Annotated in this window: 24 protein-coding genes and 2 pseudogenes; 12 read left to right on the top strand and 14 right to left on the bottom strand. The window is 65.3% G+C overall.

Annotated features, from left to right (window positions below):
* Positions 1 to 5786, bottom strand: a 5786-nt coding sequence (locus tag F4X11_26365) for a hypothetical protein (GenBank protein MYN68499.1), incomplete at its 3' end; no start/stop codon positions are given.
* A 171-nt stretch (positions 5787 to 5957) separates the two neighbouring features.
* On the opposite strand from F4X11_26365, the gene F4X11_26360 reads away from it, so the two are divergent.
* Complete coding sequence (locus F4X11_26360) at positions 5958 to 6941, top strand: tyrosine-type recombinase/integrase (protein ID MYN68498.1); 984 nt, start codon at positions 5958 to 5960, stop codon at positions 6939 to 6941.
* Between the two features lie 2414 nt (positions 6942 to 9355).
* Here the strand turns inward: F4X11_26360 and F4X11_26355 are convergent.
* Entirely contained in the window at positions 9356 to 9871 is a 516-nt protein-coding gene (locus F4X11_26355; protein MYN68497.1) for a hypothetical protein, read from the bottom strand.
* Between the two features lie 1338 nt (positions 9872 to 11209).
* Between F4X11_26355 and F4X11_26350 the strand changes: the two genes are divergently transcribed.
* From F4X11_26350 to F4X11_26320, 7 genes are all read left to right on the top strand, one after another.
* On the top strand, positions 11210 to 11854 hold the full coding sequence (locus F4X11_26350) for a sensor histidine kinase (GenBank protein MYN68496.1): 645 nt from the start codon (positions 11210 to 11212) through the stop codon (positions 11852 to 11854).
* A gap of 791 nt (positions 11855 to 12645) precedes the next feature.
* Positions 12646 to 13167: an Rpn family recombination-promoting nuclease/putative transposase gene (locus F4X11_26345; protein MYN68495.1), complete on the top strand. Its 522-nt coding sequence runs from the start codon at positions 12646 to 12648 to the stop codon at positions 13165 to 13167.
* Complete coding sequence (locus F4X11_26340) at positions 13152 to 13598, top strand: hypothetical protein (GenBank protein ID MYN68494.1); 447 nt, start codon at positions 13152 to 13154, stop codon at positions 13596 to 13598. Before F4X11_26345 ends, F4X11_26340 begins: the two co-directional genes overlap by 16 nt.
* Before the next feature lie 111 nt (positions 13599 to 13709).
* Positions 13710 to 18995, top strand: a complete 5286-nt coding sequence (locus F4X11_26335) for a DEAD/DEAH box helicase (GenBank protein ID MYN68493.1) — start codon at positions 13710 to 13712, stop codon at positions 18993 to 18995.
* A 77-nt stretch (positions 18996 to 19072) separates the two neighbouring features.
* Complete coding sequence (locus tag F4X11_26330; protein ID MYN68492.1) at positions 19073 to 21928, top strand: DEAD/DEAH box helicase; 2856 nt, start codon at positions 19073 to 19075, stop codon at positions 21926 to 21928.
* Between the two features lies 1 nt (position 21929).
* A complete protein-coding gene (locus tag F4X11_26325) occupies positions 21930 to 27074 on the top strand; it encodes an N-6 DNA methylase (protein ID MYN68491.1) in 5145 nt (1714 codons plus the stop codon).
* 175 nt (positions 27075 to 27249) lie between these two features.
* On the top strand, positions 27250 to 29040 hold the full coding sequence (locus tag F4X11_26320) for a chromosome segregation protein SMC (GenBank protein ID MYN68490.1): 1791 nt from the start codon (positions 27250 to 27252) through the stop codon (positions 29038 to 29040).
* Between the two features lie 129 nt (positions 29041 to 29169).
* Here F4X11_26320 and F4X11_26315 read toward each other — a convergent pair whose 3' ends face one another.
* The 7 genes and pseudogenes from F4X11_26315 to F4X11_26285 all read right to left on the bottom strand — a co-directional run bounded on the left by F4X11_26315 (position 29170) and on the right by F4X11_26285 (position 36281).
* The gene (locus F4X11_26315) at positions 29170 to 29616 is read right to left on the bottom strand and encodes a hypothetical protein (protein ID MYN68489.1); all 447 of its coding nucleotides are present in this window, start codon (positions 29614 to 29616) and stop codon (positions 29170 to 29172) included.
* A 792-nt stretch (positions 29617 to 30408) separates the two neighbouring features.
* Positions 30409 to 31170, bottom strand: coding sequence for an ATP-binding protein (locus F4X11_26310; protein ID MYN68488.1), 762 nt, complete (start codon positions 31168 to 31170; stop codon positions 30409 to 30411).
* Positions 31167 to 32065: pseudogene (locus F4X11_26305) on the bottom strand (IS21 family transposase). The gene F4X11_26310 and the pseudogene F4X11_26305 overlap by 4 nt, the downstream one beginning before the upstream one ends.
* A gap of 87 nt (positions 32066 to 32152) precedes the next feature.
* Positions 32153 to 33166: a tyrosine-type recombinase/integrase gene (locus F4X11_26300; protein ID MYN68487.1), complete on the bottom strand. Its 1014-nt coding sequence runs from the start codon at positions 33164 to 33166 to the stop codon at positions 32153 to 32155.
* Entirely contained in the window at positions 33163 to 34104 is a 942-nt protein-coding gene (locus tag F4X11_26295; protein MYN68486.1) for a tyrosine-type recombinase/integrase, read from the bottom strand. The genes F4X11_26300 and F4X11_26295 overlap by 4 nt, the downstream gene beginning before the upstream one ends.
* Before the next feature lie 41 nt (positions 34105 to 34145).
* A complete protein-coding gene (locus F4X11_26290) occupies positions 34146 to 35414 on the bottom strand; it encodes a tyrosine-type recombinase/integrase (protein MYN68485.1) in 1269 nt (422 codons plus the stop codon).
* 168 nt (positions 35415 to 35582) lie between these two features.
* Positions 35583 to 36281 (bottom strand): annotated as a pseudogene (locus tag F4X11_26285) (transposase family protein).
* A 512-nt stretch (positions 36282 to 36793) separates the two neighbouring features.
* Here F4X11_26285 and F4X11_26280 point away from each other — a divergent pair.
* The 3 genes from F4X11_26280 to F4X11_26270 all read left to right on the top strand — a co-directional run bounded on the left by F4X11_26280 (position 36794) and on the right by F4X11_26270 (position 39653).
* Positions 36794 to 37693, top strand: a complete 900-nt coding sequence (locus F4X11_26280; GenBank protein MYN68484.1) for a hypothetical protein — start codon at positions 36794 to 36796, stop codon at positions 37691 to 37693.
* A 251-nt stretch (positions 37694 to 37944) separates the two neighbouring features.
* Complete coding sequence (locus F4X11_26275) at positions 37945 to 38376, top strand: hypothetical protein (protein ID MYN68483.1); 432 nt, start codon at positions 37945 to 37947, stop codon at positions 38374 to 38376.
* A 380-nt stretch (positions 38377 to 38756) separates the two neighbouring features.
* The gene (locus F4X11_26270; protein MYN68482.1) at positions 38757 to 39653 is read left to right on the top strand and encodes a hypothetical protein; all 897 of its coding nucleotides are present in this window, start codon (positions 38757 to 38759) and stop codon (positions 39651 to 39653) included.
* A 224-nt stretch (positions 39654 to 39877) separates the two neighbouring features.
* On the opposite strand, the gene F4X11_26265 is transcribed toward F4X11_26270, so the two are convergent.
* From F4X11_26265 to F4X11_26255, 3 genes are all read right to left on the bottom strand, one after another.
* Entirely contained in the window at positions 39878 to 40237 is a 360-nt protein-coding gene (locus F4X11_26265; protein ID MYN68481.1) for a GIY-YIG nuclease family protein, read from the bottom strand.
* A 24-nt stretch (positions 40238 to 40261) separates the two neighbouring features.
* On the bottom strand, positions 40262 to 41020 hold the full coding sequence (locus F4X11_26260) for a two pore domain potassium channel family protein (GenBank protein ID MYN68480.1): 759 nt from the start codon (positions 41018 to 41020) through the stop codon (positions 40262 to 40264).
* A gap of 1182 nt (positions 41021 to 42202) precedes the next feature.
* Positions 42203 to 42529: a hypothetical protein gene (locus tag F4X11_26255; protein MYN68479.1), complete on the bottom strand. Its 327-nt coding sequence runs from the start codon at positions 42527 to 42529 to the stop codon at positions 42203 to 42205.
* A 56-nt stretch (positions 42530 to 42585) separates the two neighbouring features.
* Between F4X11_26255 and F4X11_26250 the strand changes: the two genes are divergently transcribed.
* Complete coding sequence (locus F4X11_26250; protein MYN68478.1) at positions 42586 to 42966, top strand: hypothetical protein; 381 nt, start codon at positions 42586 to 42588, stop codon at positions 42964 to 42966.
* A gap of 818 nt (positions 42967 to 43784) precedes the next feature.
* On the opposite strand, the gene F4X11_26245 is transcribed toward F4X11_26250, so the two are convergent.
* Both F4X11_26245 and F4X11_26240 read right to left on the bottom strand, forming a co-directional pair.
* Complete coding sequence (locus tag F4X11_26245; protein MYN68477.1) at positions 43785 to 44171, bottom strand: type II toxin-antitoxin system VapC family toxin; 387 nt, start codon at positions 44169 to 44171, stop codon at positions 43785 to 43787.
* On the bottom strand, positions 44172 to 44399 hold the full coding sequence (locus tag F4X11_26240; GenBank protein ID MYN68476.1) for a type II toxin-antitoxin system prevent-host-death family antitoxin: 228 nt from the start codon (positions 44397 to 44399) through the stop codon (positions 44172 to 44174).
* Positions 44400 to 44565 lie beyond the last annotated feature (166 nt).

Genomic DNA, 44565 nt, shown 5'->3' with positions numbered 1-44565 from the left:
CCCCACAGGGCCTCGGCCCCGCCCCGCGCCTGCCCGCCCCACGACGGGGCCACCTTCGCGGTCAGGCCCAGCGGGCTCGACGGCGTCGGGTCCCACCCGAACGACAGCGACATCCCCCGGTCGCTGAACCCTTCGGCCTGGTGCACGACCAGCGTCCGCACCCGCAGGTCCAGCGACAGCCCCGTGACTGTATCGGTGAAGGCGAGGCCGCCGCCGACGTCCATGCCCGCGCCGGTCTCGGCGTCGCCGCCGTCGCGCCGCAGGCCGACCTCGACGCTCGGGGTCAGCGACACCCGGCCGCCGCCGAGCGTGAAGCCGCGCGACCCCTCCAGCGCCGTGCGCACGCGCGTCACCCCGGCCTCCGACGCGTTCAGCCGGCCCCTCGGGCCGTCGAGCAGGTCGCTGGCCGCGCCGACCCACATCGCGTCGGCCTTGAACGCCAGCCCGAACCCGCCGGTGGCCCGCGACCCAATCAGCTCGCCCCGCGTCCCTGCCGCCGTCATCGCCATCGACACGCCCGTCTCCAGCGCAGCGGCGCTGCCCGGCGTCAGGCTCAGCGTCCCCGCGCCGTAACCGGTCACCCCCCACACCGAGACCTTGTCGTTGACCTGGTAGCCCACCCACGGGTAGAACCCGGTCATCGACGTCGTCATCTGCCCGCTGCTCGGGCCGCTGTAGCCGCCCAGCCCGAGGGTGCGGCCGACCGACAGGCCGACCGTCAGCGAGCCGCGGGCGTAGTCGGCCCCGAGCATCGTCGTGCGCACGTCGCCGTTGAGCGACAGCGCGTCTTCCATGCCGCTGAAGTGCGACCGCGAGCTGCGGCTCCACAGCGACAGGATGCCGCCGCGGCTCTCGCGGTTCAGCTCGAACTCGGAGCTCGACAGCGGGTCATAGCCCAACATCGAACCGAACAGGCCGCCGCCGTGCGCGGCGCCCGCCGGCCCGTAGCCGGCCATCGCCGACGGGCTGCCCAGCGGCGCATGCCGGCCCGTCGCGCCCATCGCGCCGCCGCTCATGCCGCCCATGGCTGTCGCAGCGCCGCTCATGCCGGTCATGCTCATCGCGCCGCCCATGCCGGCCGTGCCCGCGCCGGCGAGGCCGACGCCGGCCCCGGCCGAGTGCGAGCCCATCGCCATCGGGGCTGCACCCATCGCCGAGCCGCCCATCACGGCGCCGCCCATCGGGGCCGCCCCCACCGGACCCATGCCCATCGGCGCGAACGACGACAGGAAGCCGAGCGCGAAGTCCCGCTCGCCGCCCGGCTGCAGCTCCCGGCCCGCGACCCGCGCTCGGAAGCCCCGCTGACGCGGCGCCGCCATCCGCTCCTCGATGTGGGTAACCACCTGCTCGGCCGTCGCCCGCCCGATGCGCGCCAAAAGCGCCGCCGGCATCAGGTCCGCGTTCTCGATCGTCCCGGTCGCCTCGCCGTCGGTTACCACCGCCCCCGACGGATTGGACAGCGTCAGCGTCAGCGTCTCCTCGCCCTCATCGTGCGCGTCGTCGAGCACCGCCACCTCGATGGTTCCCGACGTCTCGCCCGTCTGGAACGAGAGCGTCCCGCTCGCCGCCGTGTAGTCCTCGCCGGCCAGCGCGCTGCCGTCGGAGGTGGTGTAGTCGACCGTCAACGCGCTCGTGGCCGCACGGCTCAGCGTGACCGCGAAGGACAGCACCGCGCCGGCGCCTTCCTCCACTCGCGCGTCGGCCACCGAGATGCCCACCGGGCCGGCCACCCGCCCCGACGGGCTGTTCGACAGCGGCCGGCCCGACTCGGTCGACACCGACCTCGCCGGCAGCGTGATCGTCACGTCGTCGTTCGACGACGGGCGCACGCCGATCTTCCAGCGCCGGTTCTCGCCCTTGACCACACGCTCGGCCGCGCGCACGCTGCCGTTGGTCACCGTGAACGCGCTGTCCCTGAGCGTCGTGTGCGGGAACCGCCCCGGGAAGTTCTCGCTGAACACCAGCTCGAACGAGAACAAGCGCCGCCCGTCGTGTTCGGCCGGCATCCCCTGAAACTCCGCCGTCAGCGGCCGCGGCTCCACCGTCGCCGTCGCGGCACTGGTCAGCTCCTCGTCGTGGCCGGCGTCGTCGGTGAAGCTCGCCCGAACCTTGATCGCCGAGCCCACGTCCGAATCGGCGAGCGTGTAGCTCGAACCGGTCGCGCCGGCGATGTCCGTGTCCGAACCGTCGGCGCTCGACACCCACTGCAGCGCGAACGTCGCGCTGCTGAGCCCGTCCGCGTCCGAGATGCCGCTCGTCGACGCCGTCAGCGTCTCGCCCGCCTGCGCCGTGCCGCTGATGGCGGGTGCGCCGGTGGCTGGCGAATTCGGCCGCGCCGCCACCGTCGCCGTCGCGGCGCTGGTTAGCTCCTCGCTGTTGCCGGCGTCGTCGGTGAAGCTGACCCGCACCTTGATCGCCGAGCCCGCGTCCGAGTCCGCGAGCGTGTAGCTCGAGCCCGTCGCGCCGGCGATGTCCGTGTCCGCCCCGCCGTCGACCGACACCCACTGGAACGCGAACGATGCGCCGCTCAGCCCGTCGGCGTCCTCGATGTCCGCGGTAGACGCCGTCAGCGTCTCGCCCACCCGCGCCTCGCCCGTGATCGTCGGTGCGCCTGTCGCCGCCGTGTTCGACGCTCCCGGTCCCGACACCGTCACCGAGGGCGAGTTCGACAGCTTCCGCCCGTCTGCCGTGCAGATCGCAGTACTGGCCGCGCAGTCCGTCGTCGCCACCAGCGACATGGCCACGTCCCCCGACGAGGCCGGACGCACCCTGGCCGTCACGCTGCGGTTCTGCCCCCGCGTGGTGCGCTTGACGTCCACCAGGCGCCCGCCCTGCACAGTGAGTGCCCCGGCCTCGAGGGCCGTCAGCCTCAGCCCCTCGAATTCCTCGCTGAACCGGATCTCGAAGCTGAACAGCCGGCTGCCGTCGTGCCCGAGCGGCATGCCGTGGAACGCCGCCGTCAGCGGCCGCGGCGCCACCGTCGCCGTCGCGGCGCTGGTCAGCTCCTCGTCGTGGCCGGCGTCGTCGGTGAAGCTCACCCGCACCTTGACCGCCGAGCCCGCGTCCGAGTCCGCGAGCACGTAGCTCGCACCCGTCGCGCCAGCGATGTCGGTCTCCGCGCCGCCGTCGACCGACACCCACTGGAACGCGAACGCCGCGCCGTGCAGCCCGTCCGCGTCCTCGATGCCCGCGGTAGACGCCGTCAGGGTCTCGCCCACCCGCGCCTCGCCGGTGATGGTCGGTGCGCCGGTCGCCGCCGTGTTCGGTCCCGACACCGTCGCCGAGGGCGAGTTCGACAGCATGCGCCCGTCCCGCGTGCAGATCGCGGTACTGGCCGCGCAGTCCGTCGTCGCCACCAGCGACATGGCCACGTCCCCCGACGAGGCCGGACGCACCCTGGCCGTCACGCTGCGGTTCTGCCCCCGCGTGGTGCGCTTGACGTCCACCAGGCGCCCGCCCTGCACAGTGAGTGCCCCGGCCTCGAGGGCCGTCAGCCTCAGCCCCTCGAATTCCTCGCTGAACCGGATCTCGAAGCTGAACAGCCGGCTGCCGTCGTGCTCGGCCGGCACGTCGTGGAACGACGCCGTGAGGGCGGCCGCGGTAGTCAGCGTGGTCGCAGACACGGGTTCCGAATCCGCGTTCCCCTTGTTCGTCGCGAGCCGGGTGCGGAAGCTGTAGGCCGTCCCGGCGCTCAGCCCGGTCACGGTGTGCGACACCGCGTCGGCGGCAAGCGTCGCCTCCGTGCGCCAGGACTCATCCGCCTCCTGCCGTTGCACACCAACCGCGCGCACGGTTACCCCACGGGGTTGTTCGGGCAGCCTCCACGCCAGGTCGACCGTCGTCCGCGTTGCGGCCTGCGCCATCATCTCGCTGGCGGGCTTCGCTTCGTCGTTCCTGATAGTCCCGGTCGCCGTCGAATCTCCTAGCGTGGCCCCCGCCGGACTCGTCAGCGTCACCGTGAAGGTCTCGTCCGACTCGAGATCCTCGTCGTCAATCACCTGCACACTCACGCGCTGCGGGCTCGTGCTGTTCTTAGGAAAGGTCAGCGTCCCCGACTTCGCCTTGAAATCCGTCCCGCTCGTGGCCGTATCACTCGACTCACTCGACGTGGCATACTTCACCGTCACCTGGTCACGGCTCCCCGCCGACAGCGACACCTCGAACGACATCCACGTTTCGTCCTCGTATCCCCGCGCATCGGACACGCTCACTGTCGGCGTGCCCGCTGACGCAATGGTCCGGAACTGAACCCTGGCCAATTTGTCATGGGTGTTGCACGTGCTATCGCGGTACGCCCAGTAGTCGTAGGGCGTTGCTGGCTTGAGACCGGTGATGTCAACTGCCGTCGTGCCGGCGGCGACTAGGGTGCAGCTACTCCACTGGTCGGTTCCCAAGTCCTGGCCCCGGTAATACCAACCGCCCGTGTGGCTGCTGATGGTCAGCGTCGCCGTCGTCTCCCCGATGTCGCTCGCAGTGAGCGTCGCCGCAGTGTCGTCGTTCCTGATCGTGCCGGTCGCCGTCGCATCGCCCAGCGTGGCTTTCGTCGGATTCGTCAACGTCACCGTGAGGGTCTCGTCCGGCTCGAGATCCTCGTCGTCATACACCAACACATTCACCACCCCCACCCCAGCGCCGTTCGGAGCAAAGGTCAGCGTCCCCGACTCGGCCCTGTAATCCGTCCCGCTCGCGGCCGTCCCATCCGATGTGGCATAGTCGACCGTCACCGTCTCACGGCTCGACGCCGACAGCCACACCTCGAACGTCATCCACACGTCGTCCTCGGAGTCCAGCCGCCCATCGGACACGCTCACTGTCGGCGTGCCCGCTGACGCAATGGTCCTGAACTCAACCCTGGCCAGTCTAGTGTTGCATGTGCTATCGCTGTACGCCCTGTAGAGGTAGCCTGTTGCTGGCGTGAGACCGGTGATGCTAACCACCGTCGTGCCGGCGGTGACTGCGGTGCAGCTACTCCACTGCCTGGTTCCCAAGTTCTGGCCCCGGTACCACCAACCGTCCGTGTGGCTGCCGATGGTCAGCGTAGCCGTCGTGTCCCCGATGTCGCTCGCGGTGAGCGTCGCCGCAGTGTCGTCGTTCTTGATCGTGCCGGTCGCCGTCGCATCGCCCAGCGTGGCCCCCGTCGGATTCGTCAACGTCACCGTGAAGGTCTCGTCCGACTCGACCGCCTCGTCGTCAATCACCCGCACAGCCACGCGCTGCGACCTGTTGCCCGGAGGAAAGGTCAGCGTCAGCGGTTCGAACCTGTAATCCGGCCCGTCCGTGGCAGTCCCATCTGACGTTTCAACGTCGACCGTCACCGTGTCAGCGCTCGCCGCCGACAGCGACACCTCGAATATCATCCACGTTGCGTCCTCGTAGTCCTGCGCATCGGACACGCTCAACGTCGGCAATGTGCCTTGTGCCGCAACGGTCCCGGCGCCCGGCAGTAGGGCGAGGGCGAGGGCGAGCGGGCCCGCTGGCGCCCTCCACGCGCGAGCAAGTCGTCGCAATGTTCCGGGAGGAGAAGAGGTACAGGCCACCGCGACCGAACAGCGGAGTCCGCGCCTCAGATCCAGATCGCGCTCCCGCGAACCGCTTGACGCGCCAATGTCGTCAGCTGCGCGGTAGTCAGGGTCTAGCGAGAGCCGCCCTGTGGAGGGATGCAGCAATTGGGCTGCCGGCGCAAGACTCGTGCCACTTGCCCCCCGACCTCTCGTGATTCTCGGCATCCACTGCTCCTTCCCTCGAACCGGCACGGCCGGCTTCACCGACGATCGCGCGTGAGACATGGCGTTTCTCCCAGCTGACACCCACCCCGCGGAACACGGCGCCGTCACCGCTTTCGGGTACTTGAGCGACAGCCCAACAGGCTCGCCTTCGCAACGAGGTTTTGCTCGCGATAACTGCCGTTATCGCGAGCAAAAAATCCCGGTCTTTGCGACTGATCGGGAGGCCGCCAGATGCTGGGTTCGCACGCGACGTTGGAGTTCGAGCGCTCGTTCCACGACGATCAACACGCGGCAGCGGGTGAGCCGCTGGCCGCCTACTTCGAGGCGGCCAGCGGCGCGTTCAGCCGCAACACGGAGCGCGCACTGCGCGCCGACATGCAGGTGTTCGAGGCGTGGTGCCGACGACATTTCCTGCCGGCGTTCCCCGCCAGCCCCGACACGGTGACCGCCTTCGTCGACGAGATGGCGCACGTCAAGACGCCAGCCACCGTGCGCCGCTACGTGTCGAGCATCGCCGCCCTGCACAAGGCGCTGCGGCAGCCGAACCCGCTCGACAGTGCCTCGGTCCGCTTCGCGCTGCAGCGGATGCACCGGCACCGGGGGCGCCGGCAGGCGCAGGTCCAGGGCCTGACCTGGCCGCTGCGGAACCGGCTGCTGGAGGCCGCGGGAGACCGGCTGATCGACGTCCGGGACCGCGCGCTGCTGGCCGTGGGCTACGACACGCTGCTGCGGCGCGCCGAGCTGGTGTCGCTGGAAGTGACTGATCTATTGGAGGATATCGACGGGACGGCTACGCTGCTCGTGCGCTCGGGCAAGACCGACCAGGACGCTAGGGGCGCGATGCTCTACTTGGCGCGGGACACCGTGCAGATGGTCAAGGCATGGCTCGACCGCAGCGGCGTCGGCACGGCACGGCTCTTCCGTTCGGTCCGCAAGGATGGCAAGATCGGCGAGAAGCTCGACGCCAGCCAAGTGCCGCGCATCTACAAGCGGATGGCCCGGCGGGCGGGCCTGCCCGACGACATCGCGGACACGCTGGCCGGGCACAGCACGCGCGTCGGGGCGGTCCAGGACATGATCGCCTGCGGCATCGAGTTGCCGGCGATCCTCCAGTCGGGGCGCTGGAAGAGCGCGCGCATGGTCCAGCGCTACGGGGAGAGGCTGCTAGCGAGGCGCAGCGGCGCCGCGCAGTTGGCCGAGCGGCAGCAGCGCTGAGCAAGGCGGTCGTGGGTCGAGGGCCGTGAAGCCGCCAGCGGCGGCGGCCGGGCGGGGACGTGTGCCTGCCGTTCGAGGGTCCGTCACGGACGCTCGGCGTGCAGTTATCGCGAGTAAAAATGTGAGCGCGTCCCACTCCGATGCCGCCCCGGCCGGAGGCGGTCGTCACGCCGGTCGGACGCGGCGCATTCCGAAGAACTCAAGCGGTGTCAGCAAGTTGCGCCCGAGGCCGCCGGCTTGTGGATCGCGTTCGGCAAGCGTTGTAGAATGGGGTCCGTTTTGGTGTGGAGATGCACTTTGCTCGCGATAACGGCAGTTATCGCGAGCAAAACCGGACGCCAAGACCGCTGAACCTACTCCCCATCGAGCCGGTTCCAATCGCCCCGGGCACGGCCGTACTTCCCGTCTTCGTACCGCGGGGCAGTCCCCACCTTGCGGCGCATCCTAGCGCAGGTGCACGCGTCCTTGCGCTACCCAAATTGATAGGGTTTGCGGTTTTTTCGGGTAGCGGGGTGATTTTGTCGACGACCGTGATGCGAGCGTTCTCCGCAGCAGGCGGCCGATGGGCTGCCACTCCGTCGCGCGGCAGAGCCTGCGTGTCGCGCGCCAGCGGTCACCGCCGCTACGACGTCTGGACTACCTGCGGGCCACTTACTGGTTGGACTCGACCGAGGCGCAGAACGATCAGGGCCCGGAGCAGGCGCAGAACGCACCCTGGGCCGAGCAGCGTCGGCTCAAGCGACTCGCCGACCAGTCGTGCAAAGACGCTCATCCCAGCCCGGGGGTCATCATTCGGCGACCATGTGACCATCGTGCAAAACCAGACCATCCTCGGGGGCATTGGGGCCGGTTCAGCGGCTTCATCTTCGTCCATATCTGACGATCGCGCGCCAGGACGACATCGTTGTGCGGGTCGGCGACGACGCTCGACCTCGCGGTCGAGACCGCCAATCAGGCGCGCAGGCGCACTCGACGACCTCCCCCAGTACCCGCCACACACGAGGTCACAACAACGACTGGCCGCAGGCGCCGACTCGCCAGAACGACCCCACCCCGAATCGCGTGGAGGACATGCCGCAGTTCCTGCTCCGCATGGATGGCGACGCGACGACTCCTTCCACGGAACAATCGTCCAGTCGGGTCCACCACAATCCGGGCGTCGATTGCACATGGAAATGAGTACGACGACGCCGTCCTTTCCACTTTCCTTCAGGAAACCTGGACTTCGCGGCAAACGCGGGAGTCCGCACCGAACTCCATTCCCGTCGCGGTGTGCGGCGAGGACGCGGCGGATCAGACGGCCACCGCTGACCTTGCCGACTTCGCCAACTCTGCTGCCGCCGCAAAGCCGCAAATCAACGCGGGTCGGGAGCTGGTGGACCGAACTCAACCCCGTCACTCGAGTGAGAGCGCTTGTGCGGGTTGTTTCAGTTGAGGGTTCGCCGCCGGATGTGGACCACAGCGAGCCGTGGGCCGCGCGGACTTCGCCGCGATGGTCCTCGGCCACTCGGCACGGCAGGCGTCCAGCAGGCACACAAAGAGCGATCGCATCGCGTCCACGTCGCTCGGACCCTGGCCGGGCGAACTGATCTGCGCGGACGGACGTTGCATCGAAGGCGAGGGCGACAGCGGAGCGGCCGAGCGCCGGGCGAGGACGGCGCCTTGCCCTACAACCGACCATGACGAAACAGGCGCTTCCGACAGGTGCGTGAAAAGAACGCGTGCTACCAAGCTGTCATCTTCTTGAGCTCTCCTTTTAGTTGGTTGACGAATATATTCTCGTTCGATGGCTCCAGTGGAGTAAGGTAAAAATGAGGGTAAGGACGACGGCGTGGTTGAAAGTACTCTCGCAGCTGCGGATGCACTGAGTTCGAACATAACCCACTCAGTCGCACGTTTGTACCCATATCATCCATCAAGCCCACGAAAGCCCTTCCCAGTCCTTTCTTAAGATTGCCCGCATAGAATTTGCATTCCCAACCTCCAACTAGGCTGGCAGACGGGGGATCGTCTGGCTGTTGCCTGCACTTCACGGCGTCATCACCGCGCATTATGCATACGTCCAGTTCGTGTGTCATGCCACTACTTCCCTTGAATTCCACGCCTGCATGGATCTCGAACGAAAACCCATTTATAACAAGAGCCGCGTATCCGTAGTTCCTTGAGGTCGAGTGGATCTGACCAGGCGCGCCGCGAAATATGAATGGATTCGGCGGCGCTTGCCTTCCGCAAAGTACAGGCGTTACACCCAGTTCGCGGACGGCCCGAAGACACAGGGCGAACACATATGCCTCATAGGCTTTTCCTTCAACAGCCTGGGTCAGTTGATATTGCTGAGCTCCTAGAGGGTGGTTCAGCAGTGTATCGATCGCGGTTTCCAAATCAGCAAGGGATGCCATCGTTTTGCTAGCCAGCTAGGAGTCAAATGTGAGAGCTTCGAGGAGACGCTTGAGGTTTGCTTGCTGTTCCATCAGAAGATCTTGAGAAGTCGACGATAGTCGAGCGGTCTGTTCGCCGGTTTCCGAGATTTGCGTCGCAGTCTGGAGTTCCACTTGAAGCTGCTTCTCCAGGCCCACGCCCTCGGTCGATTTTGGCGGCGAGTTGCCAGACACGAGTTCTTGAGGATCAGGGTGAGCAGCTAAAGCTGCGTCCGTGAATTCACGAATAGCCGAATTCGCAAATAGTGGTTGCTCGACAAAGTATGCTCGCAGGCTGCCTATGACGACGAGAAGAGCCTCTTCATCGGTCAGTGGTACGGTCTTCCGATATGTTCTTGATTTCTTGCGTTCGGTGGTTTCTTCCCTTTCCGAAACGTCCTTGCCGGCATCTATTGCGGATTGGAGATTATTGGCTAACTCGGGTGCTCTTTCCTTAACCTTTCGGAGCAACAGGTCAAGAGCTTCGCGAGGGCTGTAGTCATGGGAAGGCATGGTCAATCACCGGTCATTTGGTTAGTGCCACAGGAGGAGCCAGTGGGATGGAAGGCAAGGCAAGGCAAGGCAAGGCAAGGCAAGGCTTGCATGCAATCGTCGAGAGACCGAGCAGGATCGAACGCTATCGTCGCCGTCGTACAGAGCGGACGGGCGCCGTCGGCTGCGATCTGGTGGCGTAGTCGAGTCGAGTCGACACCGGTGCGGCCAAGCGTCTTGCATATCGGCCACACCGCGGCTGGGAGTTGCAGGTCTGGCGCGGGTACCGGACACCGACAAGCCGGACGTTGCGCGAGGACGAATCGGCGGTTGCTCGTGGGGCATGCAGGGGGCCGAGGCTCCGGATGCCGAAGGAGCAGACAAAGTTCCAATGTTCCATTATAGCCGGGTTCTCCGGGTGCGACGAGGACGAATGTCCAGCAGAAAGGGTGGGCCGCCGAGGTCCCGAGAGTTGACCATGGAACCCTCGAAAACGACGGTCGTTGCACACGGCGGTGGCAAAGGGTTGTCTCGCCGCGGGCGTCGGCGCGGCGTGCGTGCTGAGCAGTTGGTCCCCGCGAAGTTGGACTAGGACGGCTGGGCCTCGCTCCGCTCGGCCCCCGCTCCGCGGGGCTTACGCTCGTGACGCCGGCTCCCCGCACGCTGGTCCAGACTTGGCCCTTGACGACGATGCCCGCCCGGACGTTGGCGTCCGAAAGGCTGGCTGGCTGGCCGGACGGTTGGTCGGGGCGGAGAGGTCGTGCGCGATGCTTGTGCGGTCCGGTCGTGTGTACGGGACGCGAGGTTGTCCCGTGGCGTCCCGATGGTCCGTTCTGGGCAAGTCTTCGGCGATGCAGGCGAACTCCGACAGGCCCTCTGGTGCGGCCGCTCGGGCGCCTCCCGCGCCAGCGAGCCGATGGCGTAGTTTCCTTGCGGCGGACTGGCCAGCACGGATACGATGGACCTGCATGAGCGATCAGGAACATGCGGCACGGGACGTGAACGAGCCACCCCGGCCGGAGCCGGCGGCAGGCCGGTTCAGCGTTCAGAAACGCGGAACAACGTGTCCGTTTTGCCGATGCGAGTTCGATTTCGAGGACATCAAGACCGTTGGCGTTCTGACACCGCGGATCGTCGCCTGTCCTCTGTGTGGCGCGAGATGGCGCGAGGACTCGTTCCTCCGAGACGTCATGCCCCGGGTTCTTCGGCGCGTGGAGAGAGCCGGGCCGGACGTCAGATTGACGACGCGTAGCTCAAAGCGCGGCGAGGAGCCGCGATCCCCGGCACCGAGTTGACCCCGCGGTCAACCGCGTCTTCAACGAGCGCGCCGCCCGAGTCTGCCTCCACCGCATCTCTCGCATGAGTGCCGACCATTCGGCGACGAGGCTGGCCGGAGACGAACTTGTCGTCGCTCAGGCTCAGCGCCAAGTCCAGACGTTCTTCGATGAACTCAAGAACGGCACGAGCAACTATCGCACGGTCGCCAGCCTCGACGCCCAGATCGGCCAGGAGTACCGAGGCCGCTGCGTCCTCGAGTTGCTACAGAACGCACATGATGCGCTCGCGCACGCCGGTCCCGATGACGCCCGGCGAATCTCGTTCGTGTTGAGCACCGATCGCGAACCCGTACTGTCTGTCGGCAATAGCGGGCGACCGTTTCGCAAGGAAGACTTCGATGGGATCTGCCAGCTCGCGCAGAGCCCGAAGGATCCCAACGAGAGCGTCGGCAACAAGGGCCTCGGCTTTCGAAGTGTTTTGGAGGTAGCCAGCAGTCCGGAGATCTGGTCCGTGGCTCCCGCCGGAAGCGGGACGTCCTTCGTCTTCCGTTTCGACCCCGGCGTAGCCAGCCACGTGGCCACGGCAGCCACGGAGATCGAGCGGCATGGGCTCGGCGCACGGTCACCGTTCGATCGAGACCGACCGCCCGCGCCTCGCGCCGTTCGACGCGTCCGGGCACGACGATGCCGCCGTGGTCGCGCTAGTATTGCTCGGCCCAGCGGCTGAGCTTGCGCGTGGCGCGCCCTTGTCAACGGCTTCGACCGTATTTGGGTCGACGCCGCTGACGGCGACGTGGACGTGCGGGCAGGCCGTGTCGGAGTGGGCGGCGCAGACCGCGTAGTGCCGGTCGGCGAGACCGAGGCTGTCGAGCGCGACGGCGACGGCCGACAGCGTAGGCGTAGAGCAGAATCTTCACCATCATGCGGGGCGCATCAGCGCCTGCGGGCGCAAGCTGAAGAATCCATACACCCGGCCGCCTTGCGCAACGCGTCGCCGCCCGCGCGCGGCGTGCAAATGCGCGCGTGGCGTCGTTGAGCTGGGGGCCGACGCAGCGCGGCTCGACGCGGCGCCTCAGCGCACCGGCCATCGGCGGCAGTGAACCGGACGCTCACCGCACCAGAGCCGCCTGGCAGGCCGGCGGTTGGCGAGATCCGCAGATGTCCCACGTTGCGCGTCCGACGTCGCCGTCCAGGATGGTGCCGTGGCGCGGTCCTTTGGCCGGGGGTGCGGCATGACGAGGCGGCGGCAATTCTGACAAACCTGGAAGCGGCCGCCAGGTCGTCTGCGTGACCCCGGCGATCGCCATCCTGCGGCCATCCAGCACGGTTCCGGTTCCGCGCGCACGAGCGCGATCTGCTGTGCGGTGAGCACCCTGGACACCATCGTGCGCGAGACTCGGCGTTGCCGATGCGGGCTCGCGATGTGCCGATTTGGAAGCCGACTGCGTCGGCGTAAATCCGCTCCCCGTTGGGAGTCCTCGGTGACCGTTGGCGCGTTATGATCGGCTCGTCTGATGGATGACCCTGCGTACAAGCGGTTGTTTTTCGCGGCCCCGGATGGTCCGGGACCTGCTGCGCGGCTTCGCTGCCCGGGACTGGAGCGCCGAGTTCGACCTGGACTCGCTGACGCCGCTCCCTGCCAGCTACGTCAGCCACGACCTGCGGCAGCGACACGGCGACTTGGTGTGGCGCCTCCGCTTCAAGGATGACCGATGGCTGTACGTCGTGCTGCTCCTGGAGTTCCAGTCCGCAGTCGACCGGTCGATGGCGGTCCGCATGCTGACGTACACGGCGCTGCTATATCAGAAGCTGATCGCCGAGGGAGTGCTGCGGGAGCGCTCCGTCCTGCCGCCGGTGTTGCCGGTCGTGATCTACAACGGCCGGCGGCCATGGATGGCGCCGGTGGATGTGGCGGAGCTGATGCTTCTGGTCGCGAAGCGGCGTTGGCGCGGTATCAACCGTCGCAGCGGTACTTCCTGGTGGATGAGGCCCGGGTCGGGGGTCGTGATCTCCCATCGGGCAACTTGGTGTCGGCGCTGATCGCGCTCGAGACGAATCGCGATCGGGCGCGGGCGCCAGCGTTGCTGGGGGCGTTGATCGATCTGCTGGGGAAGCAGGATGATGAGGAGCTGACGGCGGCGTTCGGCGAGTGGGCGGCGCAAGTGCTGCTGCCGCGTCGATTCCGCGGGTCGGTGACCGGGCCGCTACCGCGGCTTGAGGAGGTGCGGGCAATGTTGGCCGAGACCGTTCAGGAGTGGACTGCGGAGTGGGTCGAACAGGGCCGAGAGCAGGGCCAGCGGGAATTGCCGTGCCGTCAGGCGGCGCGGAAGTTCGATGCAGCCGCGGCGGAGCGGCTGGCCGCGAAGCTCAAGGGCGTCGAGGATGCGGATCGCTTGGCGCAGGTGGGGGACTGGATCATCGAGTCCGAGACCTCAGATGATCTGTTTGCGCGGTTCGAGGATTGGTCGTAGTCGTGAGTGGACGAAGCTACGCGGTGCCTTCAGTCCGTAGGGCTCGGTGGTCGGCCATATCTGTGTTGACCGTGTTGCGCCCGCGGGTGCAAACGAGCGTCGCGATTGGTCATGGATGTTTTTGATCTCAGGAACCGTCTGGTCTCTGACTATCGGGACTATACCCGCAGCTTCATCAAGATCGGCGACCGTCGCATCAGGCAGTTTGTGGACAGCCACCTCGCTGGAGAGGGCTTCTGGCCGCAACCGCTGCTGCAACTGAACCCGACGTTCAAGCCCGGCGGCACGATCGATGATCTGGTGGCGGAGGGAGTCCTTCACGAGGAATGCTCACGGGTCTTCCGGATCGGCAAGTCTGATACGGATCACCGCGGCAAGCAGCTTCTCCTGCACCGGCACCAGCGCGACGCGATTCTGGAGGCCGCCAAGGGTCGGTCGTACGTACTGACGACCGGCACCGGTTCCGGCAAGAGCCTCGCCTACATAGTGCCGATCGTGGACCACGTGCTCCGACGCGGATCCGGCCGGGGGGTCCAGGCCATCATCGTCTATCCCATGAACGCCCTGGCAAACAGCCAGGACGAGGAGCTCGGCAAGTTCGTCGACAAGGGCTACGCGGAAGGCCGGTCACCGGTCCGGTTCGCGCGCTATACGGGGCAGGAACGAGGCCCCGCCCGCGAAGCCATCCGAAGCGACCCGCCGGACATCCTCCTGACGAACTACATGATGCTCGAGTTGCTGCTCACGCGAACCGAAGACCGTGAGCTGCTGAGAGCAGCGCAGGGTCTCAGGTTTCTCGTCTTCGACGAGTTGCATACGTACCGGGGCCGTCAGGGAGCTGACATCGCGATGCTGATCCGCCGCTGCCGCCACGCGGTGGGCAACAGCGTCGTCTGTATCGGGACTTCCGCCACGATGGCCAGTGGAGGTGGCAGCGAGGAGCAGCGCCGCGAAGTAGCGGGAGTGTCGCAGACCCTGTTCGGTGTGCCGATTGCGCCTGAGCAGGTGGTCACCGAGAGTTTGGAGCGGGCTACCCCGGAGATTGAGTTGGCGGATCCCTTGATTCGGGCCGCCATTCGGGCCGCCGTCGTTTCGGATGAAGAACCGCCGGTCGAGTATGGGACGTTCTGCATGCACCCTCTCGCCTCCTGGATCGAATCGACTTTCGGAGTGCGTGAGGAACCGGACACTGGCAGGTTGCTCAGGCAGACGCCGCGGCGCTTGGAGGGGGATCCGATCGGAGACGTACCGAGCGCGGCTGCGGAGCTTGCGGCGTTGGTGGAGTCCGATCCTGAACGTTGCGCGGAAGCGCTCCGCCGCTGGCTGCTTTGGGGTTCCAGCCTGCGAGACGACTCCAGCCGCTTTTCCATCTTCGCGTTCCGGTTGCATCAGTTTCTGACGCGTGGCGATACGGTCTGGGCATCGCTCGAACCCGAAGCGGACCGCCATCTGGAGATCGCGAAGAAGGCGGCGAAGCCGGGCGAACCGGACAAGCCGCTGTTCCCGCTCGTGTTCTGTCGCCGTTGCGGAACCGCCTACTACCGGGTCTGGGTCGCGGCGGATGAAGATGACAGGAGGTTGCTGCCCCGCGAGGACCGTCGGGAACAGGTGGACGATGGGATGCGTGAAGCGTACCTGCATCTCTCCAAGGAAGCGCCCTGGCCTCGGGCCGCTGGCTGTGAGCTGCTCAGTCGCTTGCCGGACTCTCTCAAGGAGACGACCACCGCGGGGGAGGAACGGATCCGTTCTAACGCCCGCCAGGACGTTCCGGAGCCGGTGTTCGTCGCCCCTTCCGGGCGAATCGTCCCAGAGGGCGAAGGTGTGCCGGCGGCTCTGCTTTACCGGAACTTTCTCTTCTGCCTGGAACCGTCGTGCGGAGTCACCTACACCAGGACCCAGCGTTCCGAGCGTTTCAAGCTGGCCACGCTCGGTGTGGACAGCCGGAGCACTGCAACGACAATCCTCGCGGTACGGTCGCTCATTACGTTGCAGCGGGAACGGAGTCTGAGCCCTGAAGCGCGCAAGTTGCTGAGTTTCACCGACAACCGTCAGGACGCTTCTCTGCAGGCCGGTCACTTCAACGATTTCGTACAGGTGGCTTTGCTGCGGTCTGCGTTGTACGCCGCGTGCCGGCAGGCAGGACTGCAGGGGCTTGGGCATGGCGATTTGTCGCGTTGCGTGCTTGACGCGATGAAGCCCCGCTTTGAGGACTACGCAGCGGACCCGGCAGTTCGCGGTCCGGCGCGGCAGCATACCCGGGACGCCTTGCGGCGCGTTCTCGAGTACTTTCTCTATCGCGACCTCGAACGGGGCTGGCGGGTGACGGCGCCCAACCTCGAAGATTGCGGCTTGTTGCGGTTCGAGTACGAAGGGCTCGCCGGGCACGATGGGCTGCTCGGCGAGACGACGTTGTGGGAGACGGGATTCTCCGTATCTGGACATCGCGGAAGCGAAACCTCCATCGAAGTGCCCGCAGAGCTTCGCTTGGCGACTGCGGATGTGCGTGAGGAGATCGTCCGTACGCTGCTCGACGAGCTGCGGCGGGCGCTCGCCGTCAAGGTTGACGTCCTCGATTCTGAGAAGCGCCATGATCTGGTCGAGCAGACGAAACCCCGTCTCCTCGAAGACACGGTCTGGCACCTCGATGACGAACGGGACTTGACCAGTGCCCGTATCGCTTGGCCTCGTCCCCAGAGCCGAGGTGACCGGGCTGATTTCTTCGTCTCATCCCGCGGGGCCTACGGCCAATACGTGAAGCGCCGGCTCCTTGAGTGTCGGGCTTCGGATCGGACTCTTCGCGGTGTGGACATCGACGAGATCATCCGGTTCCTGTTTCTTGCGCTGAAGCGCTACGGTATCGTCGAACAGGTGCGAACAGCATCCGGGGGTGATGATCCAGGCTATCAGCTCAACGCCGGTGCTCTTCGATGGTTGGTCGGGGACGGCCAGGGCGCGCCCGACCGCATCCGCGTTCTTGACGAAGGCGGGCGTCCGGCGGAAGTGAACCGGTACTTCGCGGAATGCTATTGCAGGTTCGTGGACCTGGAATGTGCTCTTGAAGCGCGGGAGCATACGGCCCAGGTGACCTCCGGTGAACGGCAGGAGCGGGAAGAGCGCTTCCGAGAGGGGAAGCTGCCGCTTCTTTTCTGCTCTCCGACGATGGAGCTCGGCGTCGACATCGCCCAGCTCAACCTCGTCAACCTGCGCAACGTGCCGCCGACGCCGGCCAATTACGCGCAGCGTAGCGGTCGCGCAGGCCGTGGCGGACAGCCCGCCTTGGTTTTCACGTACTGCGCAGGGCGCAGCCCTCATGATCAGTACTTCTACCGCGAACCCAACAGGATGGTCGCCGGAGCGGTGGCGCCTCCCCGTATCGATCTGCGGAACCGTGACCTGGTCCGCTCGCACATTCATGCCATCTGGATGGAAAGCGCGCATCTAGACCTGGGGAAGACCCTGACGGCGATCCTGGATCTGGAAGCGACCGACGCAGCGCTTCCGTTGCCTGTAAAGAGTGCTCTTGGTGACGAGTTGCGCAGTCCGATACACCGCGGTGCGGCGCGGGCGAGAGCGGATGCGGTCGTTGAAGAGATCCGGGCCGAGCTCGAGGGGACGACTTGGTTTCAGGATGGCTGGACCGACGACGTGCTTGCCCAGCTCGAACGTAGTTTCGACTCCGCGTGCGAGCGGTGGCGTACTCTCTACCGAGCGGCCGTCCGCCAGCGCGGCCTCCACCATGCGATCATCGGGGACCATTCGCGGCCGGACGCCGAGCGCAACCATTCGCGGCGACTCCGCGCCCAAGCCGAGAGCCAGATTCGTCTCCTCACGGAAGCCGAGGGCGTCTACGAGGGAGACTTCTACTCCTACCGATACTTCGCGACGGAGGGATTCCTGCCCGGGTACAACTTCCCGCGGCTGCCAATTTCGGCCTATGTTCCCGGTAGGCGCAAGGGCAAGGGGCGTGACGAGTTCATTTCCCGCCCCCGTTTCCTTGCCATCTCCGAGTTCGGCCCCCGTGCCCTTATCTACCACGAGGGGGCGCGGTACAGGGTGTACAAGGTCAATCTCGACTTCGGCTCGGACGCCGTCGAGGACTCTCATCAGATCACCACCGCCAGGATGAAGCGTTGCGGCAGATGCGGCTATGCCCATCTCCAGGCAGGTGACACCCATTTGAGCGAGGTCTGTGAGCGTTGCGGGGCGGCTCTCGATCCGCAATCCTGCATTGATGGTCTCGTCCAGTTGCAGAACGTGAGCCTGAAGCTCGCCCAGCGCATCACATGCGACGAGGAGGAGCGGCGGCGTTATGGCTATGAGCTCGTGGCCGCCTACCGTTTTCCCGAGGTCGGCAGCCAAGTCGACCGCAGGGACGCGGACGTCCACTGTGGTGGCGCCCGCGTAATCACACTGAGCTATGCCGATGCCACCGATCTCTACCGTGTCAACCTCGGCTGGCTGAACCAGGGTGGAAACCAGCCGCGCGGCTTCAATCTCGACCTGGAGCGTGGCTACTGGTCCCGCAACCAGGCGGATGCCGACGACCGCGACGACGCGGCGAACGATGGGCGTATTGCGCGCGTCGTGCCTTTCGTCCGGGACACGAGGAACGCTGTGGTGATGCGTTTCGATCCGACGCGTTCCGGTCCCGAGCTGATGAGCCTGCAGGCGGCGTTCAAGGAGGCGATCCAGCGGCATTTTCAGCTTGAGCCGCGGGAGCTTGCCGCCGAGGCGATGCCGTCACGGGACGACCAGCGGGAGATTCTCTTCTACGAGGCGTCGGAAGGAGGTGCGGGTGTCCTGCGGCAGCTTGCCGAGGATCCGGCGGTGGTGCCGGCGCTCGCTCGTCAAGCGCTGGAGATCTGTCACTACGCCCCGGGCACACTCGAGGATCTGGCTGTGGATCGGTGCGGGAAAGCGTGCTACGAGTGTCTTCTGGATTACGGCAACCAGCCGGACCACAGGCACCTCGATCGGGCGCTGATTCGGGATCTGCTCGCCGAGCTTTCGCATGCCGATTGCAAGCCGGCGGGCGGCGCCGGCACGCGGGCGGAGCGTTTGGTCGCGCTTCGTAATCGCTGCGACAGCGGCCTCGAACGCCAGTGGCTCGACATGGTGGATTCGCTGGCGCTTCGATTGCCGAGCGACGCCCAGTACGGCATTCCGCAGTACCGCACGCGCCCCGACTTCTTCTATCGGGAGGCGAACGCCGCGATTTACGTCGACGGTCCGCCGCACGATGTCCCTGACCAGGTCCGCGCGGATGAGGCGACGACGCGACGCCTGATCGAGGCCGGCTACATCGTGCTCCGGTTTCACCACGCAGCCGATTGGCCAGCCCTGTTCCGCCAGCATGCCGATGTCTTCGGCGCTCCCGTACATGAGCTGAATCGGTAGCAGTCGGTAGCCGCGCTACAGCTTCGGTGCTCAGGTTCCGATACGGAAAGCGACCAACGGTCTGTATCCTTCGGAGCATGAGCACCGCTTCTCTCTCCACGCCCGGGACGCTCGTTCAAGCGCGAGGCCGCGAGTGGGTCGTCCTGCCGGAGTCGACGGACGAGATCCTCATCGTTCGTCCGGTGGGCGGGCTCGACGAGGAGGTCACAGGCGTCCTGCCGGCGGTCGAGGCGGTCGAATCGGCGACGTTCCGACTGCCCGGCAAGGCGGACCTCGGCGACTTCACCGGAGGGCAGCTACTCCGCGACGCGGCGCGCTTGTCGACCCGCTCGGCCGCCGGTCCTTTCCGCAGCTTCGGCCGCATCGCCATCGAGCCCCGGCCGTATCAGCTCGTGCCGCTGATGATGGCGCTCAAGCTCGATCCGGTGCGCATGCTCATCGCGGACGATGTCGGCATCGGCAAGACCATCGAAGCGTGTCTCATCGCGCGGGAGCTGTTCGATCGGGGCGAGATCCGTCGAATCGCGGTGCTCTGTCCGCCGCATCTGGCCGAGCAGTGGCAGCGCGAGTTCGCGGAGAAGTTCCACGTCGAGGCGGAGCTCGTTCTCTCGAGCACGGTCCAGCGTCTCGAACGCGATCTTCCCCTCGGCGTCTCGGTCTTCGATCGGCATGCCTTCACGGTGGTTTCCACCGACTTCATCAAGGCGGTCCGGCGTGCCGAGGACTTCGCGCTCAGATGCCCGGAGTTCGTCATCGTGGACGAGGCCCACGGTTGCACGCTCGCTGGCGGCGCCGGCCGCGGCCGGCAGCAGCGTCACGCCCTGCTGCGGCGTCTCGCGGCGGACGCGGAGCGCCATCTGGTGCTGGTCACCGCAACGCCGCACAGTGGGAACGAACAGGCGTTCCGTTCGCTACTGAGCCTCCTCGACGACGACTTCGCCGCCCTGCCAGCGGATCTCGATCAGGCCGGCCGGGAAGGCATTCGCCGCCGACTTGCGCGCCATCTGGTTCAGCGCCGTCGTGGCGACATCCGCCGGTACCTTGAGACCGACACGGCGTTTCCCGAACGCAGAGACAAGGAAGCGCACTACACGTTCAGTCCCGTTTACCGAACGCTCTTCAATGACATCTGTGCGTTCGCCCGCGAGTACGTGGCCGATGTCGAGGGGGGGCCTCGCCGGCAGCGCGTGCGCTATTGGTCCGCGCTCGCGCTGTTGCGCTGCGTCTCGTCGAGTCCGGAGGCCGCCGCGGCGACCCTGCGCAGCCGAGCCGCGGTCGACGAGGCCGACGAAGAAGACCTGGAGGACGTGGGCCGCCGCACCGTTCTCGACCAGAGCGACGACGACGACGCTGTCGGGTTCGACTTCAGTCCCGGGTCCGACGTGGAAGGCGGGCATGAGACGACGCGTCGCCGACTGCTCGGTTTCGCTCGCCGTGCCCGGTCGATCGCGCCCCGGGACGACCGGAAGCTCCAGGGCGCGATCCGCGAGGTCAGAGCGTTTCTCCAGGATGGTTTCCATCCCGTCGTTTTCTGTCGCTTCGTCGACACTGCGGAGTACGTCGCGCGCCACCTGCGCGAGTCGCTGTCGGCAGATGTCCGAGTGGAATCGGTCACTGGCCATCTCCCGCCTGCCGAACGTGAGGCGCGTATCGATGCTCTCGCCGATGGCAGCGGCTTGTTCGTGCTGGTTTGTACGGACTGCTTGTCGGAAGGCATCAACCTGCAGGAGCATTTCGACGCGGTGCTGCACTACGACCTGGCGTGGAACCCGACGCGACATGAGCAGCGCGAGGGACGCGTGGACCGTTTCGGTCAGCGTCGACGCGAGGTCCGGGTCGTGACCTACTACGGGACCGACAACGCTATTGACGGTGTGATTCTCGACGTCCTCATCCGCAAGCACAAGTCCATCAAGAGTGATCTGGGGGTGGCGGTCGCCGTGCCGGCTTCGGCGGAGCAGATGGCAGAGACGCTCTTCGAGGGCGCCCTGTTCCGCGAGCAAACGGGCGCGACCGCTCAACAGCTCCCGCTCGACTTCATCGACGATATCGACCTCGATGCCAAGAAGCAGAACCTTCATGCCGAGTGGGAGAACGCCCGCCACCGTGAGAAGGCGAGCCGCTCGCGCTTCGCGCAGCACACCCTCCATCCAGAGGTGGTCGCCGCGGAGCTTGAGCGCGTACGCGCCGCCATCGGAGGCAGCCAGGATGTGGCGCGGTTCTTCACTGCCGTGCTGCACACGGCGAACGTACCTGCCCGCATGAACGGTCGGATCGAGATCCGTGTCAGCCGCGAAACGCCGCGCACGCTGCGTCAGGCGATCGGGCAGGAAGAGCCGTTCGCGGGGCGTTTCGATCTGCCGCTGGCGGAAGGCGAGATCCACCTTGGGCGCACCAGCCCGGTCGTCGAAGGCCTTGCGAGTTGGACGCTGGATCAGGCTCTCGATGCGGAGCCCCTTGACGTTGGCGGGTCCGTCGCGTCCCGTTGCGGGGCGATCGTCACCAGGGAGGTGTCTGTGCGCACGTCCCTGCTGGTAGTGCGCTTCCGCTATCACCTGCGTCGTGGCGGTTCGGGTGAGGGAACCATGCTCTGTGAAGAGATCATTCCGCTGGCGTGCACCGGTCCTGTGGAAGCACCGGTCTGGTTGGCGGCGCCGGACGCCGAGCGTCTGTTGGCGGCGCGGCCTGCGCGCAACTTGTTGCCGACCGCCATCGAACAGCAGCTCGATATGCTGCTCCCCGCCTTGTCGGCGCTCCAGACGAGCCTCGAAGCCATCGCAGCCGAGCGTGCGGATGCCCAACGAGCGGCGCACGAACGCGTGCGCGACGCGTCCGGCATCGGCAGGTCACGTGCCAGGAGCGGCACAGCCGTCGAACCGGTGCTGCCGGCCGACATTCTCGGCGCGTACGTTCTGCTGCCTGTACTGAACTGAGATGGCTTCCCGCCGACGGCCGGGAGGGTTCCAGACAATCCGTTCGGAGGGCGGACTGCTCCCGACGGATCTGCTGCGCCGCCTGACGGATCCCCACTCGACGCTGCCGGGTACACGCCTTGAAGACTACGCACTCGCGGCCGGGGAGCGTGTGAACGAAGCCGTCACGCAGTCGTGGAACCGTCTGCGCAAGCACTGGAGAGAGTTCCGCGCCGTTGCGGCGGACTTGCCCGAGGGTGTTGCCGGAACGCGCCTCACCAACGAGAAGTGGAGCCTGCCGCTGCTTCGCGAGCTCGGGTTCGGTCTCCTGCCGGCGACCACCGGCCCAGAGATCGACGGCCGCTCCTACCCCATCCGCCGTAGCTTCGGGCCGGTGCCCATACACCTCATCGGATGCGGCCTCTCGCTCGACAGCCGCGCCGCCGGCCAGCATGGCGCGGCGTCGGGCAACCCGCATGGGCTCGTGCAGGATCTGCTCAACCGCGACGACGCGCGCTTGTGGGCCATCGTCTCGAACGGCCTGCGCCTGCGCATCCTCCGGGACAACCAGGCGCTATCCCGGCAGTCCTGGCTCGAGTTCGATCTCGAAGCGATGTTCTCGGGCGAGGTCTACGCCGACTTCGTGCTCCTGTGGCTCGTGGTTCACGCAACGCGCTTCGCACCGCGGGAAGGCGAACGGCCCGAGACATGCTGGCTGGAGCAGTGGACCCGCGAGGCGGAACGGCAGGGCGCGCGGGCGTTGGGGGAACTGCGCGGCAGCGTCGAGCGCGTCCTGCAGGTCCTGGGCGCGGGTTTCACCGCTCACCCGAAGAACGTCCGGCTGCGCGAAGCGCTCCGGAGCGGGACGCTGGCGCTGGATGACTTCCACGGCCAGCTCCTGCGTGTCGTGTACCGGCTGATCTTTCTCTTCGTCGCGGAGGACCGCATCCTCGATGGACAGCCCCTGCTGCACCCGCGGGACGATTCCGATCCCGCACGGATTGCTCGCGAGCGCTTCGTCGCGCACTACAGTACCGGTCGGCTACGGGAGTTGGCCGGCCGGATCAAGGGCTCTCGCCACGGCGACCTGTGGCGCCAGTTTCAGCTTCTGGCACGTGCGCTTTCGGGTGATCCCGGTTTCGAGACCGCTCGCCGGGCGCTGGCGCTGCCGGCGCTCGGCAGTTTCCTCTGGGATTCGGATGCGACTGCCGCGCTGAACGGCGCGGAGCTGACCAACTACGACTTCCTGGAGTCGCTGCGGCGACTCGCCTTCATTCGTCAGGACAAGGTCCTGCGGCCGGTGGATTACCGCAATCTCGGCGCGGAGGAGTTGGGCGGCGTCTACGAGAGCCTGCTCGGGCTCACGCCGCGGCTGAACGGCGATGGCGCGCGCTTCACCTTCGAGGAGTTCGCCGGCAACGTCCGCAAGACGTCGGGTTCCTACTACACGCCGGACGAACTCGTGCAGTGCCTCCTCGACTCCGCTCTTGATCCAGTGGTCGAGGCAGCGATCCGCGACAAGGTCGGCAGCGCGGCGGAGCGCGCGATCCTCGAGCTCAAGGTCTGCGATCCGGCGGTCGGCTCCGGCCACTTCCTGGTTGGCGCCGCGCACCGTCTCGCCCGTCACCTGGCGCGTGTCCGTGCGCACGCGGTGGGGGACGCCGAACCGCCGCCGCGGCTCTATCAGCATGCGCTGCGCGACGTGATTGGCCGCTGCCTCTACGGCGTCGACGTCAACCCGATGGCGGCCGAACTGTGCCGCGTGAGCCTCTGGCTGGAGGCGCTGGAGCCCGGCAAGCCGCTGTCGTTTCTCGACCATCACATCCGAGTCGGCGACAGCCTGCTTGGCGCCACGCCGGATCTCGTCGAGGCGGGTTTGCCGGACGAGGCGTTCAAGCGGATTGAGGGGGACGACCAGACAGTCTGTTCCGAGCTCAGGAAGCGGAACCGCGTGGAGCGTGACAGCGGCCAGCAGGACATGGGGCGTCTGATGGTCGCCGAGACGCGCCCGGAGTACGGCAGCCTTGCTTCGCTGAGCCGGGGCGTCGACGAGTCACCGGACGGCACCCTCGGCGATGTGCGGCGGAAGGCGACGCGGTTTCGGTCCCTTGTCGTCTCCCCGCAGTACCGGCATGAACAGCTTGTGGCCGATGTCTGGTGCGCGGCCTTCGTGTGGCCCAAGCGGGCCGGCGATAGTCCGTCGTGCATCACGACCGACACGGTGAAGGCCCTGCGTTCGGAGCCCGATGCCATGGCGCCCGCGCAAAGCCGGAGAGTCGCGGAGTTGGCTAACCGGTATCGGTTCCTCCATTGGCATCTCGCGTTCCCGGAGGTCTTCGAGAACGGGGGATTCGACTGCGTGCTCGGCAATCCGCCGTGGGAACGGGTCAAGATCGAGGAGAAGGCGTGGTTTGCCCAACGTCGGCCGGAGATCGCGCAGGCGTCCACCGCCGCCAAGCGCAAGCAGATGATCGGATCACTGGAAACGGATGATCCTGTGCTGTACGGCCAATTCCTGAACGCCCTCCGGAACTCGGCGGCCCGGCGGCATCTGATTGGGAACAGTGGCCGCTATCCGCTATGCGGGCGAGGAGACATAGATCTCTATACCGTGTTCGCCGAGATGATGCGGGGTCTGGTGAACGATCGCGGTCGCGTCGGATGCGTGGTCCCGACCGGAATTGCCACGGACGATACGACCAAGTTCTTCTTCCAGGAGGTCGTCGCCACCGAGTCGCTGATCAGCCTCCTCGATTTCGAGAACCATGGGAAGCGGTTCTTTCCCGATGTCCGTGCTGACAAGAAGTTCTGTCTGTTCACCACCGGCAGCGGGGTGCAGCATGCGTCGGCCACCGCCGATTTCGTCTTCTTTGCCCGCGCCGTAGAGGATGTCGAGATCAACGACCGCCGGTTCACGCTCTCCGCGGGGGACATCGGGCTCCTGAATCCCAACACCCGCAATTGCCCCATCTTTCGCACCCGCATGGACGCCGTACTCGGCAAGGCGATTTACCGTCGTGTACACGTGCTCGTTCGTGAATCCGAGAATGGACCGGATCCGATCGGTAATCCGTGGAACCTCCGGTTCAGCACGATGTTTCATATGGCCAACGATTCCGGTCTTTTCCGCTCACGAACGGAGCTTGAGGCCGAGGGCTGGCGACTGTCGGGCAACGTGTTCTGTCGGAACGGCGAGGAGCACCTACCGCTCTACGAAGGCAAGATGGTGCACCAGTTCGATCACCGGTGGCAAACATGGGAGGACGGGGACCGGCGCGACGTGACCGTCCTGGAAAAACGGAGTCCTGATTCTACGGTTCTTCCCCGTCATTGGGTACAAGCGCGTGAGGTCTACCTGCGGATCGCCGATCTGCCGCGGGGCCTTCTGGATGCGCTTCGCAAACGCGACCGCGCGGCGATCCTGTTCTGCGTCGCCCATCTGCTGTTCGCGCACTGGCTTCACGGGCGGTTCGGTGAGTTGGCCAATCAAGCATCGCGGGAGATCTTCCCGGCGTGGATGGCCTTCGTAGCGCACCATCCGTTCGCCCGTGCGGTTGCCATGGCGGGCATGGTTTCCTCGCTGGCGGACGCTTCAGCGTGCATCCAGCCGCTCGATCGATCCTACGTTCCGGCTCTGCCGTTGGACGAGTTGTCCGCCGACGAGCTCGACATCGACGAACTGTCGCGCACTCCCTGGTGGACCCGGAAGGAGATCAGGGATAGCGGTGCCGTCTGGTACGCCGCGGAGCACGATCGTGTCTCGGTTCTGCTGAAGTTCGCGTCAGACAATCGGCATCTCTTCTTGCCCGCAGGGTCGCTTCGCGAGGCGGACGCGGCGGTCGCCTATGCCGAGGAACTGTTGGTGCGGACGTCGCCGCGTTGGTTGATCGGATGCCGCGATGTCACGGCCAGCACCGATAGCCGAACCGTGATCTGTAGCGCCTTTCCGGCTTCGGCGGTGGGGCACAAGCTCCCAGTATGGAGGGTATCTGGGGAGCACGTTCACGTCTTTCCGTCGATCCTGTGCAGCTTCGCGTGCGACTTCGCGGCGCGACTGAAATTGGGCGGCAAGAGTCTGGCTTTCTTCGTTGCCAAGCAGCTTCCCGTCTTGTCCCCGACGACGCTCAGCTTGCCGGCGCCGTGGCTGGCTACCCAGAGTCCGAAAGGAACGATCCGAGACTGGCTGGTGCCTCGCATCTTGGAGCTGACGTACACGACCGATCACCTCGAGACCTTCGCTCGCGAGTGCGACTGGAACGGCCCGCCGTTCCGTTGGGACGAGGAGCGGCGCTTCCTGCTTCGGTGCGAGCTCGACGCCGCTTTCTTTCACCTGTACCTGCCTTCGGACGATCGTGGCGACTGGAGGCCGGCACGGAGCGCGGATGGTTGTCCTCACGATGAGACATCGGCGGAACTCGATGAACTACGCGCCCACTTCTCCTCCCCGCGCGCGGCTGTCGGGTACGTCATGGATACGTTTCCGATCGTCCGGCGCAAGGACGAGGAGCGGTTCGGTCAGTACCGCACCAGGGATGTCATCCTCGAGATCTACGACGCCCTCCAGGAAGCCGTCGCGACCGGTACCTCGTACCGCAGCAAGCTGGACCCGGCGCCCGCCGACCCCCGGTGCTGCCATCTGCCGCGTGCGGTCGCGGTCGCTACCACCGTCCCCGAGCCTGCGGTCTTGCCCGATGGTGCTTGGGCGAGCCCGGTCACCGGCGATCAAGTCGCACAGGAAGTCCCTGCGCTTGCTGCGGTTCTCAAGGCGATCGGTGCTCCGGCGCCGATACGCCGGGTTCGCTTGGCCGCGCTCCTGGCGATGGAACCGAGATTGCTCACCCCATCGTTGTCGCCGGCGAATGCCGAGGAGTGGTGCCGTCTGATTGGATCCGAGGCAGAGCCGTTGCCCACCGGGGTTTCGCAGTTGCGGCGTCCCGGGTACGCCTGGGGGGCAGCGGTGCGGCAGCTTCGCGTCCCGGGCGATCTCCTGGAGGATCTGGAGGAGAAGACATGGGCGCCCGGTCCTGCAATCGATGCCATCGAAACCGGCGGATGGCCGGACGGGCGAGTGCGTATGGTGCTCGATGTCTTGCACCGCCGTGGCGAGGACGAGATCGTCCGGACTCTTCCGCAGGCCGCCCGGGTCTGGATCGATGCAGCAGCTTGAGCTTCTCGTCCCCGGTGGAAGGCCCGGGCGATCTGGAACGCGTGGGTCGCGGCCCCGTCTCTGGGTTCGGCGGCTTGTAGTCTGGAGCGAGCCTGGAGTCCAACTGCGCGAAGTTCGATTGCGGCGGGGCCTCAACATCCTTTGGGCGCCGGACCCAGCGGAGCGGCGTGACGCGGTGGATGGTCACGCCAGCGTCATAGGGCACGGCAGCGGAAAGACGCTGTTCTGCCGTCTGCTTCGATATTGTCTCGGTGAGGACGGATTTGCGGCCGATGAGCAGCGGGGAGCTATTGCTCATGCGTTTCCAAACGGAAGCGTCGGTGCCGAAGTGGTGGTCGATGGCGTTCCGTGGGCCGTGGTCCGCTCGATTGGCATGGGACGGGGTCATTTGGCCGTCCGGGACGGGGACTTGGATGAGGCGGTGAACGACAGCCCGGAAGCGGAGGGCGTGGAACCGTTCCTTGACGCGATCGCTGCGACCTTTCGGTTCGAGAAGCTTGCAGCCGTCGTTCCCGAAGATCAGCCCCGCGACATCTGGCGTCTCGCGCTCGCTTGGCTGTCTCGGGACCAGGAGTGTCGGTTCGACAAGCTGTTGGACTGGCGATCTCCGGACTCGCACTCCGGTTCGGCGGCGCGCAGCCTTTCGGTTCCGCAGATCCGGGACGCTTTGAGAGCATTGATTGGAGCCATCGACCCGGCTGAATACGCGCTTCGCGGGGAAATCGCGAGATTGGAAGCGGAGCACAATGAGGCCAAGAAAGAGGCGGGTCGCCGAGTCTCGGAGGCGCGCCGTCTGCAGTCGAGCCTGAGCGAGGAGCTGGAGCTCAATCCGGAAAGCCTGGTTGCCGGTCCCATGGCGGTGGAGGTGTTGCGAGAAGCCGCGACAACACGTCTTGATCGGCTGGGAGAGGCAGAGGATGGTTCTGATGCAGCCGTAACCGATCTCGGCGCGTTGCGCTCGGAAAGCTACGCTGCAAGGCAGCGGGTCGAAGAGTTGCAGAACCGGTTGTCCGGCGTACAGGCGCGAATCCCGGAAATCGAGGCGCTGATTGCTCGCATCAGAGGAGAAATCCCCGGTGCGTCTGCCCGCGCCCGCGGCGCGGCGCACCCGGTATGCCCGGTGTGTGAAGTGCCTGTCGATCTGGCATTGGCGGAAGGCTGCAAGCTGTCGCACCGACTGCCGGATCTGGCGGACATGAACCGGCGGCTGGACCAGCTCCAGCAGGACGCCGAGCGCGAACGGCAGCGGCTGGACCAGCACCGCGAGCAGGAGCAGCGCATTGTTCTGGAGTTGAACCCGGTTCGTGAACGTGCCGACAAGCTCCACCAGCGGCTGCGGTCAGTGGAGCTCATGAGAGATACTCGGTCCGAAGCCTGGTTTCGCGCTCGTCGTTGCATTGAAGATGTCGATCGCCTGGATCGATTGCTGGCTGAGCACGAATCGATACAGTCTCGCGCTGATGTTATGGAAGGTGAGATTCAGGCTAGACGTGACCGGGTGGGTGCCTTTCGTGATGCACAGGCTGGTGTTTTCGATGAGTTGTCGAGAACCTTCGACGGTATCATCCGGACCGTGGTCGGGATGAATGCTTCGGGAAGGGTCGCCTTTGACGGCCACGGCCTCAGATCGTCCGTTGTACTGGGCGGCGAGCGGTCGACGGCCGCCATCGACTCTCTGAAGGTGATCGCGTTCGACTTGGCGGTCATGCAGATGAGCATCGAGGGGCTCACACACCTGCCTGCGTTCCTGATCCATGACAGTCCGCGAGAGGCCGACCTCGGCCTTGGCGTCTACCACCGGCTGTTTCACTTCGTGCGCGATCTGGAGGACGGCGGTGATGGTCCATCGTTTCAGTACATCGTGACGACCACCACGAGTCCGCCGAGCGCACTGCGGATGGATCCGTGGTTGGTGGAGACGCTCGGCGGTGCCGCGGAGGACAGGCTTCTCCGCCGGGACTTGTGAGATCGGGGTGCGGCTACCGGTGGGCCGGTCTGTTTCGTCGTTTCCGCGCGGTCGCGCTGGGGCAGATCGGCGTGCGGCGTGCATCAGCCTTTCGTGGCCATCGACCTGCGTCGTCGCTGGTCTTGGGGCTCATGCGGCAGACCGGCGCTGGCTCCGCTTGGGTTCCGCCAAGTCGGATGCCGCTTCGATCGGAAACGTGTGGCGGTTCGCGTGCGGTTGCCTGGCCTGGGGTCGTCGCCCCACCCGACGATGTACTCCCGTCGTCTCTATCTCTGCTTCAGCGAGGAGGTTCCCGCGACTGACCATGTCCTGGAATGCTCCGGTCATCGCCCCGCCGCCGACGCCGTCGATGTTCAGGATGTGCTTCGGCAGGTCGAGCGTCATCACCTCGTGTTCCGGGTTGTAGCTCTCCGGCCGCAGCTCCACGCGCCGAACGTCGAGGCGCACGAACCGCTTGAGCGTGATCTCGTCGCCGAACCGCTCAACCACGACTTGGCCGCTCTCCGCTGCCGGGGTCTTGATGACCGATGTCCGCCGTCCCGCAACCCCCTCAATGGACGGGTCAAAACCGGCCATTTGTGGGCGCCTCAAAGCCGGCCATTTCCGGCGGCCCGAGACTGGAGTTGAGATCTACTTCACGGCGTCCTCTGTTGGCAAGGTGTTTGCCGGCGCGGTAGCCGTCACACCCGAAGCCCCTGGGCAGCTCGACAGCCTCCAGTACCGACAGATCCAGATCGCAGACCTGCTCGAGCAACTCTGCGGTCGCGAACCCGTCGGCCGAGTGATCGAGGCGCAAGCGTGGCGACAGACCCGCCGCTCGGTTGTCATCGGCATCGGTGTATGCGTTCGCGTTGGTCCGCGACAGCGTGCGCGAGGCAAATGTTCCGAGCGGCAGCGAGGGCCTTGTCTGGTCCGGTCTGCCGGGTGGGTTCCGAGCCGGACGTCGGTGTTGGTCATACCCGGCCGGGGTACGCTCGCGAGACGCAACGGCCGGGCTGGGCCGGACGGTGTGGTCGACGACGACGAGCGGGAAAGGGCGTTGCGTCGAGCGACCACTCGAGTGCCGCGGAAGGCTCGTCTGGCGCACGCGGCGGCGGTGGGGACGGTCGGAGTCGGTAGTTGCGCCGCGCGAGCCTGGAGGCCGTGCTCTCGCGCGCGCGGACCACGTCCGGATGGGCGTTGACGCTCGGCCGCGCGCGAATCCTCCGCGCCGCTGTGCAACACCGGGGCAACTGGCGGAAGGCTGCGGACGCCTTCGGACGCCCGCCGAACGCCGGCTACCGGATCGGGGGTGGAGGAAACGTGCCCACGGGGTCTGGACTGCGACCCGGTGCGAAAGCGCCGGATGAGCCACCGACTCCGCACCGGTTACGCGCCTCCCGTCGACTTTATCAAGGTGGTCCGCACCCGGGTGCGCCAACTGCGCGGCCCGCACTTGAGCACGTGTGCGTGATGCAGGAGCCGGTCGAGCAGCGCGGTGACCGCGGCGGTGTCGCCGAGCAGCTTGCCCCACTCGTCGACCGGCCGGTTGGAGGTGAGCATCGTCGAGGCCCGCTCGTAACGGCGCATGATCAGCTCGAGCAGGTCCTCGGCGGCGGTGTGTGGCAGCTTGCGCATGCCGAGGTCGTCGATGATGAGCAGGTGCGCGCGGGCGAGTTCGGCGAGGTAGTCCTTGCGGGTCTCGGCGAGCGTCGCCTCGGCGAGTTCTTCGAGGAAGGTGTGGGTTTCGCGGTAGAGGACGCGATAGCCCTGCTGGATGCCGGCGCGGCCGATGGCCTGGGCGAGGTGGCTCTTGCCGGTACCGGGCTGGCCGATGAGCAAAACGTCCTCGCGCTTTGCGATGAAGCGTGCGGTGGCGAGCTCGAAGACGAGCGCGCCGTTGATCTTCTTGTTGAAGTCGAAGTCGAAGCCGTCGAGCGCGCGGTCGGGGTCCCGGAATCGGGCCTGCTTGTGCCGGCGTTCGAGCAGGCGGTCCTCGCGGCGCTGGAGCTCGTCGGAGACGAGCGCGGCGAGCAGGTCGATAGGGGCCATCTGCTCGGTCTGGGCCTGGAGCAGGCGGGTTTCGAGGACGTTGGCCATGCCGGAGAGGCGCAGCTTTCGCAGCGCCTGGTCGAGTTCGACGAGATTCATGAAGGGTCTCCTGTTCTGCGGTCGATCAGATCGCGGTAGACGGTCAGTTCGCGGATGAGCGGGTCGACCTGGCGCAACGACAGCGGCGGCGCGACGCGATGGCGGTCGAGGAAGCGTTTCAGGAAGCGGTAGGTGGGCACGCCGAGTTCGAGTGCGCCGGTAGCGGCGTGTTCGACGACGGCGGCCCCGTGCTTCTTGACGAGGGAGAGGACGCCGAGGATGCGTCGGACGCCGGCGGCGCCCTCATGCCGGTGGATGTGGTCGCAGACGGTGGAGATGGCGGGGCCGGCCCGCTTGGCGGCGGCGAGCAGGGCGAGGGTCTTCGGCGGGGTGCGAGTGGGCCGGTCGTCGTCGGCGATGCGATGCCAGCCGCGCTTTGTGCGCAGGTGCTCGCGCAGCAGCTGGCCGGTGCTCGGGTCGAGGAGGCGGACGTGGATGTCGTCCCACTGAACGTCGACGCGGCGTCCGATCCATCCGGGCGGCGCCGAGTAGTAGGCCGAGGCGACCTCGACGCAACCGTCCAGATGCACACTGCGGCGGCCGTACTGGTAGTAGCGGAACGGCTCGATGGGCAACGGACCGAGCGCGGGGCGTTCTTCCTCGAACATGGCGGCGACCTGGCGCTTGGTCGTTCCGTGGATGCGGGTGTCGGCCCAGCGCCGGTCCCAGCGGTCCAGGTATGCCTGGCCGTCGTCGAGGTGCTCGAAGCGGAGGCCGCGCAGCGGCGTCCTTTTCGTGTGTCCGACACTGGCTTCGACCTTGCCTTCCGATCGGGATCGCGGACGCGACACGGCAGGGCGACGACGCCGTAGTGGGCGACCACGTCGCGGTAGAGCGGATTCAGCGTCGGGTCGTAGATGTCCGGGGCGAGGACGCCCTCCTTGAGGTTGTCGAGCTTATGTGCCCGCGCACGATATGTGGCCGTGGGTGTACCGGGCGAAGCTCTGCGAGGCGGACCTCGAGCGGGCGGCCACATAACGGTTCACAGCGAAGCGAGCCAGGACAGCAGCGCCTCGTCGTTGCGCCAAATAGATCTTCGGCGGGGTGAATCCGCAGCGGTTGCGACGGGCTCACAGAGTTGTACGGCTGCCAGCTTCGTGCGAATCGTGATCTCGGCGTACCGGTTGGTCGTGTCGAGGTGAACGTGGCCGAGCCAGCTGCGGATCACGTTGACGTCGACTCCGGCTTCCAGGAGGTGGACGGCCGCTGTGTGTCGAAAGACATGCGGGCTGATGTGCTGTCTGGTCGGCGGGCCCAGGCTGTCCAGATGGCGGGTGTGGCGACGCACGATCTTGTAGATCCCGAAGCGTGTGAGGGCACGGGCGCTGCGGGAGACGAAGACGGGCATCGTAGCCGATGGCGCGGGGCGTCTGGTCTGGAGCAGGTCTTCCAGCAGCTGAGCCGTCTGGGGCCAGAGTGGACAGGTCCGCCATTTGTCACCCTTGCCGTGCAGTCGGACACTCGGCTGGCCCTGCAAGTCGAGGTCCGCGATGCGCAGGTCGGCGACTTCCTGCACGCGGGCGCCGGTGTTGTAGAGCAGTAACAACAGGGTCCGGTCACGGAGGGCGTAGGGCCCGGCGGAGGGCAGTCGGCGGAAGAGCTGAGCGATCTCCTCCCGCTCGAGGAAACGAGTCTCGGCTGGGGCCGTACGCTTGACGGCAATCGCGGCGACGCGCTGTGCGACCGCGAGCAGCTCGGGGCACCGCTGCGCGAGAAACTCGAAGAAGGTCTGCAGGATCGTGAGTCGATGGTTGCGGGTACGCCGGTGATTGTGCCGCTTCTCCTCGAGATGCAACAGGAAACGCTGGACCCGTTCGACGGTCAGGTCCTCGGGGGTGAGCTGCGTCAGCCGGCAAGCCCGGTCTGCGGCAACGAACGTGAGAAAGAGGCGTAGTCCGTCCCGGTACGCCTTTATCGAAGCGGGGCGGAAGCCCCTCTGGAGCGGCAGCTCATCGACCAGGAGCGCGTGCAGCAGCGCACCGAGCGAGGGTGTCATCGCGGCACCTCCTCGAGGACGGGCTCGGCCCACGTGCGAAACCGCTCGCTCGCATGACTCAAGAGCTCCGGCGTCATCGTGAGATAGACGGCCGTGGAGGCAGGATTCACGTGTCCAAGGAAAGTGGCGAGCGACAACAGCCGCGAGCGGGGGTCGATTCCGTTCCGGTACCATCGCGTCAGCGTGCGGGTCGCAAACGCATGGCGCAGGTCGTGGGCCCGCGGGCCGACGGCGCCGTCGGGAACGACCAGCTCCAGTTGCGGCACGAGCTGATGGAACATCAGACTGATGGCGACGGCGCTGATCGGTCGCCCGCTACGCTTCGCGAACACGGGCATCTCGGCTGAGAGAAGCTGCTGCTGCGCGCGCCGCGCGAGATGCGCGGTGAGCACCGCGTCGATCCGCGGGCCGAACGGCACCAGACGGCTCTTGGCGAACTTCGTGTCCCGAATGTGGAGCACGCGCCGGGTGGCGTCGATGTCGCCGATGCGCAACCGTTCGACTTCCCCCACCCGCAGGCCCAAGCCGTAGAGCAGCGTGAAGATGGTGCGGAAGCTCGACCCGCGGCAGGCTGTGAAACGGGTGTCCGGTAACTGACCCGCCACGTTGAAGAGCCGCCGCGCGGCCGCGGGATCGAGGAGGAACGGCAGGCGAACGCGGGTCCCGCGGCGCGGCTTCGAGCGCACGGGGGAGCACTGGAGACGCTCATGGCGAATCATCCAGTCGAAGAATCGGGCCAGGGTCCCGTGCAGGTGGTTGTAGCTTCGCGGCGCCGGGCGTGGTCGGGAGGAGAGGAACTCGTCGATCATCACGGGCGTGACCTCGGCGGCCGTGGTGATGCGATGCTCCGCAAGGAAGCGATCGAAGAGCCGCAAGGCCTTCTCCTCGGCCCGGTACTGCCGCCCGAGAGCGCGCTTGTACGCCAGGAAGGCCTGTATCCCGTCGGTGCAGGCGCTCCGAAATCCGGTCCAGAGGCGGCTTATACGACCTCCTCCTCGCCATCGCCGCAGGCGACCTCACGGAGGGTCTCGATGGCCACCTTGCTGTAGACCTCGGTCGACGCGGAACTGCGATGCCCGACGTAGTCGCCGATCGACTTCAGGGGCCACCCCGCGTCGACGAGGCGCTGTACGCAGGTATGGCGCAGCGTGTGCGAACCGGGCCGGGGAACGACGATGCCCGCTTCCCGCAGGTAGTAGGTGACGCGGCAGGAAACCGCGTGGGACTCGATGGGCTTGCACGGAGCGATGATTCGGAAGAACACGCGGCGCGACTGCGTCGTCGGTCGGCCGGACTTCAGGTAGTCGATGATGGCTCCACCCACGAGCGGGGACAGGGGGTAGGCCGTCGAGTGGCCGGCCTTCCGCTCCGGGATGCGAAGGCGAGCATAGGACCAGTCGATGTCGTCGAGCGTGAGCGCAGCGACCTCCCGCGCCCGCAAGCCGTAGGTGACGAGCAGGAGCAGCATCGCGTAGTCGCGCCGGCCCACGACGGTGCGGCGATCCACCGCCTCCAACATGCGTCGAACCTCGTCCCACTGAATCGACCGCGGCACCTTAGCCAGACGGTAGACCCGTGGGGTCTCGACGGTACGACTCAGGTCCCGCGCGACGAGCCCTTCGCGATGGAGGTACCGCAAGAACACGCGCAGCACGACACACCGACACGCGATTCCCGAGCGTGAGAGATGCCGGCTGCGATCGGTCAGGAATCCACTGATGACCACTGGCGACAGCGCCCGCAGGTCGTCGAGCCGATGGTCGCGCAGATACGCAGCAAGCTGCCGCAGGTGGTGGGTGTACTCCGTGAGCGTGGCGGCGCGCAGGCCGCGCTCATCACGCAGGTAGGCGAAGAAGCCCGGTGCTTGGTCGATGAACGGCGTCGCCAGTACGGGGCGCTGCGTGCCGACGAAGCCCGGGACGATCAGCCGGAGCATCTGCTCGATCGGCCGGCGGATCTCCTGCGCCAACCGCGGCCTTACGGGTCCCGGGGCGCGACGGTGGTCCGGGCGGGTAATCCAGTACTCCACAAACGGCCGCACCACGGGCGGAAGCTCCGCGTAGCATCTCGCGCCCCGGTCGTAGGCGAACGTCCCGAAGCGGAGCAGGATCGGCACCGCGCGACCGAGATGCTTCGGGGAATAGCCACGCTCCAGGAACCACGTGGCGTACTGCTCGATGGCGGCACCGAGCCAGGATGACCGAATGCGGTCGACGGTTTTCGGGCGGGCGTAGCATCGTTCCAGCATGGACAACCTCCTTGCGCTCTCGGCGCTCGGCGATCATCCCCGTGCTGACGTGCTCACCGTTATGTGGCCATCGGAAGCCGCCACAGCCTTGCTTCACCGAGCCGCTCCACCCGCAGCGCCACATATCGTGCGCGGGCACATAAGCTCGACTATGTTCCCGGGAACATAGTCGAGCACGACGACACGGGTGGTGCCGCCCAGGCGGCGAAACGCCCGCTCGTGCAGCTCGGCCCAGACCTGCGCGCTGGAGCGGTGGACCAGCAGCCGGACGGCCTTGCGCGAATAGCCCAGGGTCAGGACGAAGAGCCGTGTCCGGCGGTACTTGCCGGTGTCAGGGTCACGGACCATCGGTCCGTCGCCGTAGTCAACCTGTGCTTCCTCCCCCCGGGCCCTGGTGATCACCGCCCGAGCCTCGACGGCGGGCTGCTGCCGGACGGTCGAGACGAAGCGCCGCACGCTCGCATAGCCCGCCGGGAAACCGTGGTCGTCGACCAGGTCCTGCCAGATGGCCGTGGCGTTGCGCCCGCGGCCGAGCGCGTCGACGATCAGCTCGCGGTAGGGCTCGCACGCGCTCGCCTGCGGCGCTCGACTGGGCCGCTGCGCGGCGACGGTCGCGGTGTCGTCCGTGCACTTGCCAGCCGTCGTGGCCGGCGCAGAGTCGGTGGACACCTCCGAGGAAATGGCCGGATTTGCCGGACGAGCGGGTGGGCGGCCACGGCCGCGCACGGTCAGGCCGGCCGCTTTCAGGTAACCGCTGGCGGTCTCGCGCCGGACCCCGGTGGCCTCTTCGATCCGCCGCAGCGACCAGCCGAGGCGTCCCAGCGCGAGGATCTGTTGTCGTTTCTCTTTGCTCAAGACGTTGCTCATGCCGGGGCAGGAACGTCGAGTTCCCGACCCGCGTCAACGTCTCGGGCCGCTATCGGAAATGGCCGGTTTTCAGCCGTCCACTAATGGCCGGTTTTGGGTGTCGACCGAGGTCCAGATCCCCGGAATCGCTGTTCCACTTCACCGAAATACCCACGATTCTATATATAAGGCCTTTATCGGACAGGCTATCAAGGAGGCTCGCGAGACGGGCTCGACGGTCGACGAGGTTCTCGACAGGTGGGACAACACCCCTGTCTCCGGCCCATTCGAACTCCTCTCGCCGGAAGAGCTCATCGAAAGCGTCAGAAGTTATTATGCTGGCGAGCCCGATTAGTTTAGCGCACGGCGTTGACTGTCGTTGAGGTTCATGCCGCGGACGGTAGCCGGATCTGCGGCACAGAGTCAAGCCGTCCATCCGATGATCGCCGCGGTTCCTGTCGTGGCCTGCCCGTGTGCTATGATCCGCCGGATCATCTGTGGAATCGGATTGCAGTGCTGTTCGGAGGTAGTGTGTGACAAGAGATGATTTTGACCGACTCCTAGCCCAGGCCCGGGATATAGAACGCTTTGCCAGGGACAACGTGAGCGATGTGCTTGCCAGTCTCCCAGACTACTCACAGATAGCCGCCAGTCTCCCAGACTACTCACAGATAGCCGCCAGTCTCCCCAAATTTGACGCTGCTATCGCGCACTTCTCGGGTATAGAGGCGGAGTTCAGGAGATCTATAGAAAGGCAGAAAAGACGCCGCGCTCGACTTGAAGAAATAGTAGCTAGAGACGATCACTGCAAGCGAAGAGGGTGCAATGGTAGGCTGGAAATCCGGGACGACACCGAAGGCGACGTCGTGTATAGCTCGTCACTAGTCTGTGATAACTGCAACTACATGAAGTTAGGTTCACCTGAATACGCGCGCTGCTATCTTGCAGAGGACTATCTGGAAGCAGCGGAAAGACTTGCCGGCACACCATTACTTTCAGCGTCGTACAATGCCTACCAGGCTTGCGAGCTGTTCCTCAGGGAGTTGGGAGGGAGCTACTACTACCCTAGTGATGACGATGGGCGTACTGATGACGATTCGGAGTTTGTGCCTCCGTCAAGAGAGCATAGCCTAGTGTCTCTCCGCGGCACGTTGGAACCGTCTAGGCGCTTGCGATTGGATGCCAAGAATGTAGGCGACGAGAGTTTCAAAAGCTTGCTGTTCAGTCTACCTCACGGCCTGTGGCAGTTGCTTAGATATGGCGAAGATCAGGGGTTGAAAATCCCCAATAGTCAGCAGAAAGCAAAGGCATCACAAGGCGAAGACGGTAGGCTATACGTCAATGAAGTGGACGTGTACGCTGTACTGTTAAAGCTAGCTCGATTGATGAAGGTGTTTGTAGGCGAGGAGTTTCGGCGCAATATAGCCGTCTAGCCGCTGGTTGATCGGGACAAGGAGGTAGCGATGTCAGCGGATGCGACCAAGGTCAGGCAAGCGATGGATCGACGGGTGCAGCCAGCTAGCCAAGGCGGGCGAGGTCAAGCAGCAGACCCGTCATCCCCAGCAATAAGAGCTCTGTCCCCGGAGCTCATGAAGCCGCTAAGATGAGCGCGTGGCCGGGATCGTACAGGTTACATCGGCCGGTGTCTAGGCAGCGACGTGGTATCCTGCCCGCGGAGGTGGAAATGGGGACAGACCTGTCGAGCCTAGTTGAGCGAACGAGATTGCAGGAGATCGTCGACATCCATCTGGATGCGATTCCGCTGCAGTGCCCGCCGATCGAGAACCGCATATGGCCCAGCCGACGTGGACATCGTGTTGTCGCGACCGGCGTTGTGATCGAGGCGGAAGCGCTAGAAAGAGCGCTAGACCCAGAAGTGATCGTTAAGCAAAAGGTCAGCGAGCTAGTTGAGGAGTTCCAAGAGCAGGTGTCGGCAGTCAGCAACGGCTGCAAGAGAACCTTGGTGGAGACGCTTCAAAAGCCAATCATTGGGGTAACGCCTCAGGGTCCACCCACGATCTGGGTTATGAACATTGCGTGGGAGGTAGAGTTCGAGGCTGCGAGCGCGAAGCACGTTCTACCTGTGGACTGGATCGATCCAAAGGTAGGAGGCTAGCTGGCATAGTAGAATCAACCGAGGAGGTAGTAATGGCAGAATCGACTTCACATCGGAGGACGAAGAACCGCGCGGCCGGGACCCACGGAGACACTGAGGTGCCGCTGTCGGGCAATCGGCGCCTGGACGCTCTCACGTCCGGCGGCGCCAGGGCTACGGAGGTGGAACGCAGCGGAGAGCCGCAACGCCTACGTAACGCTGCCCAGCGGTTGGACGATAGCGGCGCATCACAGCGTGTGCTGCAGGTTCCGAACAAGGACATGGGCAAAGCGGCGCAGGCGATGCGCGAGGCTGGTGTCTCTGGTTCCGTGAAGAATCTGGGCGGAACACGCCGTCGCAGTGTGAGGCCCAAGTAGCTCTGTTGCGGCTGGAGGAAATCGATGATTGAGGCCTACGGCGAACAGGCAACGTTGGCGGTGTTGGCTCTTACCCTTCTGGCGCTAACACTTACCCTGTGGTCAGCAATCCGCATGCTGGATCTGAACACCAGACCGCAGATTGAGTGCTATCTTCGCCCGCGCCCCGGCAAGCCCAATGTATTCGAGCTGGCTATAGCCAATCTCGGAAGAGGGGCGGCGAAGAACTTGGAAGTCGAACTCATAGACGTTGATGAGGTTGACTTCGAGGACCATTCAGTCCTACTGACTTGGCGCTACAAAGGTCCGTTCGCACTTCTAGGTCCGGAGGAATACATTACTACCTTGTTTGGAATGGCCCCTAGTCTTGTGGGGAAAGACAAGTCCCCGCTGAAGCCTTTTAGAGTAAAGGTCAGCTATAGGTGGACGCCATTCTGGTATTGGCGAGCCATCGGAGTCGCCGAGGATCAGACTCTGACCGTGGACGCATTCCGAGGGATTGTCCCTGACTGGCCAAAGAACGAGGTCGCTGAGCTTCTCAAGAAGGAGCTGCCCCAGATCACGAAGGCTATCTCGACACGTCCACGTCCACAACTCCCTATCAACACTGGGGTTCCTGATAGCGCTGCACTAAAACGCTTAGAGGCTCTGATGCCTGATCTTTTTGCTGCGATGCGCAAAGACATAGAGGAGAGCCCGCTACAGCGAGAGTTCATCACTATGCCCCAGAACGCCATATACAGCGGCGGCGGCTACAAGCGGATACTCGTCTACCACTACGAAGTCTACGACGACTTAGCGAACAAGGTAGGCGTCCTGGTAAACTCGGGGGCTGTACTAGATATCACTTACACTAATGTAGACCGATACCTGATGTCAGAAGCATTGGTGAACTACTTGGGCGAGTACGATGCTGCTTGAGCTGAAGCCGATACCTCGCGAACTGCTAGAGGGCTGGGAGTCCGAGATTGTGGAGACGACAGCTTTGGGTGATAGCTGGGTAAGTTGTACTCCAACGGGGCATGTTGAAACGTTCATCGACATATACTCACAGGAAACTGGCAACGACACAAATGTAGATGACCGGACCTGGATTACTCCGGTAGGCGTAAGCTGATCATCCACTATCGGGCGAGCTAGCGGACTTATCGTGGTAGCTGCACCGGTATTGGCAAGGCGCTCGGCCGTCTATCGCTAACTTTAGGACGCATCGTGTCGAATAGGTAACGCTCGATCCCGTCACGGTCCACCGGATGGACACTAGCCCAGGTCACGAATAGGCCGAGGTGCTGGTACCGCTGTATCGAGTCGTCCATCCTATGCGTGGCGAGTCGGTCGCGGAGGCTGTTCGTCTGGCCCACATAGACTGTTTCCGGTGTCTCTCCTCCGTGCCAGATCACGTAAACCCCGCCCCGATTGTTGAAATGGGAGTGGTTAAGGTCCACTGAGTTCAACTGACACCACACTTCGCCCTGGCATTTTATCCATTGCACTAAGCTCGCCATGTCTCGTCCTCCCGCGACTCTCCCTTACCTCCTCGAACCGACTCCACCACCTTCTGGCTGGGGGTCTCTGGGGACTCTCTGGCTGGGAGGGTCGCCCACTACTGCGCTAGGCGGCAATGCTAAACTGTCCCGGATCTTCTTGCAGTTTTCTCGGACAACGCGAAAGCATGCGAGCGAGTCTTGACCAGAGCACTGCGTTAGCACTAGTAATGCGATTCGGTCTAGCACTGTCGTGAGAGCTAGCAACCCAGTTTGGCGGTTGGCCTGTGATCTTAACTCTGTAGGCAGGCTGAGGAGCCGCGTGAGTTGAGACAGGATTCCTTCTAGGCTTGTTCCGACACGCCGCACGGAGTGCTCGGAAATGATCGTAAAAAGAGCGTGCTGTTTGCTTTCAAGATCAATGTAGTCGTGCAGCACTCGCGTCTCGGTATGGAGCCGCACGACCGTGTTCCAGATGTCATCCATTGCCTCAGCGGTATTTAGCGATTCGCGGATCGTATCCAATCTGTCCGTAGAACTGTTCAGGTAACGCTGTGCATCGGCAGCAAACAAACGCTGGACGTAGTAGGAGAGCCGCCGCGACGTAACTTTTGCAATCATGATCCCCATGATTGCGAGGCCGAACAGCACTTCCAGACCGACAATCAATCGTGAGAGGCCAACTGGGGATATGTCGCCGTAGCCCAAGGACGTTACGGTCACGATACTGAAGTAGATTCCATCGAGGAATCCAAGTCCAGGCTTGTCAACGCCGTGGCCGTGTACCGTCAGGCAGGAGTACATCCATCCGAAGAGAATGACGACGACCAAGAACACGATCAGGTGCTTCCAAAGGGGAGCGTCCACAATCCTCTGTAGGAGGGGCTGCCGAGATCCGCCTGGCTCCAGGCTCAGTGATTCTTGCAACGTGACTGTAGTATACACGGGGCAGGCCGGAAGGGGACGAGTGTAGGTCGGGCTCGGCCGGGCCGGTATACTGGGAGCATGAAGGCACTGTGATTGTGTTCATGCTGATCGCCATGTCGTCAGCCGCGCAGGACGCTAGGTCGACGCTGTCAGAGCAGGCAGTCGAGGCCGTGAAGCTCCGCGGGCAGGTGGAGCGCTGGGAGATGGTCGCGGACCGTTCGATGCGCACCTGAGCTTGCTGTCGGCCGCGTCGTTGGCCGTGACGGGCATCGAGGATCAGCAGCCACGCCGGACGGTGGCTGGACTCCGGGGAGCGGCATTTGGGCCGACGGTTGGAGGCTATCGAGCAGCTGGGAGATCGAGGGATACGATCCGACCATATTAGGGAAGGGTCGGTTCTCGGAATCCGCCTGCGCCCCGTCGTCTGTGCGACGATGCACATCGGCAGTGTCCCGCCCGAGAGTGAGCCGGTGATGTGAAGGAGGTCCCTCATGACTAGGAACGTTGTACTCGCCATCGTTGCACTCGTCATCGCTGTCGCTCTTGTGATAATCAGGTTGGAGCTTGCAGGTGAGCGAGCTGCGCTCGCTGATGGTGTTCGTTCACGTGATCGTGGATGGGACAATTGTCTGCTGCCTGAACAACGGTCAATGCACGGTAACCGCGTCGGGGCGTTTCTGGCAATGGCGGCGGCGACTGGTCGTAACAGTGAGGAGATCGATGTAGCCGCTGAGACCCTAAGTTACTCGGAACTAAGGACACTGAAGGGAATTACGTTGCCGCCTTCTCGCGCGATGACGCCGCAGGCATGGGCGCGCGCGTCGCGGAACTTGGCAAAGTTATAGCGATCAAGCTTCTAAGGACAGTGATCGAGTGCGCCGTGAAAGGCGTCATTCCTCAGCGGGTGCGAATCCCGTGATCAACGACAATTGTCTGTGTGTGAACGTTCTTCTCGCGCAGGTATACGGAGGACGTGACGGGCGATCGCTGAGGTGTCAGGCGGCCCGTTGGAGTCCGGCGGCAGATCCCAATCGGATGGCTCGTGCGGGTAGCCCCGTTCTATGACCCTGCACGGCGCCGCGGATCGGGGACGTCGGCTGTCAGTTGCGCGCAGCTTGCGCTTTTTCGAGGAATCCGTGGTGCGTGAGCATCCGGATCGGAGCGCGGCGCGTTGCGGGCGACGACGAGCCGTTCGTAGTCGATGCCCGGGTCGGTGTAGGGGCGGTCGTGGCGAAGCACGGCGTGGATCACGCGCAGGAGCTTGCGGGCCGTGGCGAGGATCGCTCGCTTGTATGTCAACGAGCCTCGAGAAACGCGGTGTATGACCAGCTGGTCATACTGGGCATTATTGGGTGACCGATGACAGCTCGGCCAGATGACGGCCATGCCCTACTACCGGCCGGCGCTGGCGCGCGTTCACCACAAAGGGTTCGGTAGCCACGGTGACGCTTGCGCTCTGGGCTGTGCAGATGTCGCTCGAGGAGCCGCTCGAATGGATGGCGCCGTCCGCGTGGGAGCTGGCACAGCCGCACGCGACGTTCGTGCTCTATGAGGTCGTCCCGTCAGCGCTTGAGATCGTCATGCTCGGGTTCGCGCTCGCTTGGGCGCTACGCGAATCTGCCGCCGACCTGCTGGAGGCGCGCCGGAAGACGCCCTCATCGTCGAAGCACCTGCAGAGACACGCGAATCCGGAGCGTCTCGTCGAAGAAACGCGACGGCGGCTGCCGAGCGCAACGATCACCAGCGACCGGGAGCACCCGAACTACCCGATGCAGCCGCGGATCGTGCCGCCGGAGACAGGCGGGCGAAACGGCCGCACCTGAACGCGCGGCTGAAGATCAGGCCCGAAGGGGTGTCCCGCCGCGGCAGGGATGAACCGAGGCGTTCGACGATTTCGCCTGTGTTGCTACCTTCAGCCCCGCCGCGGGGATCGACCGGGGCCGAAGGCGTCTCCGACGTTCACCGGGGCCCTTCAGCCCCGCGCGCGGGGATCGACCTCTGCGGACACACGTCGCCCGTGCTTCGATGTGCGTCAGCCCCGCACGCGCGGGGATCGACCGTCAGCCCATTCGAACCGGGCCTCCTCAACCAGCCTGTGCCCCGCGCGCCCTCGGTGGCGGTCGCCGCGGCGTGCTTCCGTGCGAAGGTTGCCGGCAGCCCGCTGTCGCTGGCGAGCGGACGGCCCGCGCTTGCCGCGTGCCGGCGGACGGAAGACGGGTCGTGGCAGTACCGCTGACCCGCTGGGGGTTCGACCCCGAGGCATCGCGACCGAGGGACTCGGCGTATCATGGGCCACATGGGCAGTCTGGGCAGCGGGGCAGGGGCAGCGCCTCCCGGAGGCCGTCAGAGCCTTTCCCGACGTTGTGGGGTACATCGTGGGATAGACTCTTCTGGTATCCGCGTAAGTTCATGAACATTAAGTCGTTTACAGCGGGAGTCGTGCTGACGCTGCCGGAGGGCGAATAGCGCGGCCGGGCGAACGAACGCGTCGCGGCGCCGCTCGGCCGGCGTCGCGTTGCTTCACTTCGATGGCCAGAATCCCCTGCCCCTTCCCGACCATCAGGTCGACCTCCCGGCTGTCGTTCCAGGTCTGCAGGTGCGTCCGGACTCGCGCGCCCGTGACGTCTCCCGCTACTCGCCGTTACCACAATACGGGCGCGGAGTAGTCAGCGACGGCGCGATCCCTGCTGATCAGGGTCATGCCCTCGCACATCGCCTGCGCGATGAGCATGCGATCGAACGGATCCCGATGATGCCAGGGGAGTTGCGCCACCTGGACGCAGTGATTCGACTCGACGGCCAGCCAACGCGCTCCCATCCGCGCGCGGCCGTTGTCGATCGACGCCCGCCAGTCCGGTGAGAGCTCGAGGCGTTGAAGACTCACCTTGATGGCGACCTCCCACAGACTCGCGATGCTGAGCGAAATTTCGTTGTGATCCGCAAGCAGCGCTGCGCGCACGCGCTCGGTCAACCGGTCGGGAGCACCGACGGCCCAGAGCAGGGCATGGGTGTCGAGAAGGAGACGCACTCAGACGTACTCCGCGAAGTCCTCGAGCGGAGCATCGAAGTCGTCTTCCATGCGCACGATGAGGCCGCGCTCGCTGCCGAGCTCTCGCGCCTTCCGCGCCTCGGGCAGAACCTGCAGGCGGATCAGCGGCCGGTTCCCCCTCGCGATCACGACTTCCTCACCGTCCAGAGCCTGCCGGATGAGCCTTGAGAGATGTGTCTTGGCTTCGTGTACGTTGACCTGGAGCATGTCCCAACCGGTCTTCGGCAGCTTGGTCAGGTTACTTGGTCAACTCGGAATCGTCAAGAGAACGCGCGGCCGTCGGAGGCCCGGGCCGCATAATTACAGAACCGCATAGTAGTCTGAGTTAAACAAAACCGCCGGCACCGCCCGGCAGGCGGCGCAGAAGCGCCCC

This window comes from Acidobacteriota bacterium, assembly GCA_009861545.1.
In the GTDB taxonomy this organism is placed as follows: domain Bacteria; phylum Acidobacteriota; class Vicinamibacteria; order Vicinamibacterales; family UBA8438; genus WTFV01.
This window is presented reverse-complemented; position numbering and strand designations above follow the sequence as displayed.

Excerpts from the sequence above, each read along its gene's own strand:
- F4X11_26360 (MYN68498.1), top strand. The coding sequence starts at position 5,958 with ATGCTGGGTTCGCACGCGACGTTGGAGTTCGAGCGCTCGTTCCACGAC.
- F4X11_26355 (MYN68497.1), bottom strand. The coding sequence starts at position 9,871 with ATGCCTTCCCATGACTACAGCCCTCGCGAAGCTCTTGACCTGTTGCTC.
- F4X11_26350 (MYN68496.1), top strand. The coding sequence starts at position 11,210 with ATGAGTGCCGACCATTCGGCGACGAGGCTGGCCGGAGACGAACTTGTC.
- F4X11_26345 (MYN68495.1), top strand. The coding sequence starts at position 12,646 with ATGACCCTGCGTACAAGCGGTTGTTTTTCGCGGCCCCGGATGGTCCGG.
- F4X11_26335 (MYN68493.1), top strand. The coding sequence starts at position 13,710 with ATGGATGTTTTTGATCTCAGGAACCGTCTGGTCTCTGACTATCGGGAC.
- F4X11_26330 (MYN68492.1), top strand. The coding sequence starts at position 19,073 with ATGAGCACCGCTTCTCTCTCCACGCCCGGGACGCTCGTTCAAGCGCGA.
- F4X11_26325 (MYN68491.1), top strand. The coding sequence starts at position 21,930 with ATGGCTTCCCGCCGACGGCCGGGAGGGTTCCAGACAATCCGTTCGGAG.
- F4X11_26315 (MYN68489.1), bottom strand. The coding sequence starts at position 29,616 with ATGGCCGGTTTTGACCCGTCCATTGAGGGGGTTGCGGGACGGCGGACA.
- F4X11_26310 (MYN68488.1), bottom strand. The coding sequence starts at position 31,170 with ATGAATCTCGTCGAACTCGACCAGGCGCTGCGAAAGCTGCGCCTCTCC.
- F4X11_26300 (MYN68487.1), bottom strand. The coding sequence starts at position 33,166 with ATGACACCCTCGCTCGGTGCGCTGCTGCACGCGCTCCTGGTCGATGAG.
- F4X11_26290 (MYN68485.1), bottom strand. The coding sequence starts at position 35,414 with ATGCTGGAACGATGCTACGCCCGCCCGAAAACCGTCGACCGCATTCGG.
- F4X11_26275 (MYN68483.1), top strand. The coding sequence starts at position 37,945 with ATGGGGACAGACCTGTCGAGCCTAGTTGAGCGAACGAGATTGCAGGAG.
- F4X11_26270 (MYN68482.1), top strand. The coding sequence starts at position 38,757 with ATGATTGAGGCCTACGGCGAACAGGCAACGTTGGCGGTGTTGGCTCTT.
- F4X11_26265 (MYN68481.1), bottom strand. The coding sequence starts at position 40,237 with ATGGCGAGCTTAGTGCAATGGATAAAATGCCAGGGCGAAGTGTGGTGT.
- F4X11_26260 (MYN68480.1), bottom strand. The coding sequence starts at position 41,020 with ATGTACTCCTGCCTGACGGTACACGGCCACGGCGTTGACAAGCCTGGA.
- F4X11_26255 (MYN68479.1), bottom strand. The coding sequence starts at position 42,529 with ATGGCCGTCATCTGGCCGAGCTGTCATCGGTCACCCAATAATGCCCAG.
- F4X11_26240 (MYN68476.1), bottom strand. The coding sequence starts at position 44,399 with ATGCTCCAGGTCAACGTACACGAAGCCAAGACACATCTCTCAAGGCTC.